This is a genomic window from Patulibacter medicamentivorans (assembly GCF_000240225.1).
Classification (GTDB): Bacteria; Actinomycetota; Thermoleophilia; order Solirubrobacterales; family Solirubrobacteraceae; genus Patulibacter; species Patulibacter medicamentivorans.
Genome location: NZ_AGUD01000003.1, coordinates 1 through 53,461 on the forward strand (window position 1 = coordinate 1; position 53,461 = coordinate 53,461).

The following is a 53,461-nucleotide window of genomic DNA, read 5'->3' on the forward strand; positions in this document are numbered from 1 at the left end:
TCGCCGGTCTGCGGCCGCTCGACGGCGCCGCGCGCCCGCGGCCGCTGGTGCGCGACTGGGGCCTGGTGGCGGCGACGCGCGCACGCACCGAGCCGCCGACGTGGGTCGTCACCGGTCGTGACCCGTCCGCCGCCGCGCGGGCCGCTCGGGAGCTGCGGGAGCGGTCGCTGGCGGGGCATTTCGCGGTCGCCTTCGACGTGGGCCGGCCGCTGTCGCTGCCGGCGGGGACGCGATGATGCGGACGGTCGCGGCGGCCGGCGCACCGACCGACACGGCGCCGGGTCGCTGCGCGCGCGCCGGCCGCGCGGCCGGCGGCCTGCTGATCGCGATGACCTACCGCCCGGGCACGAGCGTCCTGCACGTCGTACGGCCGGCGATCGGGGCCGGATACTGCGCGGCGCTGATCGTCCTGACCCTGACCGTGACGCACCCGCTGGTCCTGGCGGGGCTGCTGGCCGGCGTGCTGGCGGCCGGGGCAGCGACCGGGGCCCTGGCGGCGCAGCGCCGGGCGCTGCTGCTCGGCCTGCCGATGGCGCTGCTCGTCGTCCTGGTCAACGGCCTCGCGTCGCGCCACGGCGTGACCGTCGTCGCCCGCCTTGGCAGCCTGCCGGGGCTCGGCCGGATCGACGTCACGGCCGAGGCGCTGGCGGCCGGCGCGCTGCTCGGTCTGCGGCTGCTGGTCGTCGTGCTCTGCGGCGTCCTGCTGGCGCGGGCGATCGATCCGGACGGGTTGCTGCGCGCGGCCCGGCGCTCGTGGCCGCAGGCGGCGCTGACGGCCGCCCTGTCACTGCGGATCGTCCCGGTCCTGGCCCGCGACGGGCAGCGGATGGCCGACGCCCGCCGCTGCCGCCCACCGGGGACCGCGGGCGCGGCGACCGACCGCGCGGCCCGGCTGCTGGTGCTGCGGTCGGTCACGGGCTCGGTCCTCGACCGCGCCACCGACCTGGCGACGACGCTCGAGCTGCGCGGCCATCGCCTCGGCGGCCGCGCGGTCCGCGACCGGCATCCGTGGTCGCGTCACGATCGCGCCGTCGCAGCGGCCTCGCTGGCGCTGGTGGCGCTGGCCGCCGCGATCGTGGCGTCGCGGGCCGCTGGCGGCCACGGGCTGCTGACCCAGGTGGCGGCGGTCGGCACGACCCCGCGGCTGTCGATCCCGATCGACGCCGCCACGGTCGGGCTGTCGCTCGCGCTGCCGCTGCTGATCGGCGCCCCGCTGCTGGCCCGCCGGGGGCGATCGTGAGCCCCGCGCTGGAGCTGGAGGCGGTCTCCTACGCCCACCCGGGCGGCGGGCTCGCCCTCGACGGCGTCTCGCTGCGGATCGATCCGGGCCAGCTGGTCGTCCTCGCCGGGGATTCGGGATCGGGCAAGTCGACGCTGCTGCACGCCGCCTGCGGCCTGGCGCCCCACACCCTCGGCGGCACGCTGGCCGGCCACGTCCGGGTCTTCGGCCGCGACACGCGGCGGGAGGGGCCGGCGGCGCTGGCGGCGGTCTGCGGGACGGTGCTCCAGGACCCGGAGACGCAGGTCGTGCTGAACAGCGTCCGCGCGGAGCTGGCGCTGCCGCTGGAGCTGCGCGGCGGCGACGCCGTCGAGGTCGCCCGCGGCGTCGAGGAGGTCGCGCTCGCGCTCGGGATCGAGCGGCTGCTGGACCGCGCCACGCACGAGCTGTCCGGAGGCGAGCTGCAGCGGGTCGCCCTGGCGGCGGCGCTCGCGCCCGGCGTCGGCCTGCTGCTGCTGGACGAGCCGACCGCCCAGCTCGATCCCGTCGCCGGCGACGAGCTGGTCTGGCTGCTGCGGCGGCTGAACGAGGAGCACGGGACCGCGGTCGTCCTGGCCGAGCATCGGCTCGACCGCTGCCTGCACCACGCCGACCGGGTGATCGCGCTGCGGCACGGCCGACTGGCCTGCGACGCGACCCCGGACGAGTTCCTGGAGTGGGCCGCAGACGCCGAGCCGGGCCTGCTGCCGCCGGCCGCGCGGCTGTTCGCGGGCGCCGGTCTGCGCCCGCTGCCGGTCGGCGTGCGCGACGCGCGCCGGACCCTGGGGAACGCCGGGCAGAGCGCCGAGCACCGCCACGACGGCAACGGCGATCGCAGCGCGACCCCGGCCCGGGCTCCGCGGTGGCGGCGCCGCGGCTCCGCCGGGAACCCGCCGCCCGCGGTCGCCGTTCGCGGCCTCTGGCGCGAGCCGGCGGCCGGACCGGCTGCCCTGCGCGGGATCGACCTGGAGCTGCGGGCCGGCGAGCGGGTCGCCCTGATGGGACGCAACGGGGCCGGCAAGTCGACGCTGCTGCGGGTCCTGGCCGGCCTCGATGCCGCCTCCCGCGGGCGGGTCGCGACGACCGGTCGCGTCGGTCTCCTGACCCAGCGCCCGCGGGACTACCTGCTGCACGACCGGGTCGGCGACGAGACCTCGCCCGAGGCCCTGGAACTGGTCGGGATGGCGGACCTCGCCGACCGCCATCCGCTCGACCTGTCCGGCGGGCAGCGGCAGCGCCTGGCCCTCGGCGTCGTCCTCGGCGGCGGCGATCGGCCGGCCCTGATCGCGCTCGACGAGCCGACGCGGGGGATGGATGCCGCGGCCCGCCGGGCGCTCCTGACGCAGCTCGACCGGCTGGCGTCGGAGGGGACGGCGGTGCTCGTGGCCACGCACGACGTCGAGTTCGCCGCCGAGCTGGCCGAGCGCGTGCTGCTGCTGGCCGACGGGCGGCTGATCGCCGACGGCCCGGCCGGGTCGATGCTCTCCGGCGGCTGGTACTTCGGCACCCAGACCGCGCGGATCGTCGGACGGCCCGGGATCCTGACCCCCGAGCAGGGCGCCGCGCTGCTGCGCGACCGCGACCCGATCGAGGCCGGCGCGTGACCTGGGCGCTGCCGGCGCTCGGGCTGGTCCTGGTCGCCGTCGCGGCGGGGCTGGCCTGGTACGAGCGCGGCCGGCCGACGGCGCGGGTCGTGGCCCTGGTCGCGACGCTGGCCGCGCTGGCCGCGCTCGGCCGGATCGCCTTCGCGCCGCTGCCGAACGTCAAGCCGACCACCGACATCGTGCTGCTGTCCGGCTTCGTCCTGGGCGGCGCGCCCGGGTTCGCCGTCGGCGCCGTCGCGGCCCTGACGTCGAACTTCGTCTTCGGCCAGGGCCCCTGGACGCCCTGGCAGATGGCGGCCTGGGGCGCGGTTGGACTGCTCGGGGCGCTGGTCGCCCGCTTCGGGCACCTGGCGACCGGCCGCTGGTCGCTGGCCCTCGCCGGCGCGCTCGCCGGACTGCTGTTCGGCCTCGTGATGGACCTGTCGACCTGGCTCACCGCGACGGCCGTTCCGGAGCGTGGGACGCTGCTGGCGATCCTGGCCACGAGCGCGCCCTTCAACCTGCTGCACGCGGCCGGCAACGCCGTCTTCGCGTTCGTCTTCGGGCCGGCGTTCGTGACCGCGCTGCGGCGCTCGCGCGATCGGCTCGACGGCCGCTTCGTCCCCGCCGGCGTCGATCCGCGGACGCCGGGAGGGCTGCGATGAGCCCGCCATTGGCCGCCGACCGGATCGGCGACGCGCTGTCGGGGATCTCGTCGGCGCTGGCGGTGCCTGTCCAGGTCGCGGCGCTGCTCCTGCTGCTGCTCCTGGCGTTCGAGCTGGGTCGCGCGGCCGCCGAGGGCTGGCGGCGGCTGCGACCCGGTGCCCCGCGGCTGCTCGAGCTGGCCGGCCGGGCGCTGGCCGACCCGCGACAGGGGCGCGAACTGGCCCGGCTGGCCCCGACCGCGATCGCCGGAGCGGCCCTGGGCGCGATCTCCGACGCGGTCGGGACCGGCAATCGCGACGCCGTCGAGCAGGCGCTGGCCGACTACGAGCTGGCGGTCCAGCGGCGCCTCGACCGCACCCGGATGCTGGTGCGCGCCGGGCCGGCGGTCGGGCTGATGGGCACGCTGATCCCGCTGGCCCCGGGCCTCGCGGCGCTCGGGCGCGGCGACATCGCGGGCCTGGCCGCCGACCTGAGAACGGCGTTCGCCGCGACCGTCGTCGGGCTGCTCGTCGGCACGGTCGCGTTCGCACTGACGCTGGCTCGCACCCGGCGGGCGACCGAGGACCTGGCCGCCCTCGAGCGGGCGGTGGAGACCGCGGGTGCCGCGCCGCCGACGACCGTCGCCCCGGTCGTGGAGCGGGCCGCGTGAGCCGCACCGGGCTCGGCCGTCACGGCGGCCTCGGCGACGACGTCGGCGATCCGCTCGATGGCCTCGTCAACCTGTTCGACGTCGGCATCGTCCTGGCGGTCGCGTTCCTGGTCGCGGGCCTGGGCCTCGCGACCGACGCGCGGACCGATCGGCGGGCGGCGAGCCCGACCCGCAGCGGCGAGCGGACCCTGACGACGCCGAGCGACCAGCAGCGGGCCCGCGGCCGCGGCGAGGCGGTCGGCACGGTCTACCGGCTGCCGGACGGGCGGCTGGTGCTGGCCGATCCCGGGGCGCCCTAGGCAGGGCGCCCGGGTCGGTGCTCAGCCCCGCGTCGTCGGCCCCGGCAGCTCCCCGAGCACGCCGACGACCGCCGCCCGCAGCGCGCGCAGGGGATCGATGCGGCGCTCGCGACGTCCGTCGAGCAGGCTCGACGGCAGGTCGACGACGCAGACCGCGACGGTCTCGATCGCCTCGCGGTCGCCGCGGCCCCAGAGCGCCGCCGCCAGCCGGCGGAGGACGTCGAGCAGCTCGCGGTCGAGGTCGAGCAGCTCCGCGGTCAGCGGCTCCGAGAGCCCGTCCGCGATCAGCGCCTCGCGCCGGTGCTCGATCAGCACCCGCGCGCTGGCGGGCGCGTCGCGGCGCAGCAGGTCGAGCGCGGCCGCGGCGGCGACGGTCGCCTCGACGGCCGCTTCCCAGCCGGGGGCATCCCCGCTCAGGTGCTCGTCGATCGCCGCCCGCTGGACGACGAGGAAGCGGCGGGCGGCCCGCAGCCACATCCGGCCCAGGACCTCGGCCCGCGAGCCGAACGCGTGGTAGAGCGATCCGCTGGGGGCTCCGGCGCGCTCGGCGATCGCGCGGATCGTGAGGGCCGGCTCGCCGCCCTCGGCCAGCAGCTCCTCGGCGGCGTCGAGCAGCGCGTCGAGGTCGTGGAGGCGAGGGCGGGCCATCGCCACGACCATATCGCACGACCGTTCTAGAACAAGCGCTCTGATATCGTCGCGGCATGCCACAGCTGCGCCGCGACGGTGACGTGTTCGTGCTCGACCTCGGGGAGGGGGAGAACCGCTTCGCGCCCGACTGGGTCGCGGGCGTCGAGGACGCCCTGGCCGAGGCGACGGCCGCTCCGGCGCCGCGCGCGTTGGTCACGGCGGCGACCGGGAAGTTCTGGTCCAACGGCCTCGACCTGGAGTGGATGGCCGGCGCGCAGGACCAGGTGCCGGCGTTCCTGACGCGGGTCCACGAGCTGTTCGCGCGGGTCCTCGAGGCCGGGATCCCGACCGTCGCCGCGGTCCAGGGGCATGCGTTCGCGGCCGGGGCGATGCTCGCGACCGCGCACGACGTGGTCGTGATGCGCGAGGACCGCGGCTACTTCTGCGTGCCCGAGGTCGACCTGGGCCTGCCGTTCACGCCCGGGATGAGCGCGCTGCTGCTGGCGCGGCTGCCGCGCCGCACCGCCCACGACGCGATGACCACCGGCCGCCGCTACACCGGTCCGGAGGCGGTCGCCGCCGGGATCGCCGACGCCGTCGCCCCGGCCGACGAGCTGCTCGAGCGGGCGGTCGGGATCGCCGCCGCGCGCGCCGGCAAGCAGGCGGGCACGCTGCACGCGATCAAGCGCGGGATCCACGGCCCCGCGCTCGAGGCGCTGCGCGGGCCGCACGGCTTCGGCGCCGCGGCGGCCTAGGCCAGCTCGTCGAGCAGCCGCCGGACCCGGCGGTCGATCTCGTCGCGGGTCGCGCGCACGTCGTCGAGCGAGCGGCCGGCGGGATCCTCGAGCTCCCAGTCGAGGTAGCGGACGCCGGGCACGAACGGGCACTCGTCGCCGCAGCCCATCGTGACGACGACGTCGGCCCACTCCGCCAGCTCGCGGGTCAGCTTCTGCGGGACCCGATCGGAGAGGTCGATCCCCAGCTCGGCCATCGCGGTCAGGACCTCGGGGTGCAGGTGCTCGGCCGGGGTGGTCCCGGCCGAGCGGGCCTGGTGCCCGGGGCCGGCGTGGCGGGTGAAGAGCGCCTCGCTGATCTGGGAGCGGCCGGCGTTCTGCAGGCAGACGAAGAGGACGTTGCTCATCGGGGACCTCGGCGGGTTCGGGGCTCGGTCGGGCGTGGCGGATCAGGTGCCGTCGGCGACGGGCCGGGCCGGCGGGCGGCGGCCGGCGGCGTCCTCGGCGGGGTACCAGCGGCGCCGGATCCAGAGCGCGACGTAGACCAGCGCGACGAGCACCGGGACCTCGATCAGCGGTCCGACGACGCCGGCCAGGGCCTGGCCCGAGGTGGCGCCGAAGACCCCGATCGCGACGGCGATCGCCAGCTCGAAGTTGTTGCCCGCGGCGGTGAACGCCAGCGAGGCGGTGCGGGCGTAGCCGACGCCGATCCGGCGGCCGATCAGGAACCCGGCGGCGAACATCAGGCCGAAGTAGGCCAGCAGCGGCAGCGCGATCCGGGCGACGTCGAGCGGCCGGCTGGTGATCTGGTCGCCCTGGAGCGCGAACAGCATCGCGATCGTGAACAGCAGGCCGTAGAGCGCCAGCGGCCCGATCCGCGGGAGGAACCGCTGCTCGTACCACTGCTCGCCGCGGCGGCGGACGCCGATCACGCGGGTCAGGGCGCCGGCGGCCAGCGGGATCCCCAGGAACACCAGGACGGTCCGGGCGACCTCCCAGATCCCGATCGAGAAGCCCTCGGTGTCGAGTCCCAGCAGGTCCGGCAGGGCGGTCAGGTAGAACCAGCCGAGCAGGCTGTAGGCGACGATCTGGAAGACGGAGTTGATCGCGACCATCAGCGCGGTCGCCTCGCGGTCGGCGCACGAGAGGTCGCTCCAGATCAGCACCATCGCGATGCAGCGGGCCAGGCCGACGATGATCAGGCCGGTCCGGAACTCGGGCTGATCGGCCAGCAGCAGCCAGGCCAGGGCGAACATCAGCGCCGGCCCGATCAGCCAGTTGAGGACCAGCGACGCGACCAGCATCCGGCGCGTCTCCGGGGTGTTCATCGTCGCCATCCGGTCGTAGCGGACCTTGGCCAGGACCGGGTACATCATCAGCAGCAGGCCGAGCGCGATCGGCAGCGAGACCGTGCCGACCGACAGCGAGTCGAGCGCGTCGTCGAGTCCGTCGACGGCGGTCCCGAGGCCCAGCCCGATCGCCATCGCCAGCACGATCCAGAGCGGCAGGAAGCGGTCGAGGGTCGACAGGCGCTGCAGCACGGGGGCGGTGTCGGGGGTGCTCACGGGCGAGGATCCTAACAATCGACACCCATCACTTCAATCGATGGATATAGATTGAAGACGATCGATCTGGAGTCGGCCGCCGCCCCGCTAGCACTGGATCGGCAGCTCTCGATCTGATCGATGGCCATCGGTGCTAGCGTGCCCCCATGGCCGTCGACCTGGAGCTGACCCCGAAGACGAAGCGGGCGCCCGGCGAGCCCTGCTGCGAGCCGGTCGTCTACCCCGACGTCGACCGCGAGCGGGCGCTGCGGATGGCTGAGGTCGCCAAGGCGATCGGCGATCCGATCCGGCTGCAGGTGGTGGACGTGCTGCGCAAGCACGCGGGCAAGGTCTGCGTCTACGAGCTGGAGCCGCTGTTCGACGTCTCGCAGTCGACGCTCTCGCACCACCTCAAGAAGCTCCGCGACGCCGGCATCGTCGACAGCGAGCGCCGCGGGCTCTGGGCCTACTACTACGTGCTGCCGGACGCGCTCGACGAGCTCGCCGCCTGGCTGGGCTGAGCGGCCGTCAACCGCGCGGCTGGAGCATCTCGGCCACGAGGAACGACAGCTCCAGCGACTGCTGGGTGTTCAGCCGCGGGTCGCAGGCGGTCTCGTAGCGCGAGCCGAGCTGGTCGTGGGAGATCTCCTGGGCGCCGCCGAGGCACTCGGTGACGTCCTCGCCGGTGTGCTCGACGTGGATGCCGCCGGGGTGGGTGCCGAGCGCGTGGTGGACCTCGAAGAAGCCCTTGACCTCGTCGACGACGCGATCGAAGTGGCGGGTCTTGTGGCCGCTCGGCGACTCCTCGGTGTTGCCGTGCATCGGGTCGCACTGCCAGACCACGACGTGGCCGGAGTCGCGGACCGCCTCGACGATCGACGGCAGCGTCTCGCGGACGTTGCCGTTGCCCATCCGCGAGACCAGCGTGACCCGGCCGTCGACCTTGTCGGGGTCGAGCGCCCGGACCAGCGCGAGCGCGTCGTCCGGCGTGGTCTTCGGGCCGAGCTTGACGCCGGTCGGGTTGGCCGTCAGCGCCGCCAGCGCGACGTGGGCGCCGTCGATCTGGCGGGTCCGCTCGCCGATCCACTGCTGGTGGGCGGAGAGGTTGTACAGCCGGTCGCCCTCCAGTCGCAGCAGCGCGCGCTCGTAGTCGAGCACGAGCAGCTCGTGGCTGGCGTACAGCTCGGTGCTCTTGAGCGAGCTGTCGTCGACCCCGCAAGCGTCCATGAAGCGCAGGCTGCGGTCGATCTCGTTGGCCACCCGCTCGTAGCGCTCGCCGGCGCGCGACTCGGCGACGAAGTCCATGTTCCACTCGTGGACGTGGTGCAGGTCGGAGTAGCCGGCGCCGGTGATCGCCCGGGTCAGGTTCATCGCGGCCGAGGCGTTGGCGTAGGCGCGCAGCATCCGGACCGGGTCCGGTCGCCGGCCCTCGGGGGTCGGCTCGAGCGCGTTGACCATGTCGCCGCGGTACGACGGCAGGCCGAGCGCGTCGACGTCGGAGCTGCGCGGCTTCGCGTACTGGCCGGCGATCCGGGCGATCTTCACGACCGGCATCGAGGTCCCGTAGGTCAGGACGACCGCCATCTGCAGCAGCGTCCGGATCGTGCCGCGCAGGTGCGCCTCGGTGTTGTCGACGAAGGTCTCGGCGCAGTCGCCGCCCTGGAGCAGGAACGCCTCGCCGCGAGCGACCGCGCCCAGGCGCTCCTGCAGGCGATCGACCTCGGCCGTGACGGTGACGGGCGGGACGGCCTCGAGCAGCCCGCGCACGCGCGCCGTGTAGTCGGCGTCGGGCCACGACGGCTGCTGGAGCGCTGGGCGCGCGAGCGCCTCGTCGAGGGCCTCGCGCAGCGCGGGCGGCAGCGGCGGCAGGACGGGCAGCGAGTCCGCCGGGATGTCGATCGTCCAGTTCACGCCTGACAGCCTACGGACCGTCGCCGCGGGGCCGATCGTCGGTGGGGTCGACGCGGGCCGCGGCGCGCGAGCGCCGTGGCGCCGCTCATGCTCGGTTCCCGCGCGTGCGGTTTACTTCGGCGTCCCTTAGTTCGCGCGCCCTAACCGCGCTGATGCCTCCGACCCGAGAGATCGCATGTCGCTGAACCTCCGCCGTCTGACCCCGCTCGCCGCGATCGCCGCGCTAGCCCTGCCGCTGGCCGCCTGCGGCTCCGACGACTCGTCCTCGGGTGCCTCGACGAGCGGCAAGGCCTCGTCCGACGGCGGATCCGTGACGCTGTACAACGCGCAGCACGAGGATCTGATGAAGCTGATGACGGCGCAGTTCACCAAGGAGACGGGCATCACGGTGAAGATGCGCAACGGCGATGACCTGGAGATGGCCAACCAGATCGTGCAGGAGGGCGACGCCTCGCCGGCCGACGTCTTCGCGACGGAGAACTCGCCGGGGATGACGCTCGTCGACCGCGCGGGCCGCTTCGCCAAGCTCGACGACGCGACGCTGGCCCAGGTGCCCGCGCAGTACTCGCCGACGAACGGCAACTGGACCGGGTTCGCGGCCCGCTCGACCGTCTTCGTCTACAACACGACGAAGCTGAAGAGGGGCGACCTGCCGAAGTCCCTGCTCGACCTCGCGGATCCGAAGTGGAAGGGCCGCTTCGGCTACTCGCCGACCGGTGCCGACTTCCAGGCGATCGTCTCGGCCGTCCTGGCGCTGAAGGGCGAGGCCGCCACGAAGGCCTGGCTCGCCGGCCTGAAGGCGAACGCCGAGCCGTTCGACGGCAACAGCACCGTGATGAAGGCGGTCTCCGACGGCAAGGTCGAGGGCGGCGTGATCTACCACTACTACTGGTACCAGGACCAGGCCGAGGCGGGCGACAACAGCAAGGACACGAAGCTGCACTTCTTCGGCAACCAGGACCCGGGGGCCTTCACCAGCGTCTCGGGCGCCGGCGTCCTGAAGTCGAGCAAGAACCAGGCGAACGCGCAGAAGCTGGTGCGGTTCCTCAGCTCCCGCAGCGGCCAGCGGGTGCTGGCCGACTCGAGCGCGCTCGAGTACACGCTCGCCGACGGCGTCGCCGCGAACAAGGCGCTGCCGCCGCTGACGAGCCTCGACGCGCCGAAGGTCGACGTCACGAACCTCAACAGCCAGAAGGTGATCGAGCTGATGCAGGACGCAGGGATCCTCTGAGCACCTGGTCCCTCGACCTGGCTGGGCGGCGGGGACGGGCGGCGCGCCGCCGCCGCCCGTCCCCGTTGGTGCTGCTCGCGATCCCGACGGTCGCGCTGACGCTGATCCCGCTCGGCTTCATCGTCGTCTCGGCGATCAGCACCGGCGCCGACGAGCTGTGGCGGCTGCTGGTGCGCCCGCGGACCGGCGAGCTGCTGAGCAACACCGCCCGGCTGACGGTCGCGACGATCCTGACCGCCGGCGTGATCGGGACCGCCGCGGCCTGGGCGGTCGAGCGCACGAGCCTGCCGGGCCGGAGGATCCTGCACCCGCTGCTGGTCGCGCCGCTGGCGGTTCCCGCCTTCGTCAACAGCTACGGCTGGGTGTCGCTGGCGACCTGGGCCGAGGGCTTCCACGGGGCGCTGCTGATCGTCACGCTCTCGTACTTCCCGTTCGTCTACCTTCCGGTGGCGGCCTCGCTGCGCGGCCTCGATCCCGCGCTGGAGGACGTCGCTCGCTCGCTCGGCCACGGCCCGGTCCGGGTCTTCGCCCGCGTGGTGCTCCCGCAGCTGCGCCCCGCCCTGCTCGGTGGCTGCCTGCTCGTCGGGCTGCACCTGCTGGCCGAGTTCGGCGCGCTGCAGATGCTCCGCTTCCCGACCTTCACGACGGCGATCTACGACCAGTACAAGTCGACCTTCAGCGGACCGGCCGCGTCGGGCCTGGCGACCGTGCTCGCGGTCGGCTGCCTGCTGCTGCTGACGATCGAGCTGCGAGCGCGCGGGCACCGGCGCTACGCCCGGGTCGGGTCGGGCGCCCGCCGCGATCCCGAGCGCGTGCAGCTGGGCCGCGCCACGCTGCCGGTGCTCGGGGCCGTCGTCGCGCTGGTCGTGCTGGCGCTCGGCGTCCCGCTCGGCAGCATCGTCCGCTGGCTCGTCGTCGGCTCGTCGACGGCGTTCCCGGTCGGCGACCTGGTCTCCGCCGCCGGCACCACGGCCCTGCTCGCGGCGCTCGCGGCCGCCACCGCGACGGTCGTCGCGCTGCCGATCGCCTGGCTCAGCGTCCGCCGGCCGGGACGCTGGAGCACGATGATCGAGCGCAGCACCTACTTCGGCAGCGCGCTGCCGGGGATCGTCGTGGCGCTGGCGCTGGTGACCGTCACGATCCGCTGGGCGACGCCGCTCTACCAGACGACGGCGATGCTGGTGGCCGCCTACGTGATCCTGTTCCTGCCGCGGGCGATGGTCTCGCAGCGGGCGGCGCTGGCGCAGGCGCCGCCGGTGCTCGACGACGTGGCGGCCGCGCTCGGCGCTGGCCCCGTCGCGCGGATCCGGCGGGTCACGCTGCCGCTGATCGCGCCCGGGCTCGGCGCGGGCGCGGCGCTGGTCTTCCTGGCCGTCGTCACCGAGCTGACCGCGACCCTGCTGCTGTCGCCGATCGGGACCGCGACGCTGGCGACGAAGTTCTGGAGCGCGACCACCAGCGTCGCCTACGGCGCCGCGGCGCCCTACGCGGCGCTGATGGTCGTCGTCTCGATCCCGGCGACCCTGCTGCTGACGCGGCGGACCGGGGGAGCGACCGCCACGTGAGCACGCTCGAGGTCCACGGCGTCCGCCGCCGCTTCGGCGCGACGACCGCGCTCGACGGCGTCGACCTGGAGATCGCCGAGGGCACGCTGACCGCGATCCTCGGCCCGTCGGGCTGCGGCAAGACGACGCTGCTGCGGATCGTCGCCGGCTTCCTGCGCGCCGACGCCGGCAGCGTCCGGATCGCGTCGGCGCTGGTCGCGTCGCCGGAGCGCCATGTGCGCCCCGAGCAGCGCCGCGTCGGCTACGTGCCGCAGGAGGGAGCGCTGTTCCCGCACCAGACCGTGGCCGCGAACGTCGCCTTCGGGCTGCCGCGCCGCGAGCGGCGGGCGCGGACGGGCCGCGCGCGGGTCGCCGAGCTGCTCGAGCTGGTCGGCCTGCCGGCGACCTTCGCCGACCGCCGCCCCGACGAGCTGTCGGGCGGCCAGCAGCAGCGCGTCGCGCTGGCGCGCGCGCTCGCCCCGAAGCCGTCGCTGGTCCTGCTCGACGAGCCGTTCGCGTCGCTCGACGCGCGCCTGCGCGAGGACACCGGTCGCGCGGTCGCCGGCGTCCTGCACACGACCGGCGCGACCGGGCTGCTGGTGACGCACGACCAGGACGAGGCGCTCTCGCTGGCCGATCACGTCGCGGTGATGGACGCCGGCCGGATCATCCAGCACGGCACGCCGCAGGAGGTCTACGCGGCGCCGGCGTCGCGGACGGTGGCGGGGTTCCTCGGAGCGACCGTCCTGCTGCCGGCCGAGGTCCGCGGCGGCCGCGCCGTCTCGGCCATGGGCTCGCACCGGATCGCGGGCCGCCAGGCGGACGGCCCGGGGACGGTCCTGGTCCGCCCCGAGCACGTCGACCTCGTCGAGCCGGGATCGGGGATCGAGGGAACGGTGCTGGCGGTCCGCTTCCACGGCCACGCCGCGGACATCGAGGTCCGGGTCGGGGACCACGTCCTGCTGGCCCGCGCGCCCGGGACCCAGCTGCCGGGCGTCGGAGACGTCGTCCACGTCGTCCTGCGCGAGCCGGTTCGGGTCTTCCCGGCCGCCGCGTCGGCGGACGTCGGCGGACGCGCGATCGACGATCAGCCGCTGCAGGCGACCGGCGCCGACAGCGTCAGCTCGTAGCGATCGACGCCGCCTACCGGTGCCGCTAGAGCCGTCCGAGCGCCCCGGACTCCAGCAGGATGACCACGCCGATCGCGACGAAGACGACGGGCACCAGCCAGTGGCCGTGGCGCTGGAGCAGCGCGACGATCGGCCGGTGCGATCCGAGCCACGATCCGAGCGCGCACCAGGCGCCGACGAGGACGGCGAAGACGGCGATCGAGATCAGGCTCGCGCCGAGGTCGATCGAGCGGAGCATCGGCGTGTAGACCGAGATGTTGTCGGCGCCGTTGGCGAGCGTGACGGCGGCGACCGACGCGAACCCCGTGGCGACGGCGGGGGCGGGTGGCTCCGCGTCGCCCCACGAGCGGATCGCGGACCGGAGGCCGACCAGCCCGAGCGCCAGCGGCACCAGCCCGAGCAGCCCGACCCGGTCGTCCGGCACCACCACCAGGCCGAGCGCGGCGATCGCCGAGACCGCGACCAGCAGGCCGACGCCGGCGTACTGGCCGGCCCAGATCTGCGCCGCGGTCGGCCGGCCGTGCGCCCGGGCCGCGAGGAACAGCACCGTCAGCACGATCAGGTCGTCGACGTTGGTGCCGACGAAGACCCCGGCGGCCGTCGCGATCCGGGCCAGGGTCTCGAGCACGCCGGCAACCGTAGCCGGTGTGGTCGCGATCCCCCGGACGGAGGAGGACGCCGAGCGTCGACGTGCCTAGAGTGGCGCCATGCGACGAGCGACGATCGTGATCGGAACGCTGATGCTGGCGACGGCCGCGGTGCCGGCGGCGGCGCAGGCCGACATCTACAACCCGACGACGATGGAGTCGATCCCGACCAGCTACTACTACCCGCCGCCGGCACCCTCGTACGACCCGCCGCCCGCCTACTACCCGCCGCTCAGCCAGACGACGTCGGGGTCCTCGTCCGGCTCCTCGTCGGGGTCCAGCAGCCCGGCGAAGATCGACCGGATCGTCGGCTACCGGCGCTCGCCGAAGCTCTCGCGGACGGTCAACCGCCAGATGGCGGCGCTGTTCGTCAAGCGGCTGGGCAGCAAGAACTTCAACCGGCGGCGGTTCCTGAAGGAGGCCGACAAGGGCACCTTCCGCGCGGCGTTCCGGCGCCTGGTCAAGCCGCTGGGCTGGTCGGACACCGACTACGCCGACGCGCTGGCGGCGTTCACCGTCTCGTCCTACATGATCGCCAACGGGCTCGAGGAGCTGTCCGGCAGGGAGCGCATCGGCGCCCAGATGATCGAGCAGGACCTCCGCCGGAAGCTGCGCGGAGACCGCAGGATGCGGCGGATGAGCGCCCGCGGCCGTCAGATCGCGACCGAGCGCCTGAACACCGTGACCGTGATCCAGACCGTCCAGTGGGCGACCAGCTCCGCGACGTCGCGGGCCCAGCAGGCGGACGCGATCCGCCACGCCGGGCAGCGGACGTTCGGCGGCGACCTGGGACTCGTGACGCTCGGCTACGACGGCTTCGAGCCGCGGCAGCCGTAGAGCCCGGTGACGGGCGACCCGCCGGGCCGGCCCGGCGGGTCGCCCGTCGCACTCCGATGTTCGTACGTTCGTTAGGATGTGCGTATGGCGGACGACCACTGCGACCTGCTGTGCCTCGACCTGGAGCGGGCCGAGGTGCTGCGGCGCGCGCGCCTGGAGGCCGGCGCGGCCGCGGCGGCGGCGGAGCGCGCCGCAGCCCTCGGCGATCCGACCCGGGTGGCGATCGGGCGAGCGCTGCGCGACGGAGGGGAGCTCTGCGTCTGCGACCTGTCGTGGGTCGTCGAGCGACCGGAGAAGCTCGTCTCCCACCACGTGCGGAGGCTGCGCGTCGCCGGTCTGGTGACGAGCCGCCGCGACGGCAGGATGGTCATGTACTCGCTGACCCCGAGCGGGGCGGTCCTGGTCGATGCCGTCGAGGCCACGCTGGCCGGGGCGGTGGCATGAGCGAGGAGTGCTGCGGCCCGAGCGCGAGCTACGACGACTGCGGATGCGAGATCCGCGAGGTCGACGAAACGCCGCAGCGGCTGCGCGACGTCCGCGAGATCCAGCTCGCCGCGATCGCCGGCGCCGCCCTGGCCGTCGGTCTCGGGCTCTCGCTGGCGGACCTGTCGATCCCGGCGCGCGTGGCCGAGGCGACGGCGATCGCGGCGGGTGGCCTGACGTTCATCCCGCAGTCGCTGCGCGCCCTGTGGCGGGGGCGGCTGTCGGTCGCGACGCTGATGACGATCGCGGCGATCGGCGCGATCCTGCTCGGCGAGGTGGCCGAGGCCGCCACGCTGGCGTTCCTGTTCTCGGTCAGCGAGGCGCTGGAGAGCTATGCGCTGACGCGGACCCGTCGCGGGCTGCGGGCGCTGCTGGATCTCGTGCCCGACCGGGCGCGCGTGCTGCGCGGCGGCCGTGAGGTCGAGGTCGACCCGGCGGCGCTGCGGCCGGGCGAGGTGATGGTGGTCCGTCCGGGCGAGCGGCTGGCCACCGACGGGACGATCCGGGCCGGGCGCTCGGCGCTGGACTTCTCGGCGATCACCGGGGAATCGGTGCCGGTCGAGCGCGGCCCCGGCGAGGAGGTGCTCGCCGCCGCGATCAACGGCGGCGGCGCGCTCGAGGTCCAGGTCACCGCCCGCACCGGCGAGAGCTCGCTGGCGCGGATCGTGCGGATCGTGGAGGAGGCGCAGGAGCGCAAGGGCCGCGGGCAGCGGATCGCGTCGCGGATCGCCCGTCCGCTGGTCCCCGGCGTGCTGATCGCCGCGACCCTGATCGCGGTGATCGGCAGCCTCGCCAGCGGGGACCCGGGCGAGTGGATCGGCCGCTCGCTCGTCGTGCTCGTCGCGGCTGCCCCCTGTGCGTTCGCGATCTCGGTGCCGGTGACGGTGGTGGCCGCCATCGGCGCCGCCACCCGCTCCGGCGTGCTGATCAAGGGCGGCGCGGCGCTCGAGGCGCTCGCCAGCGTGCGCGCGGTCGCCTTCGACAAGACCGGCACCCTGACCCGCAACGACCCGCAGGTGGTCGAGGTGCTGCACGATGAGCGCTACGCGCGCGGCGAGGTCCTGGCCCTGGCCGGCGCGCTGGAGGCGCGCAGCGAGCACCCGTTGGCGCGCGCGATCCTCGCCTCGAGCCCCGGCGTGCCGGCGGCGTCGGACGTGCAGGCCCATCCCGGCGACGGCATCTCCGGTCGGGTCGACGGCGTCCCGGTGCGGCTCGGCCGTCCCGGCTTCGTCGATCCCGGGCGGTGGTCCGAGCGGGTGCTGCAGCTCGAGCGCGCCGGCGCGACCGTGGTGCTGCTGGCGCGCGACGGGCGGACGGTCGGCGCGATCGCCGTCCGCGACGAGCTGCGTCCGGAGGCCGCCGAAGCGGTGCGCCAGCTCCACGGCATCGGGATCGCCGCGGTCGCGATGGTCTCCGGCGACAACGAGCGGACCGCCAACGCGCTCGCCGGCGAGGCCGGGATCGATCGGGTCCACGCGCAGCTGCGCCCCGAGGGCAAGGTCGACGTCGTCGAGCGCCTGCAGCGGGAGCAGCCGGTCGCGATGGTCGGTGACGGCATCAACGACGCTCCCGCGCTGGCGAGCGCCCGGGTCGGGATCGCGATGGGGGCGATGGGCACCGACGTCGCGATCGAGAGCGCCGACGTCGCGTTGATGGGCGAGGACCTCCGGACGCTGCCCCGCGCGATCGTCCACGCCCGCCGCGCCGACCGGATCATGCGCCAGAACCTGCTGCTCTCCGGCGCCATCATCGTGGCGCTGATCCCGCTCGCCGCGACCGGCCTGCTCGGCCTGGCGGCGGTCGTCGCGATCCACGAGCTCGCCGAGGTGGTCGTGATCGGCAACGGGGTGCGAGCCGCCCGCCGCGGCGCGTTCGCGACCCCGGAGCCGGAGCGCCGTCCGCCGACGGCGGCGCTGCGGCCGTTCGCCGCCTGACCGCCGCCGGCCGCCGCGGTCAGGCGGGGTGCAGGCTGGCGTCGCCGGCGACGGTCGGCGTCGGGCGCCAGAGCCAGGCGGCGGCGACGACCGAGATCCCGGCGATCGCGGCCAGCACGATCGCGACCTGCGAGAGGCCGATCAGCGCGCCGAGGGCGCCGGCGACCGGATACGTCACGAGCCAGCAGGCGTGGGAGAGCGAGAACTGGGCGGCGAACAGGGCCGGCCCGTCGTCGGCCTGGGCGGACTGCTGCACCAGCCGTCCCGCGGGGGTCTGCGCCAGCGCCAGCCCGACGCCGAGCAGCGCCCAGACGACCAGCAGCATCGCGTAGCTCGAGACCGCGGCGGTCGCGACCAGGCCGGCGACGAGCAGCGCGCCGCCGGCCAGCATCAGCGAGCGGTCGCCGAAGGCGCGCAGCAGCCGGGGGAGGGCGACGGCCGCGAGCATCGCCCCGAGCCCGGCCGCTCCGAGCGCGATCGCGACGGTGGCGTCGCCGCCGCGGCCGAGCTCGTCGTGGACGAGCAGCACCGTGTTGACGATCACCATCGCCGAGGCGGCCGCGACCCCGACGTTGAGGGCCAGCAGGCCGCGCAGGCGCGGCACGGCCAGGTAGCGACGGGTCCCGAGGCTGACGCGCGCCCACCACGACCCGACGCCGGCTCGCGCGGTGGCGGTCGCGGCGGGCAGGCGGATCGAGCGGACCAGGAGGGCGGAGCAGAGGAACGCCACGCCGTTGGCGGCGAACAGCTCGTGGTAGCCGACCAGCAGCAGGGCGGCGGCCGCCAGCGCGGGGCTGGCGAGGCTCTCCAGCTCGTAGGCCAGGCGCGACAGCGACAGCGCGCTGGTGTAGGACCGGTCGTCCTCGAGCACGTCGGGGATCGTGGCCTGGAACGTCGGGGTGAATCCGGCCGAGCAGGCGTTCAGCAGGAAGATCAGGACGTAGACCTGCCAGACGGCGGTGACGAACGGCATCGCCAGGGCGGCGAGGGCGCGGGAGAGGTCCAGGCCGACCAGCAGCCGCCGGCGGTCGACGCCCGCCAGCAGGCCGGTCGTCAGCGGCGCGATCACGACGTAGGCCACCATCTTGAGCCCCAGCGCGATCCCGAGCACGGTGCCGGCGTCGGCCCCGGCCAGGTCGTAGGCCAGCAGCGCCAGCGCGACCGAGGTCAGGCCGGTGCCCAGCAGCGCGATCACCTGGGCGGTGAACAGGCGGCGGTAGACGGGGTGGCGCAGCGGCGCGAGCATCGGGCGATCGGCGGCGGGAGGCGGGGCCCACCCTCCCAATATATGCACAATCGCTCATATATGCATACGTCGGCTGGCGGACGCGATGGCCGCGCCGTGCCGGCGATCCTGCTCGCCACGGACGCCGGGGTGCCTATGATCGGGGCGTGCCGCACCCCTCCGAGCACGAACCGGCCGGCCGACCCCTCAGCGGCGTCGAGGCCGCGGCCCTGGCCGAGGGCCTGCAGGCGTTCGCGACCGCCAGCCGGCTGCGGCTGCTGTGGGCGCTCCTGGACGGCGAGCTGCCGGTCGAGGAGCTGGCCCAGCGGAGCGAACTCACGCCGAGCGCCGCCTCGCACCAGCTGCGGGTGCTGCGCCAGGCGCGGCTGGTCGCGGTCCGGCGCAGCGGGCGCCAGGCGTTCTACCGCCTGCACGACCACCACCTGCCCGACCTGCTGGCGTCGATGCGCCACCACCACGAGCACGTCCATCCTCCGGCCGGCGCGTTCGCCCCGGAGGCGGAGCGCACGAGCGCTCGCTAGTCGCCGCCGTCGGCGGCGAGCTGCTGGAGGCGCTCGAGCACGCGCAGCAGGCTCGCGACCTCGTCGGGCGGGAGCGCCCGCAGCGCCGGCGGCGGCTGGTCGAGGATCTCCCTGGCGCGCACGGCGGCGGCGCGGCCGGCCGCCGTCAGCTGCACCAGCTTCGCCCGCCGGTCGTCGGGGTGCGGGGTCCGCTGGACCAGTCCTCGCTCCTGGAGGTCGTCGACGATCAGCGTCGCGTACGGGGGGTCGGCCCCGAGTCGCGCCGCCAGCTCGCGGAGCGTCAGCGGCTGGTCGACGAGCCGGCGCAGTGCCCGGGTGCGCGCGAAGCTCAGGCCGAGCGCCTCGGTCACGGCGGTCCTGCGGTCGGCGTCGAGCACCAGGTCGGACATCGCCCGCCAGGCGCGACGCGCGGCGTCGGCGGTCGCGTCGTCGCTCATGCCCGCACCGATGCCTCGGCCAGGCGACGCGCGGTGCGCGTGGCGCTGGCCTGCGCCGCCGAGGTGCTCGCGGCCAGGCCGAGCGCCACGACGGCGACGCCGAGGGCGCCGATCAGCCACCACGCGGGGTGGCTCGCCGGCGACAGGTCGGCGTGCAGCGAGTCGCCGACCCCGGCGGTGGCCACGGCGCCGACCAGCGCGACGCCGACGGTCTGCCCGATCTGCCGGCTCGTCGATGCGACGGCGGCGGCGACGCCGGCCTGGCTGGGCGGCATGCCCGAGACCGCGGTGTTGGTGATCGGCGGGTTCACGGCGCCGAACCCTAGCCCGAAGGCGCAGTAGGCGAGCAGCAGCCAGGCGAGCGACGTGTCGGGGCCCAGCGACACGAGCATCACGCTGCCGACGCCCAGTCCCAGGCCGCCGACCACCAGCGGGCCGCGCGCCCCGCGCGACGCGACCACGCGGCCGGCGATCGGGCCCGCCAGCACGGTCATGAGCGCCATCGGCAGCGTGCAGAGCCCGGCGCCGACGGGCGACAGGCCGCGGACCTCCTGCAGGTAGAGGGTGTTGACGAACAGGAACCCGCCGAAGGCCATGAACGTCGCGACGGCGATCACGGTCGATGCGGCGAACGGCCGGCTGGTGAAGAACCGCAGCTCGATCAGCGGGTCGCTCGTCCGCAGCTCGTGGCGCACGAGCGCGAGAAGTGCGACAGCGGCCGTGACCGCGAGGGCGACGATCGGCGGCGAGCCCCAACCGAGGCCCGGGCCCTCGATGATCGCCGAGGTCGCCGTCGCCAGCATCACGATCACCAGCAGCTGGCCGAGCGGGTCGGGGCGGCGCGGGCGCGGGGCGCGGGACTCCGGCACGAAGCGCGCGGTCAGTGCGATCGCGACCAGGCCGATCGGGATGTTGACCAGGAACACGGCGCGCCAGCTCAACTCGACCAGCGCGCCGCCGAGGACCGGTCCCAGCGCCATGCTGACGCCGACGACGGCGGCCCAGACGCCGATCGCCCGGGCCCGCTCCGCCGGATCCTCGAACGTGTTGCGGATGATCGACATCGCCACCGGGTTGAGCATCGATCCGCCGACGCCCTGCAGCACGCGGAAGGCGATCAGCCACTCGATCCCCGGCGCGAGGCTGCAGCCGAGCGACGCGACGGTGAACAGCGCCAGGCCGAGCTGGAACACGCGAGCGCGGCCCAGCCGGTCGCCCGTCGAGCCGCCCAGCATCAGCAGGCTCGCCAGCGACACGGTGTAGGCGGCCGTCGTCCACTGCAGGCCGGACACCGAGGCGTCGAGGTCCTGCCGGATCGCCGGCAGGGCGACGTTGACGGCGGTGGCGTCCATCCCCACGATCAGCAGGCTCAGGCAGCAGATCGCCAGCACGACCCGGGGCTGTGTGCGGGCCCGCCGGTCGGTGGGGGCCGAGATCGATATAGCCATACAATGACTATAGCAATATAACTATCTGCTCCAGGCGTCCGGGTTGCGGGCACGGCCGCCGGCGGCGCCGGCCGCGCACGGTTGCGATCAGGCGCCGACGTAGGCCGCCAGGTGCTCGCCGGTGAGGGTCGAGCGGCCGGCGACCAGCTCGGCGGGGGTGCCCTCGAAGACGATCCGGCCGCCGTCGTGGCCGGCGCCCGGGCCCAGGTCGATGATCCAGTCGGCGTGCGCCATGACCGCTTGGTGGTGCTCGATCACGATCACCGACTTGCCGGAGTCGACGAGCCCGTCGAGCAGGGCGAGCAGCTGCTGGACGTCGGCCAGGTGCAGGCCGGTGGTCGGCTCGTCGAGGACGTAGATCCCGCCTTTCTCGGCCATGTGGATCGCGAGCTTCAGGCGCTGGCGCTCCCCGCCCGAGAGCGTGTTCAGCGGCTGGCCCAGGCTGACGTAGCCGAGGCCGACGTCGGCCAGCCGGCTGACGATCTTGTGGGCGGCGGGCAGCTTGGCGTCGCCGTCGGCGAAGAAGGCGGCGGCGTCGTCGACCGACATCGCCAGCACCTCGGCGATGTCCTTGCCGCCGAGCTCGTACTCGAGCACCTCGGCCTGGAACCGCTTGCCCTCGCAGTCCTCGCACGGCGTCGAGACCGTGTCCATGAAGCCGAGCTCGGTGATGATCACGCCGGCGCCCTTGCAGGTCGGGCAGGCACCCTCGGAGTTGGCGCTGAAGAGCGCCGGCTTGACGCCGTTGGCCTTGGCGAACGCCTTGCGGATCGGATCGAGCAGGCCGGTGTAGGTCGCGGGGTTGCTGCGCCGCGAGCCCTTGATCGCGCCTTGGTCGACCGCCACCACGCCCTCGCGCGACGACACGGCGCCGTGGATCAGCGAGCTCTTGCCGGAGCCCGCCACGCCGGTGACGACCGTCAGCACGCCGAGCGGGACGTCGACGTCGACGTCCCGCAGGTTGTGCGTGCTCGCGCCGCGGATCTCGAGCACCTCGGCCGCGGTCCGGACCTGCGGCTTCAGCGAGGCGCGGTCGTCCAGGTGGCGCCCGGTCAGCGTGCCGCTGGCGCGCAGCCCGTCGACCGTGCCCTCGAAGACCACCTCGCCGCCGGCCGCCCCGGCGCCGGGGCCGAGGTCGACCACGTGGTCGGCGATCGCGATCGCCTCCGGCTTGTGCTCGACGACGAGCACCGTGTTGCCCTTGTCGCGCAGCTCCACCAGCAGTTCGTTCATCCGCTGGATGTCGTGCGGGTGGAGTCCGATCGTCGGCTCGTCGAAGACGTAGGTGGCGTCGGTCAGCGACGAGCCGAGGTGGCGGATCATCTTGACCCGCTGGGCCTCGCCGCCGGAGAGCGTGCCGGAGGGCCGGTCGAGGCTCAGGTAGCCCAGGCCGATCGCGGCGAACGCGTCGAGCAGGTGCTGCAGGCCGCCGAGCAGCGGCGCGGCCGACGGCTCGTCCAGGCCGCGGACCCAGGCGGCCAGGTCGCTGATCTGCATCGCGCAGCAGTCGGCGATGCTGATTCCCGCGACCTTCGACGAGCGCGCCGACTCGCTGAGGCGGGTGCCGTCGCAGTCGGGGCAGGTGGTGAAGGCGACCGCCCGGTCGACGAACGCGCGGACGTGCGGCTGCAGCGCCTCGCGGTCCTTCGACAGCATCGACTTCTGGATCTTCGGGATGATCCCCTCGTAGGTGAGGTTGACGCCCTCGACCTTGATCTTGATCGGCTCGCTGTGGAGCAGGATCTCCCGCTCGCGCTCGCTGTACTTGCCGATCGGCTTGTCGACGTCGAGCCCGGACCCGCGGAACAGGCGGCCCTGCCAGCCGTCCATGCTGTAGCCGGGGATCGTGAGCGCGCCCTCGTTGAGCGACTTCGCGTCGTCGTAGAGCGCCGACAGGTCGATGTCGGAGATCCGGCCCATGCCCTCGCAGCGCGGGCACATCCCGCCGAGGTAGACGCGCTTGCGGACGACGATCCGCTCGCCCTTGCCCTTGTCGACCGACATCGCGCCGCTCGCCGTGCGGGTCGGCACGTTGAACGCGAACGCCTGCGACGAGCCGATGTGCGGGTCGCCGAGCCGGCTGAACAGCACCCGCAGCATCGCGTTCGCGTCGGTGACCGTGCCGACCGTCGACCGCGGGTTGGCCCCGAGCCGCTCCTGGTCGACGATGATCGCCGTCGTGAGCCCCTCGAGGACGTCGACGTCGGGCCGTGCCAGCGATGGCATGAAGCCCTGCACGAAGGCGCTGTAGGTCTCGTTGATCAGCCGCTGCGACTCGGCCGCGATCGTGCTGAACACCAGCGAGCTCTTGCCCGAGCCCGAGACGCCGGTGAAGACGGTCAGCCGCCGCTTGGGCAGCTCGACGCTGACGTCCTTGAGGTTGTTCTCGCGCGCGCCGTGGACCCGGATCAGGTCGTGGCTGTCGGCGGCGTGGGGCATGGGGTCGGTCGTCGGGGCGGTGCTCATCGGGTCTCCATCGGTCGGGCCGAGGCGGCCTTCGCGGTCGGGTCAGCGCGCCTGCTGGATCCGGATCAGGTTGCCCGCGGGATCGCGGAAGGCGCAGTCGCGGACCCCGTACGGCTGGTCGGTCGGTTCCTGGACGACCTCGGCGTCGCTGGCCTGCAGCCGCTCGAAGGCGCCGTCGACGTCGGTGGTCGCCAGGTTGATGCTGGCGAAGGTGCCCTTCGCCATCATCTCGGCGACCGTGCGCTGCTCGTCGTCGGTCAGCCCCGAGGCCTGCGGCGGATAGAGGACGATCGACGTCCCGGGCTGGTTGGCGGGGCCGAGGGTGAGCCAGTGCATCCCGCCGTACTCGACGTCGTTGCGGAGCTCGAAGCCGAGGGCGTCGCGGTAGAAGCCGAGCGAGGCCTGCGGGTCGTCGTGGGGGAGCATGGCCTGGAAGATCGTGATGTCCATGGCGCTCACCCTAGGTGCGGTCCGCGACCGGCGCTTCTCGATTCCTGATCGGTCTGGTGACCCGCTTGGCGACGCACGGCGCCAGGGCGGGATAGGGCTCGAATCCCGCGCCCGCCGCCTCGCGCCGGTAGACGCTGGGCGGCATCCCGACCAGCTCGCTGAAGCGGGTGCTGAAGGTTCCCAGCGACGAGCAGCCGACCTCGAAGCAGACCTCGGTGACGCTCAGCTCGCCGATCCGCAGCAGCGCCATCGCGCGCTCGATCCGGCGCGTCATCAGGTAGCTGTAGGGCGACTCGCCGTAGGCGAGCCGGAACTGGCGGCTCAGGTGCCCGGCCGACATGTGGGCGTCGCGGGCGAGCGCCTCGACGTCCAGCGGCTGCGCGTACTCCCGGTCGATCCGATCGCGGACGCGGCGCAGCCGCGCGAGGTCGCTCAGGCGCGGGGCCGGGGCGGGGCTGCTGGTCACGGGCCAGATCGTGCCACACCGGGCTGGGCGTGGACCGCGATCAGGCTGGTGGGCAGGTGGGCCAGGAGTCGGCCGAGGTCGACGCCGTCGTCCGACCGGGCGGCGATGAACGCGCCGTCGAAGTAGGCCAGCGCGATCCGGGCGAGCTCCTCGGCCTCGGCGCCATCGGCGGCGATGCCGAAGGCGATGGCGGCCTGGGCGGCGAGCTTGCTCTGGGCGGTGTCCCGTACGCGGCCCACGACGGTGCGGACGTCGTGGTCGTCGCCGGTCGGGGGCTGCAGCGCCAGCACGATCAGCAGGCGGAGGAAGTCGGGGTGCTCCTCGAGGGCGTCGGCGGTGATCCTGACGCAGGCCGCCAGGTGCTCCTCGGCGCCGCCGACGCGCTCTCGGGGCAGTTCCAGGTCGCCGAAGAAGCGGACGGCGCCGCGCTCCATGACGGCGAGCAGGACGCCGTTCTTCGACCCGAAGTAGTGGTAGATCGAGCTCAGGGGGATGCCCGACGCCTTGACGAGCGCCGACACCGTCGCGGCCTCGTACCCGTGCTCGGCCATCAGCTGCTCGGCGGCGTCGAGCACCGCCTCGCGCGAGCGGGCGCCGCGCCGGTTCGGGGTCACGTCCGTGGCCATCGCCACAGGGTAGGGCACGCGCAAGGTTTTGTAGTTGACACTCCAAATCATGTTCTGTAGCGTCCGCTCCAATGTTGGAGAACGGGAGCAGCGAGATCCGCGCCGACGTCGTGATCGTCGGCTACGGCCCCGTCGGGGCCACCGCCGCGAACGAGCTCGGGCAGGCCGGCCTCGACGTCGTGGTGGTCGAGCGCGATCCGTCGCCCTATCCGCGAGCGCGGGCGATCTCGACCGACGAGGACGTGCTGCGGTGCTGGCAGCACGTCGGTCTCGCGGACGCGCTGAAGGCCGAGATGCTCGGCGACCGACCGATCGACTTCGTCGACCGCCGCGGCCGCTCGTTCCTCTCGTTCAACCTGCGGTCGCGGGGGAACGGCCACCCGCCCCAGATGTTCATCTACCAGCCGGCGGTCGAGCGGACGATCCGCGCCGGCGTCGAGCGGTTCCCCAACGTGACCGTGCTGCTGGAGCGCGAAGCGGGCGCGGTGCGCCAGTCGTCCGCCGGCGTCGAGCTCGACGTCACCGACCTGCGCGACCGGTCGCGGTGCGTCGTGCGCGCCTCGTTCCTGCTCGCCTGCGACGGCGGCGCGAGCCCGATCCGCACGCAGCTGCAGATCGGGTTCGACGGGACGACGTACGAGGACCCGTGGGTGGTGATCGACACCAAGGTCGAGCGGGAGTGGCCCGAGGTCGACCGCCTGCGGTTCCACTGCGATCCCGAGCGCCCGGCGGTCGACTGCCCGACGCCGCTGGGGCACCACCGCTGGGAGTTCCCGGTCCTGCCGGGCGAGGACCGCGACGAGGTCTCCAGCGAGGCCTACGTCTGGACCCTGCTGGACCGCCACGGCATCACGCCGGAGCACGTCACGATCCTGCGCCGCGCCGTCTACGTGCACCACGTCCGATTCGCGGAGCGCTGGCGCGCGGGTCGGGTCTTCCTGCTCGGCGACGCCGCGCACTGCATGCCACCGTGGATCGGGCAGGGGATGGCGTCCGGCGTACGAGACGCGCACAACCTCTGCTGGAAGCTGGCCGCGGTCGTCCGCGGCGAGGCGCTGCCCGCGCTGCTGGACAGCTACGAGCCGGAGCGCAAGCCCCACGTGCGGGCGGTGACGGCCCGGGCCGTGTTCTTCGGCCGGGTCATCACCGAGCGCCGTCGACCGCTCGCCGTCGCCCGCAACCTCGCGTTCGCCGCCGCGATGCGGGCGCCGGGCATCGGCCCGTACCTCCGCGACGGCGACTGGTTCCCCGACAGCGACGACCGGCGCGGGTTCGTCGACCGCGCCAGCCGCGATGCGCATCCGATCGTCGGCAGGCGGCTGCCGCAGCCGCTCGTCACCCCGAGCGGCGGGGCGGCGCCCGTCCCGCTCGACGACGTGCTCGGCCGCGGGTGGTCGATCCTGTCGCGCAGCCCGCGCCAGCCGGGACCCTGGGACGGCCTGGCCCGGGTCCTGGTCCTCGGTCGCGATCTGGCCGTCGAGGGCCCGCTGCTCGACGACGCCCTCGGCGCGACCGACGCGGTGATCGTGCGCCCCGACCGGACCGTCTTCGCCGCCGCCGCGGCCGGCGAGTCGTTCGCCGCGCCGCCCGCCGAGCTGCGCGGAGCCGGCGGATCGCTGCCGGTCGTCGCGGAGGCCGGTCCCGGCGAGCGGCTGCTGGCGGCCGTGGCCGCGCGTCTCGACGATCGTCGGCTCGAGCTCGCGATCGGCCACCTCCCGGGCCTGGCGGCGATCTTCGGCCAGATGGCCAAGGGGTACGTCCCGCGCGTCGCCAACGGCTTCGTCGGCGAGATCCAGTACGACCTCCGCCGCGCCGGCGGCCGGATCTCGACCTGGACGCTGAAGGTGGCCGGCCAGCGCGCGTTCGCGCGTCGCGGGGCCGCCGCCGACCCGGCGCTGACCGTCCGGATCGCGCTCGCCGACTTCCTGCGGATGGTGGCCGGCGAGCTCGACCAGGTCGAGCTGCTGCGGGCGCGTCGGATCGAGATCGCCGGCGACGGCCTGCTCGCGGCCCGCCTCGGCCCGCTCTTCGGCCGGCCGGCGCCGCCCGACGTCTACGTGGCGCCGCCGACCGTCGATCCGCCGGTCGTGGGTGGCCGGGATCCCATCAACCTCGTGGAGGCCTGACCGATGAACCGCACCGCTCCCGTCTGCAAGCTGGGCCACGTCCAGCTGGCGACCCCCGACATCGACGCCTCGCTGCGGTTCTTCCGCGACCTCGTCGGCCTCGACGTCGTGGGGGAGGACGACGGCCGGGTCTACCTGCGCGCCTGGAACGAGGTCGATCACCACTCGCTCGTCCTGCGCGAGGGGCCGACCGGCGTCGACCACTTCGCGCTGCGCGCCTCGAGCGCCGCCCATCTCGATGCGCTCGCCGTCGATCTGCGGGCCCACGGGATCGCGGTCGACGAGGTCGCCGCCGGCGCGGAGCTCGGCCAGGGCGACGCGATCCGCTTCGTCTCGCCGCAGGGCCACCCGTGGGAGGTCTACTGGGAGATGGCCAAGGGCCGGCAGGACTCGCACCTGCTGAACCAGCGCGGCAAGGCGTACCTGCGCGGCAGCTCGCCGATGCACCTGGACCACATCAACATCGCGTGCGTCGACCCGGCCGCCGGCGAGGCGTTCCTCGCCGACCGCCTCGGCTTCCTGCGTCGCGAGTACGTCCAGCCGACCGACGGTCCCGTCTTCGCCTCGTGGATGTCGGTCACGTCGCAGATCCACGACATCGCGATCGCGATGGACCCGCCGCCCTCGCTGCGCGACGGCCGACTGCACCACATCTCCTACATCCACCAGGACCGCTCGGACGTGCTGCGGGCCGGCGAGATCATGCGCGACGCCGAGGTGCAGATCGACCTCGCGCCGGGCAAGCACGGGATCAGCCAGGCGTTCTTCCTCTACGTCAAGGACCCGGGATCGGGACATCGGGTCGAGCTGTTCGCGGGCGGCATGCACGTCTTCGACCCCGACTGGGAGCCGGTTCGCTGGGACGAGACGAACATCGAGACCGGCATGGTCTGGGTCGGCCCCGACTTCCTGCCGGGATCGGGCGGGCCGATGGACCCGACGACGCCGTGCCTGCCGGAGGCCGATCCCGCCGGCCGGCCGGCCGCGGGGGTCGCCGCCACCGAGGCCGGCCGATGAGCGCGTCGGAGCGGGTCGGGCTCGAGCCCGCGACCCTGCGCGCGATCGCCGAGCTGCTGGCGCGGGCCGAGGGCGACCGCGATCCGATCGCTCCGCCGTCGGCGACCCACCCGGACCTGACCGTCGAGGAGGCCTACGAGATCCAGGCGATCAACGCCCGCGCGCGGGCCGAGGATCCGGCGGCCGCGATCGTCGGCCACAAGATCGGCCTGACCTCGCGGGCGATGCAGGAGATGCTCGGGGTCGACGAGCCCGACTACGGCTGCCTGTACGCCGACCGGGTCCTCGACGGCGGCGCGTCGATCGCCGCGGCCGACCTGATCGCCCCGCGCATCGAGCCGGAGATCGCCTTCGTGCTGGCCGAGCCGCTGGCCACGGCCGACGGGGCGGCGGTGACGGCGCAGGACGTGCTCGCCGCCACCGCCTACGTGGTGCCGTCGATCGAGGTGATCGACAGCCGGATCAGCGACTGGCGGATCACGCTCGTCGACACGATCGCCGACAACGCCAGCTGCGCCCGCGTCGTGCTCGGCGCCACCCGGACGCCGCCGGGCGACGTCGACCTGGCCGCCGCGGCGGTCGACCTGCGCGTCAACGGCGAGTCGCTGCAGCGGGGCGTCGGCAGCGCCGTCCTCGGTCACCCCGCGGAGGCGGTCGCCTGGCTGGCCAACGCGCTCGCCGGCCACGGCGTGACGCTCGCGGCCGGGCAGGTGCTGATGCCGGGCTCGCTGACCGCGGCGGTGCCGTTCGAGCGGGGCGACCACGTGGTCGCCGACTTCGGTCCGCTCGGCGCGGTCGAGGTGCACGGCGCATGAGGGCGACCGCGGCGATCGTCGGGTCGGGCAACATCGGCACCGACCTGCTCCACAAGCTCCGCCGCTCCGCGCACGTCGAGCCGCGCTGGATGATCGGCGTGGACCCCGGGTCGCCCGGGTTGGCTCGCGCTCGCGACCTGGGCGTGATCGCCAGCGCCGAGGGCATCGACTGGCTGCTGGCGCAGGACGAGCTTCCCGACCTGGTCTTCGAGGCGACCGCGGCGAAGGTCCATGCCGCCGCCGCGCCGCGCTACGCCGCCGCCGGCATCCGCGCGATCGACCTGACCCCGGCGGCCGTGGGCCCGTTCGTGGTCCCGGCGGTCAACCTCGACGAGCACCTGGACAAGCCGAACGTGAACATGGTCACCTGCGGCGGCCAGGCGACGGTGCCGATGGTCCACGCCGTGGCGCGGGTGGCGCCGGTGCGCTACGCCGAGATCGTGGCGTCGATCGCGTCGCGCTCCGCCGGACCGGGCACCCGCGCCAGCATCGACGAGTTCACCCGGACGACGTCGCGGGCGATCAGCGAGGTCGGCGGCGCCGGGGAGGGGCGGGCGATCATCGTCCTCAACCCGGCCGAGCCGCCGCTCCTGATGCGGGACACGGTGATCTGCGAGATCGACCCCGACGCCGACCGCGACGCGATCGCTGCCTCGATCGCCGAGATGGCCGGCGAGGTCGCGCGCTACGTACCGGGCTACCGCCTGACGGCGCCGCCGCAGTTCGCGGACGGCCGGGTGACGATCCTGCTCGAGGTCGAGGGCGCCGGCGACTTCCTCGAGCGCTACAGCGGCAACCTCGACATCATGACCGCCGCCGCGACCCGGGTCGGGGAGCGGATCGCGCGGAAGGTCCTGGAGGTGCGGGCATGACGTTCTCCGCCGACCTCGACGTGCGCGTCACCGACAGCTCGCTGCGCGACGGGTCGCACGCGGTCGCCCACCGGTTCACCGTCGAGCAGGTCAGGGCGATGGTGGCCGGCATGGACGCCGCCGGCGTGCCGGTGATCGAGGTGGCCCACGGCGACGGCCTCGGCGGCTCGACGCTGACCTACGGGCGGAGCCTGGTCGACGAGCGGGAGCTGATCGCCGCCGCCGTCGAGACGGCGCGGGCGGCGACGATCGCCAGCCTGATCCTGCCCGGCGTCGGGACCGTCGGGGACATCCGGGCGGCCCGCGACCTCGGCGTCGGACTGCTGCGCGTCGCCACCCATGCGAGCGAGGCGGACATCGCCGCCGAGCACCTCCGGGTCGCCCGCGAGCTCGGCATGGAGACCGCCGGCTTCCTGATGATGAGCCACACGCTGACGCCGGACGCCCTGGCCGCCCAGGCGAGGGTGATGGCGGACGACGGCTGCGAGTGCGTCTACGTCGTGGACTCCGCGGGCGCGATGGTCCTCGACGAGGTCGCCGAGCGCGTCACTGCCGTGGTCCAGGAGCTCGGCGACGACGCCCAGGTCGGCTTCCACGCTCACCGCAACCTCGGGGTGGGCGAGGCCAACAGCCTGGTCGCCGTCCGCGCCGGGGCGGTCCAGATCGACGGATCGCTGCGGGCGTTCGGCGCCGGCTCGGGCAACGCCCAGACCGAGGTCGTGGTGGCGCTGCTCGACCGCGCCGGGCTGCGGACCGGGATCGACGTCGCCGCGCTGCTCGACGTGGCCGAGGACGTGGCCGCGCCGCTGCAGCCGGCGGTGCCGGTCGTCGACCGCGACGCCGTCACGCTCGGGTTGTCGGGGGTCTACTCGAGCTTCCTCGCGCACGCGCGCCGGATCGGCGCCGAGTACGGCGTTCCGGCGCACGAGCTGCTGCGCGACGCGGGGGAGCGCGGCCTGGTCGGCGGCCAGGAGGACCTGCTCGTCGACATCGCCGTCGCCACCACCATCCACCGGAGCACCCCATGACCTCGACCATGCCCCTGTCCGAGCGAACCGTCAGCGCCGGCGGCGAGCAGATCTTCGTCGCCGAGGCCGGCCGCGGCGCGCCCGTCGTGCTCCTGCACGGCGGCGGTCCCGGGGCGTCCGGCCTGTCGAACTACTCGCGCAACGTCGACGCGCTGGCCGAGCGGTTCCGGGTCATCGTGCCCGACCTGCCCGGGTACGGCCGCTCGACCAAGGGCGTCGACCGATCCGATCCCTTCGGCCATCTCGCCGACGCGATCCGCGACCTGCTCGACGCCCTCGGCATCGAGCAGGCGAGCCTCGTCGGCAACTCCTACGGGGGCGCCTGCGCGCTGCGCCTCGCCCTCGACACGCCGGAGCGCGTCTCCAAGCTCGTGCTGATGGGGCCCGGCGGCGTCGGGACCACCCGCGCGCTGCCCACGGAGGGCCTCAGCCACCTGTTCGGCTACTACGGCGGCGACGGCCCCTCGCGCGAGAAGCTCGAGACGTTCATCCGCCAGTACCTGGTCCACGACGGTGCCGCCGTGTCCGATGCGGTGATCGACGAGCGCTACCGGGCCAGCATCGACCCCGAGGTCGTAGCCAGTCCGCCGTTGCGCCGTCCGTCCGGCCTCTTCGCGCTGCGCACCCTCTGGCGCATGGACTTCACGCGCGACCGGCGACTGGCCCGGCTCGCGACCCCGACGCTCGTGATCTGGGGCGCCGAGGACAAGGTGAACCGTCCCAGCGGCGGCTCGGCGCTGGCAAGGACGATGCCGAACTGCCGGCTGCTCGAGGTGCCGAACGCCGGGCACTGGGTGCAGTGGGAGGAGGCCGAGCTCTTCAACGCCGCCGTGATCGAGTTCCTGGGCGGGGGACGAGGCGCGCCGGTCGCTCGCTGAGCCCGACGGCCGTGGCGCGCCTCAGCCCGCCGCGACCTGCGACCGAGCGTCGATCCGGCGCACGGCCGGGCCTCCGACGTCCTCCGGGGCCGGCGGCATGGTGTCCGCCTGGCGCAGCGGGCCGAAGTCGAGCCCGGTCAGCCGCGCCAGGTCGGCGACGGTCACCTGGTAGAGGTTGAACGGCTCCAGGCCGAGCGACTCGAGCTTCGCCTCGAGGTCGTCCTGCGTGAGCTGGAACGCCTTCGCCTTCAGGGTCCCGTCCTCGACGTAGGCGATCAGCTTCCAGAACGAGCGCGGGACCAGCACGTCCCGGTAGGGGAGGTCGTCGGGCTTGAAGATCGGCCCGCCGATCACGTTGACGCGCAGGTCGTCGACGTCGACGTCCTCGAAGATCGCGTTCTCGAGCTCGCCCCACAGCCCCTGCTTGGAGGACTGGTTGAAGTCGTCCAGCTGCGGGGTGATGTTGGTGAAGAAGAACGAGTCGCTGTTCGCCTGTGCGGCGCGGTCGCCCCACAGCAGGTCGGCGCGACGGGCGATGTGGCCGCGGTCGAGCCGGTTGCCCGCGTACAGCTCGTCGCCGACCTGGTGCTTGGCGTCGTACTGCGGGTCCAGCACGAACTTCTGATCCTTGCGGGACAGCTGCTGCATCCGGGCGCCGTCGATGTTCCACGCCACCCAGCGGCAGAAGCGACGCTTCTTGCTCATCGCCAGCGAGAAGTGCGTGTAGTCGCGAACCACGGACCCGGAGGTCGTCGGGGCGTAGTCGCGCTTGACCGTCGCGGTCGGCTTCGGGAGCGGGACCGCGTGGCCCGGCAGGAAAGCGGGGTCGTAGCCCGCGGCGGCATCGACCACCGGCCGCCGCTCGGCGTCGGCGACCCCCTCGGGTGCCGCGATCGGGGCGATCTCGAGCTTCTCGAAGACCGCCGAGGCGTAGCACGCGACCGCGTACTCGGCCGGTTCGACGGTCTCCCCGGCGAAGTGCAGGCCGAGCAGCATCTCGCTCGCCGCGCCCGCGTCGTCGACGGCCATCCAGGCCGAGCCGGAATCGCCGCCCATCGAGATCTCGCCGTTCGGCGGCTCGTGGTCGGGATCGACGCCGATCTCGAAGCCCCCGATCCGCTGCTCGCCCCGCGCCCCGTAGACGAGCTTCGTGATCGTGTGGATCCGGGTCACCGTGCCGTAGGTGACGTCGGTCGTCCGGCCGGACTTGACGACCACGTCGCCCAGCTCCGGCTCCCCGATCCGGCGGACCGCGACGCCCAGGCCCAGGATCCGCTCGTCGGCGCGGCGGTGCTCGACGCTGGCGATCGCGCAGTCGCCGGCCAGCCCCAGGAAGCTCCGGATCAGCGTGCCGCAGCCGTTGGCGGCGATCCGGTTGTCGTCGTAGGGCCCCGGCTGGACGATCGGATCGCCGATACGCCCCGCGTCGCCGTGCAGGACGTGCCAGTTGGAGAGGATCCGCACCGCCCCGGTGGCGGGCTCGGACACCAGGCAGCCCAGCGTGCCGGCGCTGACCCGGGCGTTGGCCACGCTGACGCCGGGCACCAGCGGGTCGACGCGCGCCTTGCGCTCGGCCTTGGCCTCGAGCGCCACCGCGGCCGGGTGCTGCTCGAACGTCCGCTCGACCACGTCGGTCGCGAAGGTGACGCCGTTGGCGGTGATCGACGCCGGGATCGGCCGGGTCGCGACCGCCTCGAGGCCCTCCGGCGCGAGCTTGACGCCGACGGTGAACTGCAACGCCAGGGTGTCGGTCCGCTCGCCGCCCTCGACCTTGTAGCCGACCCCGACCGACGTGATGTTCGGATCGGGCAGGTACTGGTCGGCCACCTGCCGGACCGCTGCCTGCAGCCGCTGCCTGTCCTTCAGATCCCGCTTGCGCATCGTCCCGCTCCTGCCGTGGGTGAGGGGTCGCTCCGATCACACCGCGACGTGACCCGGCGCCGCGTGAAGATTCCGCCGCCGTGGCCAACGTAGGCCGCGGCGCCGCCGATGGCGTCGTGGCCCCCACCACGACATTTCGCGACCGGTTCCGCGAGCCGCTCGCCGGCCGCGTCGTGGCGGGCGGGCGGGCGGGCGGGGGAGCGGGACCGATGCGCAACGAATGGTTGCGTCTTGGCGGTGGGCCCGCTAGGTTGACGTGCAACCAAACGTTGCGCGTAGGAGCATCGCCGTGGAGCACGGAACCATCGAACGGGAACTGCACATCGACGCCTCGCCCGAGGTCGTGTTCGACGTGATCAGCAGCCCGGAGCACATCAGGGACTGGTGGAACGCCGAGACCGAGCTCGAGCCGACGGCCGGCTCGACCGGCGAGCTGACCTGGCGGGACGAGGCGGGGGAGAGGACCAACGTGGTCCCGATCACCGTGATCGACGCCGAGCCGCCGCACCGCTTCTCGTTCCGCTGGACGCAGGACCCGGGACAGCCGCCGACGGCCTCGAACTCGCTGCTCGTGACCTTCGAGCTGGCGCCGGTCGGTGCCGGCACCGTGCTGCGGCTGACCGAGACCGGGTTCCGCGAGCGGGGGTGGGAGATCGCGAAGCTCGAGGAGGTCTACCAGGAGCACGTCCGGGGCTGGGACTTCTACCTGCCGCGGATCGCCGAGCGCGCCGCCCGGGAGGTGCCGGCGCCATGACCGTGGTGATCGACGACGACCTCTGGTCGGCCGTCGGCGACCCGACCCGCCGCCGCATGCTCGACCAGCTGCTCGTCGACGGCGGCGGCACCGCGACGAGCCTCAGCGACCACCTGCCGGTGACTCGTCAGGCCGTCTCCAAGCACCTCGACGTGCTCGGCCGCGCGGGGCTCGTCCACGCGACGGCGGTCGGGCGCGAGCGGCGCTACCGCGTCGACGACGCCCAGCTCGCCCGCGCGGTCGCCCAGCTGTCCGCCGTCGGCGCGACCTGGGACGCCCGGCTGCGCCGCATCAAGACGATCGCCGAGGCGATCCAGCAATCGCAACTCCCCAAGACCGAAGGACGCGACCATGCCTGACATCCTCCATCGCATCGGGACCACGACGACGCCGGACAAGGTCTACGACGCGCTCACCACCGTCGACGGCCTGGCCGCCTGGTGGACCGCCGACACTCACGGCGACGCCGCGCCCGGCGGCACGATCCGGTTCCGCTTCGGCGACGCCGGCGGGTTCGACATGAAGGTCGTCGACCAGCGCCCGAACGAGCGGGTCGCGTGGGAGGTGACCGACGGGCCGGAGGAGTGGATCGGCACCCACGTCAGCTTCGACCTCGCCCAGGAGGACGGCTACACGATCGTGCTGTTCAAGCACGAGGGCTGGCGCGAGCCGGTCGACTTCATGTCCCACTGCAGCACCAAGTGGGCGACCTTCCTGATGAGCATGAAGCAGCTCGTCGAGACCGGCGCCGGCGCGCCGCACCCCGAGGACGTCCAGATCAGCAACTGGCACTGAGCGACTCGTCGCCCTCGGCCTCGGCCGTCCGGGCGGCGGCGCGGTCAGACCTCGACCTCGAACCCGAGGTCGACGTCGCACGCCGCGCGGCCGCCGCGGATGCCCCAGTTCTCGGTGGCGATCTCGCGGAGGGTGATCGCCACGTCGCCGCGCGGGATGCCGAGGGCGGCCAGCCGGCCGACGATCCCCGCGTAGAGCTGCCGCTTGGCCTCGAGCGAGCGTCCGGCGAAGCAGTCGATGGTCACGAGCGTGTAGGCGTCGGGGTTCGCCTGGTTCGGCGAGCACGCGAACCGGTGCGGCTCGTGGACGACGAGGCGCACGTGCTTGTCCTCGGCCGGGATCCGGAAGGCGGCCACGAGCGCGTCGTGGACCGCGTCGATCATGGCCACCTCGTCGGCCGGCGAGTACTGGCGGCGCACCTCGATCAGGACGGTCGGCATGCGGCAATCGTGCCGGCGAACGGCTCGGGCGTGGTAATGCGCTCTTGGCATGCCCGGCATGTCGGCCCGCGGAGGGGAGCGCGTCCCGGCCTCGACCTCGTCGACCTCCTCTAGGACGACGCGGTCGACGTGGCCTGCCGGGGAGCGGCGGTCAGCGCGCCCCGTCGCGCGATCGCGATCGCGTGCGCGGCCAGCGGCGAGTGGGTCCGGCCGGCCTGCCACAGCAGGTAGATCTCCCGCGCCGGCAGACCGGGCTCGAGCGGGTGGATGCTGAGATCCTGGTCGTCGGTGACGGCAAGGCGCGGCATGACCGCGGCGCCGAGGCCGGCGCGGACCATCGCCAGCAGCGCCTCGTTGCCGACCGTGCGGAAGACGAAGCGCGGGCGGATGCCCTCGGCGTCGAGCGCCGCCTCGACCCTGGCCTGATCGCAGATCGCCGGATGCGCCACCAGCGGCAGTCCGTCGAGCTGCCGCAGGCGCACCGTCCCGGCCTCGAAGTCCCCGGGCCGGGCGACCAGGACGTGCGGATCCTCGGCCAGCTTGAGCCGCTCGACGTCGTCGTCGCCGGGGCCGTCGAAGAACATCAGGTCCAGCTCGCTCAGATCCGGCACGTCGGTCTCCTCCTCGAGCAGCCGGATGTCGCAGCCGGGGTGCGCGTCGCGCAGCTCGCGGATCAGCGGCGGGAGGAGCAGGTTGGTCGCGGTCTGGAAGGTGCCGATGTCGATCCGTCCGTCGCCGGCGCGGAAGCGCTCGACGGCGTCCGTCATCGCCCGTGCCCGGCCGAGCAGCTCGCGACCGTGGTCGAGCACGACGACGCCCAGCGGCGTCAGCTGGACCGGTCGCGGACCGCCGGGGCGATCGAAGAGCGGACCACCGGCGGTCCGCTCGAGGGCGGCGATCTGCTGGCTCACGCTCGACTGCGCGTAGCCGAGCGCCGTCGCAGCCCGGCCGAACGTGCCGTGATCTGCGACGGCGATCAGCGTGGCAAGGTGGCGCAGCTCGTACACGGGTCAAGTCTATCGCTTAACATGATCGATAGGATCGGAAGCAATCGCTTTTCATGAACGGCACGGCGCTCTAGCGTCGCTCACATGACGACGGAGCAGCTGTTTCAGGCAGGCGGCGTGGAGTTGTGCGCGGAGACGTTCGGCGACCCGGCGGACCCGGCGGTGCTGCTGATCCACGGCGCCTCGGCGTCGATGCTGTGGTGGGACGCCCGCCTCTGCGCCAGGCTGGCCGACCGCGGCCGGTACGTGATCCGCTACGACCAGCGCGACACCGGCCGCTCGACGACCTATCCGCCCGGCCGGCCGGAGTACGCGATGAGCGACCTGGCCGCGGACGCGGTCGCGCTGCTCGACGCGCTCGGCGTCGAGCGCGCGCACGTGGTCGCGCAGTCGATGTCGGGCGGCATTGGCCTGATCCTCGGCGTCGATCACGCTCCCCGGGTCGCGTCCCTGACCTTCGTGGCGACGTCGACCGGCGATGCCTCGCTGCCGCCGTCCTCCGACGAGCTGCCGCGGTTCGAGCCGCCGGACTTCGCTGATCCGGCCGCGCTCGAGGAGTACGTCGTCCGGGCGATGGAGGCCGAGGCGGGGGAGTCCTTCGACGAGGTCGCGGCGCGGTCGCTGGTCCGGCGGGACATCGCGCGAGCGACGGACTACGAGTCGTCGCTCACCAACCACTACGCGATGGAGTTCGACGGGCCCCGGGGCGGCGGCTTCGGCGACCTGGCCGTGCCGGTGCTGGCGGTGCACGGAGATCGGGATCCGATCTTCCCGCTGGAGCACGGCGAGGCGATCCGGGACGCGGTGCCCGACGGGAGGCTGGTGGTGCTCCGCGGCGCCGGGCACGAGCTGCCGGAGCGCTCGTGGGACGCGTTCGTCGACGCGCTGGTCGAGCACACCGGGGCGAGCTGATGCGGGCCGCCGTGTGGGTGCCGTTGTTCGACGAGTTGGCGGACCCGTCGGTGGTCGCGCGGCTGGCGGCGACGGCGGAGGAGGCCGGCTGGGACGGGCTGTTCGTCTGGGATCACCTGTGGTGGCGGGAACCGGTCGAGGCGGTGGGGGACCCGTGCGTCACCCTGGCGGCGGTGGCCTGCGCGACCGAGCGCCTGCGGATCGGGCCGATGGTGACGCCGGTGGCGCGACGGCGACCGGCGAAGCTGCTGCGCGAGACGGCGGCCCTGGACGTGCTGAGTCGCGGGCGGCTGACATTGGGGGTCGGATTGGGGAGCGATCGCTTCGCGGGGGAGTTCTCGCGCTCCGGCGAGGCCGTCGACGATCGCGTCCGGGCCGAGCAGCTGGACGAGTCGCTGCAGATCCTGACCGCCGGCTGGAGCGGCGAGCCGGTCGTTCATCGGGGTCGTCACCACCGCGTGGACGACGTCCGGTTCCTGCCGCGGCCGGCGCAGGGCAGCGTGCCGATCTGGGTGGCCGGGTTCCCCGGCAAGCGCCGGCCGCTGCGGCGGGCGACCCGCTACGACGGATTCTTCCCGGTCAACCTGGCCTCGCCGGACGAGCTGGCCGCCGCCACCGGCCAGCTCCGGGCCGCCTTCGATCAGGGCGGCCGGCTGCCGACGGGCTTCGACGTCGTCGTCGCCCTGGAGCCGCACGTGGATCCGCGGCCGTACGAGGACGCCGGCGCGACGTGGTGCCTGACCGACCTCGATCCCGCGACCCTGCGGCTGGCCGACGTGCGCGCGCTGGTCGAGGCCGGGCCGCAGCGGTGAGGCTCGCCGGCCGCGTCCGCGCCACGCCACCGCCGAGGGCAAGGCGGTCTTCAAGGCGGCGCTGCAGGCTGACGCGCCCCGGGCCCGGTCGGTGCTCTCCCTCGACTGAGATCGCTTCACCGGCGCTTCATGTTGCGCCGGGCAGACTGCTCCTCGCTCCGTCGCCCACGAAGGACCTCCACGATGCTCAGCTTCCCCTCGTCGATCGGCCACACGATGATCCGTCGCGGCGTCGTGCCGATCGCGCTCGTGCTGCTGGCGGTCGTGGCCTCGCGCGCGGACGCGGCGGCCGTCTTCTTCCCGGGCCCAGTCGCGCCGCCGACCCAGGTCGCGCGCGAGATGACGCTGCAGCAGGCGGCGCAGGCGGGGGTGGTGCAGCTGTCCGCCAAGGGCGGCTACAACGGCGACGCGGTCAAGGTCGAGGTCAAGGCGAACAAGCGGGTCAAGAAGGTGCCCGTGGTGCTGACGGTGCGCGTCGAGTGGCACGTGCCCGAGCCCCCGCCCGGCACCGATCCGTCGGTCCGCGAGCTGACCTACAAGCTGATCCGCGAGAAGATGGCCGCGACCGAGGCCGACTTCAACGGCAAGGGCTACAAGACGCGCACGGGCGACCCGTTCCGGCTCAGGATCGACTACCGCTTCCGGCTGGCGACCGAGCCACCCGCGGTCGGCTACCACCAGGCCGAGCTGCTGAACCCGCGCAACATCAGGCCGCCGCTGGCGAACCCGGACGGCTTCCGCGCGAGCGCCGGCCGCGGGGTCCCGAACGGCTACGGCGACGTCAAGGAGGTCACCTTCGGCAGCAACGACTTCCAGCCGTCCGGGATCACCCACGAGTTCCTGCACCTGTCCGGGATCGCCGACCAGTACGAGGACACCTACACCGTCGGCGGCAAGACCTACGGGCTGCCCGTGCAGGACCCGACGGAGGCGCAGCTGACGGCGTTTCGCAAGTCCTTCACGCCGCCGTTGAAGAGCGGTGGCAAGCTCGGGGTCCGCAACCTCAAGACGGCCGGCAAGTGCGACATCATGGGCAAGGACACCGACGAGCCGTGCCACCGCGTGCGCCAGGCCGACATCGACTGGCTCGCAGGCCAGGCAGGGGTCCAGGTGACCGCGCTTCCGGGCGACGTGCTGCTCAACAAGGACGAGGGCGGCCAGGACATGGGGGTCGGGTTCACGTCGATCGTGTTCGCCACGCCGGGCTCGACGACGACCGCCGACGGGCTCACCGTCTACTGCCTCGACCACGACAAGACCTTCCCGCTCGGCATCGGCGAGACGTTCGACGTCGCGCCGGCGTCGGGCGCGGTTCCCGGGTACGAGAGCGTGGCGAAGCTGCTGGCGCTATCGGGCGAGCTCACGACCGGGCTCGACGAGGTGCCCAACGGCATGCAGACCGCGATCTGGAACGTCACCGACGGTGCGCCGCTCGCGACCGGCGGCTACGAGGACGAGGCGCGAGCGCTGCTCGCGCGGGCCGGAGTCGCGGAGGACGGCAACCCGGGCGGGGTGCCCGATCTCGCCGACGCGAACGGGTCGTCGCCGACGACGGTCGCCGTCGGCGTCGACGGAGCGGTGCTCCCGCAGGCGGAGTCCGAGCCGATCACCGCCGCGCCGTCGCCGATCCGGGTCACCAGGACCGTGCTCTACCCGAGCCGGGTCCGCGCGCGCCGGCGAGCGCGAGCCCAGCTGCTCGTGGTCGCCGCCGGCGGGGTCCGCTCGATGAAGCTCGGGCTGGAGCGCAAGCGCGGGCGCCGCTGGAAGGCGGTCCGGTCTCTCGGGACCAAGCGCTTCGACGGCGCGGCGGGCAGTCAGGCCGCCAACCTCTCGCTCGGCCGGCTCAGCCGCGGCCACTACCGGATCGCGGCCCGGCTGACGACGGCGACCGGCGCGACGGCGACGACGAGGGCTGCCCTCGACGTCCGCTGACGCGTTGCCGACCTCGACCTGGTCGGGGAGCGTCGATTGCCACGGAACCGCGACCGCCGTTCTCGCAGGCCGGGGACGGCTCGTGGCTCACTCGATCGCGAGTGGCCACCGCCCCAGGTCGCGGTCGTCCGGGGTGCCGGTGCGGGCGAAGGCCGCCCAGGCGCGGCGTGTCGCCTTCCCGAGCTCCTCGACCTCGCTCCACGGCACGTCACCGAGCATCGGCGCGGCCCGCCAGCTGCGCTCGTCGCCGAGCAGCAGCGGCAACTCGACGCAGTGCGTAGCGCCGAACGGCGAGCCGGCAGGCCGCCAGTCGACCCGGTAGGAGAGCACCCGCGATCCGGCCGCCGCCAGCTGTGCGCGAAACCGCGCGGACGGCTCGCCGAACAGGGCCTCCGTCAGCTCTGCCGCGGCAGCGAGCGGGATCCCGAACGCCGTGGCCTCGTCGGTCGTGCATCCGCACAGCACGTCCCGGCCATCGGCACCCGCGACCAACGCCCGGTCGATGTCGGCGGCCACCGGATGCACGCCCGCGATCGGCGCGAAGGGGACGTCCAGCGGTGATCTGCTGCGGCGCGCGGCTGCCGCGCGTGCCGTCGCCTCGAGAAGCCCGGCGGGCGTTGCGCCGCGAGGATCGGCGCCCAGGTGCCGGGCCACCGCCTGGCCGAACGCGGCCGCCTGATCGGGGGTGTGGCGGGCGCCCACCGGCGCGCTCTGCACGATCGCGCGGTGGAAGAGCCCCCGCGTCTGCGCCATCCCCAGCAAGAGCGCGACCGAGAGGCCGCCGGCCGACTGGCCGAAGACCGTCACGTTCTCCGGGTCCCCGCCGTACGCGGCGATGTGCCTGCGCACCCAGCGCAGCGCCTCGAGCTGGTCGAGCAGCCCCAGGTTGCCCTCGCTCACGCCGTCGAGCCGCAGGAACCCGAAGACGCCGAGGCGGTAGTTGACGCTGACCACCACGACGTCCTGCTCGGTGGTGAGCCGGCCGCCGTCGTACCAGGCCTGCAATCCGCCGCCGGTGAGGAAAGCGCCGCCGTGCAGCCACACCATGACCGGGCGCCGGTGGTCGTCGCACGCTGGCGTGGTGATCGACAGGTTGAGGCAGTCGTCGTCCTGCGGAAGTCGCGGATCGGGCGATCCCATGACCGATTCCAAGCGCGAGGGCGCCTGGGGGCAGATGGCCCCGGTCGAGGAGCGGTCGTCTGCGACGGGCCGCGGCGCCCCGAATCGGTCGGCGGTGGCGTACCGGATCGGTCCGCTGCGTCTCATGCGCCCATGCTCCTCCCGCGTTGTCGGGAGCGCGTCGCGATGGCGTCGAGCACGCGTTCGGCGCGTCGGTTCTGGCGTGCCGGGCCGTCAGCTCGGAGGGCCAAGCGCCACGCGGTCCTGGGCGCGCCGGCCAGCAGCCGCAGCGCCGCGCGCGGGTTGGTCGGCGGCTGGACGTTGCGGTGGGTGTAGAGCAGGTGACGCTCGACGCGGCCCCGAGCGCCGAAGCGCCACCGTCGCCATCCGGTGTCGATCGTCGACGCGACGCAGCGCCCGACGGCTCGGGCTAGGCGCTCGATCCCGTGCCGGTGTCTCGTGCGGTGGGCGTGGTGCTCGTCGGGCCGGTCACCGCGTACGTGATGCCGTGCTCGCTGAGCGCGTCGAGGAACGTCGTCGGGTCGACGACCTCGGCGGCGGCGAGCGGGCCGGCGGCGGCGAAGTCGTCCTGCGTCGTTCGCGCGGCGATGCCGGCGGCGATCGGGGCGGAGCAGTCGAAGATCCCCGTACCCGACACGTGCGCCGAGCGGCGCGTGCCCGCGGTGCCCAGCTCGACGAGGATGTCGAAGCTCGTCGGATCGTCGCCGCTGCGCGCGGTCGATCCCCGCAGCATGCGGGTCGCCAACCTTCGGACGGGACGACGCATCGGTGAGCGCTCCGTGACGGACGCCAATCGCGCGAGCAGGGGGACCGCCGGTCCGAGCGGGGGCGGGACCATGGTCGCGGTCGTCATCGAGGTCGTGAGCCGCTGGACGTCGACGTGACGCGGGATCGTCAGGATCTCCGGTGCGGGATAGGTCGCGACCCGCTCGTCGCCCTGGGGGAAGCGCACGCTCCTGGTGGTCGGGGCGCGGCGCGTCACGAAGCCTGCGTCGTACTGGAGCATGGGCCGTCCGAGTCCTTCGAGCCAGTTGTCCAGGGAGACGCCGGAGGGTTGCCACCCGGTGATGCGGTAGCTGATGTCGACCGTCTCCAGCGTCCCGTGACCGCGGGCGGCCAGCGACACGATCAGGTCAGCGAGCGTGGCGTAGAACGCGCTGGCGGGAAGCAGCGCCGTTCCGCGGGCGGCCGCCTCGTCGCCGAGCTCGTCGAAGAGGCGGGCGATCGCCGCCTGATCGCTGCTGATGTCGACGTAGTGGCAGCCGCTCGCGACGGCGGCGCGCGCAACGGGGTTCTCCGGTCGGGCGAAGGCGACGGCCGCGTTGACGACCGTGCGCACCCGCGTGCAGACGGCCTCGAGCCGCTCGCGATCGTCGAGGTCGACGATCGCGATCTCGACGTCTCCATCGAGGTCGCGGGCGAGGTTTTCGAGCGCGCCGCGCGTGCGGCCCGCGATGACGACGTCATGTCCGTCGTGCACGAGCTTGCGGGCGATCCGCTCACCGGTATAGCCGGTCGCGCCGTAGACGGCGATCGCCGGACGTCGGGCGGGGCAGGGGGAGTGGGTCATGCGTGGCTCCGGCGCGCGTGCTTGAGCGCGACGACCGCGGTGCGCGGCGCGAACAGGAGGATCCGAAGCCGCGCCAGCGTCGACGTCGCCGGCCGTACGTCGAGATAGCCGTACGTCTGCTGTCGGGCGACCCGGCCGTCCTGGAAGCCCCAGATCTCGGTCCCGAACTGACGCTCGTCGCCGTCGAAGCCGCCGCGCCAGCTCAACACGATCGTGCTGGCGTCCGCGCACTCGACCCGCTTTCGGACTCGTAGCCCTCGCTCGCGCCAGATTCGCGCGTTCGCGATGACCATTCGTCGGATCTCCGCTGCGCCTTCGTGGAGCTCGCGGGCACCGTCGATGATCGACTCCACGACCGCGTCCTCGCGGTACAGCGCGAGCCAGGCATCGACCAGGACCTCGTTGGTGATGCGCTCGACCAGCGCCGCGAAGGCGTCCGGATCGGCAGGCGCGGTCGCACGAGTATCATTCATGAATCGCACCCTAGCACTATAGAATTCTGAACTAAGCCCATGAAGCGTCGCGTCTACAACCAGTACTGCGGGCTCGCTGCAGCTCTCGACCTGCTCGGCGAGCGCTGGACGTTGCTGATCATCCGCAACCTGCTCCACGGCCCGAAGCGGTTCACCGACCTCGAGAAGGGGCTTCCCGGCATCGGCGGGAACCTGCTGACCCAACGACTCCGACACCTGGGATCCGCGGGGCTGGTCGAGCGCGTCACGCTCGCGCCGCCCGCGGCGTCGGTGGTGTACCAGCTCACCGCGGACGGTCGGGGCCTGCACCAACCGCTGATCGAGCTGACGCGCTGGGGGCTCGGCCGGCAGCCGCCGATCGACAACGCGACGACGATCGACGCGACCTGGATCATGTTGGGGCTCGAAGCGCGCTTCGAGCCGGAAGGCAGCGCCGACCTCGGCGGCGTCTACGAGCTGCGGATCGACGACGCGGCGCACCGACTGGAGGTCCGCGACGAGACTCTGACCATCCGCGCCGGCCACGCCGACGACCCGTTGGCGACAGTTGCGACGAGCGCGTCGACGATCGCGGCGCTCAACGAAGGCCGCGACACGCTGCACGATGCCGTCGCCGCGCAGCGCCTCGTCGTCAGCGGCGATGTCGAGCGCGCCGTACGGCTGGCTCGCGCGTTCGGCCTCTGACGAAGAGACTCGATCACGCAAGCCGGGGCTGCTTGCGACAACTCCTCGGGTGGCGTTGTCCGCCCGCAGGCACGAGCGCCGGGAGCAGGGCCGATCTCGTAGCGAGTTTCCATAAGATCGATTATCGAGCGCAGAACCGAAAGTGCCGATCCCAACAGGGGATCCGCGCCCAAGCGATAATTCCTACCGCGCAGTAGGAAGCCGTCGGCGCCGAGCCGCCGACGCTGCCCGATCGGCCGGCTCGCAGTCCGGGCAGACGTGGCGGCCAGCGACCGCCGGAGCGCCCCAGCCAGCCGGCAATGACGGACGAATGTTCGACCGCGACGGGAAGATCTGCTCGCAGTAGTCGCACCGCACGCGCGGGTGCTCGCCCGGCCTCGTGTCGAGCCACGTCATAATGCTGAGCCTAGCTCACGATTCGGTCAGCGCCAGAGCGAACGCCCGGAGCGCCCGAACTTCCATGTAGCTCACCTGCCGGTCTACGTCCGGGGCGAGCCATTCGCCGGCGAACCGCATCATCACCAGGTCCAGCGCATCCGGATCGCCCCGACGCGCAGCCTGCAAGGCCTCCGCGGCGTAAGCCGCCGGGCTCTGTCCGCTCTCGGCGTCTGCTGCCATGGCAGCACGATCCCGGCCAACGCGCGGAATCGACAGCGCTACGGACGATCGACCGACCCGAACAGGTTCAACTGCGGCCCGGCGTCGTCCAGGTCGACCGCACAGCGCCAGCATCGCCCTCGGCCAGCAGCAGCGTGCCGGGCCGCCCGAGCGGCCGTATAGCCATTACGCGTCCACGTCACGACGACGGCTAGCCGCTCGCCGCACTCCGGGCACGCGAAGACAACCAGGTGACGGCCCCAGCGCGGCGACCATTCGAACCGCCAGCGGCGCGTCCACGCCGGTAGCCCGCGATCGGACCGCACGTCCCGGAGGTTCCACGGCGGCGCAGTGACCGCTACGCCGTCGTCGGGTCTGGTTCGGTGCATATCGAACGATTCGCACACGGCGATGACCACAGACGCGAGCCTGGACCTACGTCGTACGCACGACGTGGTCGACGCCCATGCGCTCCAGCGCCGTCCGGAGGTCCCGATACCGCGCGACCGGCGCCGTCGTGGCCGACCAGCCGGCGCCCTCCGTGATCGCCTGACCGTCGGGCGCAATCCCGACGTCGACGCCCTCGGCGTACTCGGCCACGACGTACCACCGGCTCCCGATCTTGATCCGCTTCACGAGCCGGGGCCGGTCCCACTCGCGCGCCCGCTTGGCCTCATCGAGCGCCGTCCGCCACTCGCTGGCCCACACCTCCTCGGGCAAGTCCGGCGCGTCGGCCATGACCTCCGGATCGACCAGCGCTCGCGCTGCCCTCCGCACGCGCTTGTCCTGCTCCAGCTGACGGACCTCGCGCCGCAGTTCAACCAGGCGGCCACCGAAGTAGCCCTTCGACGGCCGCAGCCGCTTGAAGCCCTTCGCCAAGTCAGCCGGCGGAGCCTGCGACGGCTTGTTGTGATGGTGCGTGAGGTACTTAGCTGCCGCCCACGGCGACCCGATCTCGGCCACCTCGACCCGGTGCGCCCCCGTCCGCTCCGACCAGACACCCCGAACGACGTCCTCCAACGTCATCACCGTCCCCCAGCGCCCCGTCGGACGCGCCACCAGGTCCTCGGCATAGACGCCCTTGAGCAGCAAATGCAGGTGCACCCTCCGCAAGCCGCCGCTCTTCCGCGCCCGACCGCTCGTCCACTCGACGAAGGCCAGGTACTCGCAGTCCGGACAGCGATGACGGATCGCCTTCACGACCTGCTCGACACCGCGACGAAGCTGCTGCGCCGTGGTCGCCGGGTCGACCGTCGTCAGCGTCATGACCGTCCGCGGGTAGCCACCCCGCTCGGCGTCAAGATAGACGCACTGCGCCGTTTCGATCGCATAGAGGAACGCGCACCAGGCGCAGCGGTTGCTGCTGCCGCACCTAGCGCCGACGAACCGACCGTCCGGCGACAGCCAGCCCATCGACTTCGACCGCCGCACGCAGTCCCGCGCCGGCCCATCATGGTCGACCCCGAACGGATCGTCCGGGTCACACCAGTCAGCCACGGTCCGTAACGCGCTCGAGGACGTTACGGATAGCACTAGCCAGCGGGCTCCACGGCCGGTCATCCGTAACGCCGGCGATCGCGTTACGGATAGCTGCAGCGTCCTCGGGCTCGACGACACCTCGACCACCACAGCACGGGCACCGGCGCGCCTCCTCGGCTGCCCGCCGCCGGGCCCAGAGCCGCGCGCGGTAGGCGGCTTGCCGGCACCGCCCCGAGCAGTACCGAGCGTCCCAGCGGCCCTCAAGGATCGGCCGCGCGCACTGCTCGCACATCCGGGCCGTCTTTGGCGCGTTGCCGTTCGTCACCCTCGGACCTTTCCCTCTACTAAGACAAGGGAGCGGCCTGCGGCCGCTCCTGCTCGGGGTCGCTGGCCGGTTCCGTCTCCGGCGGTGCGGCGTCGTCCGGGGCGGGGAGCGCGGGCGACTCCGCGGGCACGCTGCGCGTGCCAGCGGCTCCGCCCGTGCTCTCCGTCCCGGCGATCGGCGCTCCGGCCTCGGGGGTGCCGGCGTCGTCTCGTGGGAGCCAGATCGGGTTCTCGGGGATGAGGTCGGCGGCCGATGCCAGGGCCAGCGTGTTGTAGAGCCGAGCGCGCTTATCGAGCCGGTAGACCTCGCGCTTGACGACGCTGTTGGCGATCGACTCCCATGTCCAGATCGCGACGAACAGGTTCATCGGGAAGATCGGCATGCCGGCGACCTTCACGCGCTTCAGGTTGCGCAAGAAGATCCGGTACTCGGCGAGGGCGCGGATCTGCGCGTCGATCGATTCGGCCCGCTGGGTGATTAGGTAGATATCCCAGCCGAGGTGCCGGTGGGCGCTGAAGAACCGCAGGTACGTGTTGCGGTCGCTGTCCTTCCACGAGCGAGCGTTGAGCCACACGTGAGCTTCGTCCAGCACCATCACGCCGCGCCCTTCCTTGCTGCCCTTGAGTCGGATCGACATCAGTTCGGTGATGTCGGCCGAGCTGTGGAACCGCCTTGGGTAGCTGCGGGCGTAGGCGGTGGTGCGGCCGGGGATCACGCGGCGGAACGGATTGGCCTTGGCCAAACGCTCCTCCCACCCGTCGCTGAGCGCGATGTTGGTCGCGACAGGGATCCCGGCGTCAAGCGCCGCGGCGATCCGTCGGACGCAGCTGAACGACTTTCCGGATCCGGGCGGGCCCTCGACAATCGCCATCACCGGGCGATCACCGTCACCATGAGGACGAACGCTGCCGAGAGCAGCAGCAAGAACGTGATTGGGTCGACCGGCGGCATCAGAACGCCCGTCCGATCTCACGCGCAACCGCGCCGGCCAAGCGACCGACCGTCCCGCCGCCGAACGCGGTGGCCACGACGGAACCGAAGCCCAGAATCAACCACATGCGCAAGCTCATCGCCGGCGCCTCCTTCCCGAGAAGGTCGCCGCGATGGTCCGCGCGACCCGATTGAAGATGACCGCCTGGACCACGAGCAGAGCCGCAGGCAGCGGGTTGGCGATGCAGAACCCCACCACCGCCGTGAGACCGCTCGTGACAGCGTTCAGCACCGCTAGACCGCCTTGACCCAGCGGGCCACGATTCGGATGCCCAGCCAGGTGATGTACATGGCGACGAAGCCCGAGAACACGCCGACCAGCTGGACGACCGGGAAGACCCAGTTGAGCCATTTCACGCCGGCCGGTGGGTCCGGGACGGCCGGCATCAGCGGCAACTGGGAGAGGACCCAGAGGATCGTGGAGCCGATAGCCGCGGCGACGATCGAAAGGGCCAGCAGGATGCCGGCGCTCCCACTGTTGACGGCCTGGCCGAGTCGGCCCGCGATCCTGCCCAAGAGCTTGAGCATCAGTCGTCTCCCATCCGGTGGCCTGTGACGAGACCGAAGAACTGCCAGGCCATGAAGAACGTGCCGAGCACCAAGAGGCCGGTGCGTGCGATCTCAGCGACCGGATCCACCACCGAGGCGTCCACCACGATCTTGTTGTTGCCGAACGGCACCGGCACTTCAAAGTGCGGTGCTTCACGCTCGCTGCCCCACTTTTCGAAGAAGCTAAGCGTCCAGCACGGGACGCCGAACGGGAACACCGAGCACGGCGTCGGCACCTTGAACGGTCCGAGACTGAACGTGCCCGGGTCAACCGGCGGGTCCGGGTCTTCCCCACCCTCCCCTACTTCGGGCGCCGTGTCCGGGTTCGTGTAGACCCGGACCTCCGCCTCAGGATCAAGGCGAGTGCCCGCCTGGGGTGAGGTGCGGACCGCTTCGTTCGGGCCGCGCTCGGCGTCCATGGTCGCGTCGGTCAGATCGACGCGAGTGATCGTCCCAACGACGCCAGCCGACCGAAGGCGAGCAACGTACTGGTCGTACGTCTCGTGGGCCTCGACCGTCAGAACCTTCGGGCGCTCATCGGTCGGGTCCTCGTAGGTGCCCGGGTCCAGCTTGTATTGAAGCCAATCAGCGATGTCGCCACCGTGCGGATCTGCCTTGATCGCGTCGGCCATTTGCTTCGCCCAGTCGACCTCGGCCGGGATCGTCAGCGCGCGATTAGGGACGGCCGGGTCGTCAGCGTTGGCCCCGGTCTTGTGCTCGATCGTCACGCCGTCCTGGTCTGTGCGTGCCCAGACGCTGTCGCCGTTCGGGGCGCCGTGCAGGACGAAACCGGTCGGCACCGGATTCGGCGCGTTCGTAACGTAGTACTGCGAGTTCCCAGTCGGGTAGGTCGGTCCGTACTGCGGACCCTGCGACGCGATGTACAAGTACGTGAACCACACGCCCTCCAAGTCGGCCGGAAACGCCGCGTGACTCGTGCTCGCCGACCAGGCACCGACCGAATCGTTCGCCCACGCCGACGGACCGCTCGAGGAACCTGCCGGCTGCCGCCGCACTTGGTACCTGTCGAGGTCGTTGTTCCAACGAATCTGGAGCGCATCGGCCTGGTTCACCGACCACTGCACCGCGCCGCCGGGGCCGCCTGCGACCGGCGACGCCTTGTAGAGCCAGCACTCCAAGCCTCCGGGTTGCGCTGCAGCGCTTCGGCACACTTCGTTCACGGCCAAAGCGAGGCCCCCAAGGCCGGTGACCCGCGCCGCCGTTGGCAGGAAGCCCTTGGTCAACCAGCCCGACACTCGACCGAAGAGCGACGAGCTCTTCGTCGCAAGCTGATTGACGGCGGCACCGTCCTGTACCAAGGACTGCACAGCCGGCCTCAACTGCCCGGTCCCGTCAGTCAGGAACTCGACCTGACCGGGCGTGATGACCTTCGCGGATGCCGGTCCGGCCGTCGCTCCCACCCACACAAGGGCGAGAGCGACGGCCGTAATGATGGTTGCGAGGCGCGCTCGTCCTATCAGGACGGCTTCTTGGCGACACCGAGCTTCCGCATGAAGCCGATGCCGATCAGGATCCCCGTCACGACGCCGACGACGGTCAGCGCGACCGGCAGCGCGGCCGTGATCTGACCGTTGATCCCCTCCGTCACGTCGCCGTAGTCCACCGTCGGCGGCGTCGACTGCGCCGAGGCCATCGCCGGCACCAGGCCGGTCGCCGCCAGCGTGCCGGCGGTCACCGCCGCGCGGGTCTTCCAGGAGACGCGAGGCGTCTCGGTGCTGCGGGTGATCTGGGTTCCCATACGGAACCTCCTCCTTGCTCGTGGGGACGGGTTCGGTCATACGCGCGTCAGGTCCCCAGCAGACGACGCATGAATCGCAGCCCGAAATAGGCCGCGAAGATCAGAAGGGCCACCTTCACGTGCGTCCCGATCGCCGCGTTGAGCGCGTCGAGATCGGGACCACGATCGATCGATTCAGCCCAGGTCATCGGTCAGGCCTCGTCGCCCACACGAACCCCGCCGCGAGCAGCAACGCGAACGGGATGCCGGCCAACCACCACAGACCGCCGCGCACGCCGTCGTACATCGCCGCCAAGCCGTCCCGGTCCTCCCCCGAGAGCTTCACCGTGCTCGTCGTAGCGTCGCCGTCACCAACCGCCTGGCGGACCGCTTCGACCTTGGCGACGATCGCCGCGGCATCATCGTGAGCACGATCGGCCTGCGCCGCCGCCGCGGCGCCACGCGCCACCTGATCGTCATGCGCCCGCTCAAGCTGAGCCCGAACGACAGCGCAAAGCCCGACCAGATCGCGACGCAGATCCCGGGTCTCCCCCACACCCTCGTCCGCTCCGCCATAGACCGCCGGAGCGTCAGGGCAGGAAGGCAGCGGCGCCGGATCCTCGGCGCGAGCAACCCCTGCGGGCACAACGAGCAGCGCAGTGACAACAGCGGCGACGACCGGCCGGCATCGAATGGTGCGTGAGCGAGTGGCAGCCGCCGTGGGAGCCGTCTCCGGCAGATTGGGGCGCTCGTCTGGGGTTGGGCCGGAGACGGCCACGAACGCCCCGCAGGGGGCGCTACGGCCTGGCCTCAGCACGGCGAACCGCTCCGCTCACTACCCATCCGGAAGCCGCGGGCATACGCCTCCGTCAGCACCCGGTCCATCTGGACGTCCCGCTCCGTCGGGTCCTGCCGCACCGTCGACCAGATCCAGCCGCGAAGCTCGCCAGCCGCCTGGACCGTCACAACCGCGTCGCGCGATCGCTTGCCCTCCTGCCAGCGATCGAAGATCGCCACGAACTCCTCCACCGACCCACGCGTTGGCGGCTCTGTCACCGGCACCGACATCGCGCTAGCTCAGCGTCCGGCACGGGCCGACGATCGACGCCGCCAGCACCGCGTGATGCACACGCGTCACGATCGGCTGCGCCGGCTCACCCGTCAACCACCGATCGCAACGACGCAACACGATCACCACGTCGTCCTGCGCGACCCACGCCGCGTCCAAGCCGTCCTCGCGATCCCAATCGGACTCCAGCCCGATCCGGTTCACCAGCGCCGACCACGGCCGATCAGCAACGCCCGCGCGACGCTCCGCATGCGACTCCTGAAGCGCCAGGTGCTGCAGCCACGCCCGATCCCGCGGCACCAGCCGCAGCCGCCAGCACTCACGCACCGTCGGGATCGCCGCCGCGACCGCCTCCGCGATCACCGGATTCATGCGCCAGCGGGAGTCGGCACCTTCGCGCCGGCCTTCGCCGCGCCGTTGGCCTGTGGCGCAGCCGGGCTGCCCGGCTGAGCGAACCGACCGACGATCAGCTGTGAGCCGTACTCGTCACCCTGCTCGGCGGCGCGCACGACCCCGACGATTCGGACCTGATCTCCGCGCTCGATGCCCTCGAACGCCACCTGATCGCGCTCCAGCTGGTTGACGCGCACCCGCAAGTGCATCGGCTCACCCGAGAGCGGGTTGTCCAGCTCGAAGTAGAGGACCTCGGAGCTGTTGAACGTCTTGCCGTCGCGCTGGAACTCGCGCGACTGCTTGCGACCGCGGAACTCCGCGACCACATCGACGGGGACGGTGAACATGCAGCGGACCTCCGCGTTGTACGGAGGCCCACCGACCGGCCTACACGACCGACACCGGGGTACTCCGTGGCTTCCTAAGACGCCGCGAACCTAGCGCGCGTCGAGGACGGAGTGCAACCGGCACGATTGGCCGAAAAGAGGACGCGGCCCGGGCCGGGGAAGGTGTCTTAGGCCTGCCACGGAGTGGTCCCAGCCCAGGCCGCGCAGGACGCAGGCTACCACCGGCCAAGGTGCGTAGGCAGCAGATCGATTATCGAGCGCAGAATATGCGCGAAGACCCCCGTTGCCACGGGCGATTCGCCACGCGGCGCTCCAGCGCACGCGCGTTACGCGCAGCCGGTGGTCGGTTCGCAGTCCGGACGGATGCCGCCCGCGACTCGAAGATCACCGATCCGACGGGTCCCAGACGCCGCTGGCCGTCCCGTCGCGCACGTGACGCTCGTAGGTGGCGACCTTCGCGTGGATGACTTCGAGGTCGTCTCGCAGCGCGGCGATCTTCTCGCGCACATGGCGCTCGTGCTCGCGGAGGATCGCCAGCCGCTGCTGCTCGTTTCCGGGCCCCTCCCGGACCAGGTCGACGAAGCGCCGGATCGCGGCCAGCGGCATGCCCGACGCGCGGAAGCGGTTGCAGAGCAGCAGCCATTCGACGTCGGCCTGGTCGTACACCCGGCGCCCGGCGCTCGACCGGGGAATCGGCCGCAGCAGCAGGCCCTCGCGCTCGAAGAACCGCAGCGCGTGGACGCTCAGGCCGGTGGCCAGCGCGACCTCGCCGATCGTCAGCTCGCCGTCGACGGGCTCCATGACTGCACCTTACGGCCTTGACCTAGAGTTATGTCTAGCTCCTAGCATCGCTGCCATGACGGCTTTCGCGCAGCACCCGATCGGCTCCGGGTTCGACGCCCACAGCACCGCCGACGACGTCCTCGCCGGCATCGACCTGGCCGGACGGACGGCCCTGGTGACGGGAGGCGGGTCGGGTCTCGGGCTCGAGACGGTCCGCTCGCTCGTGGGCGCGGGCGCGCACGTCGTGGTCGGCTGCCGTCGCGTCGAGGCGGCCGAGCGGGCGCTCGTCGGCGTCCCGTCCACCGAGGTCGCCGAGGTCGACCTCGGCGACCTGCGCAGCGTCGAGCGGTTCGCTGACCGGTACCTGAACGGCGGCCGCCCGCTGGACCTCGTGATCGCCGGCGCCGGCATCATGGCGTGCCCGCAGACCCGCGTCGGAGATGGCTGGGAGGCGCAGTTCGCCACCAACCACCTGGGGCACTACGCGCTGGTCAGCCGGCTGCTGCCGGCGCTCGTCCCGGGGCGCTCGCGGGTCGTGACGGTCTCGTCGGCCGGCCACTTCCTGTCGGGGATCCGCTGGGACGATCCGCAGTTCGCGCAGGGGTACGACCGCTGGCTCGCCTACGGCCAGTCGAAGACGGCCAACGCGCTGTTCGCCGTCCAGCTCGCCGCGCTGGGCGCAGCTCGCGGGATCGCGGCGTTCTCGGTCCATCCCGGAAGCATCCTCACTCCGCTGCAACGCCACGTCCCCCGCGACGAGCAGGTTCGCCTGGGCTGGATCGACGAGCAGGGACGGCCCGCCGCGGGCTTCAAGACGCCGCCGCAGGGTGCCGCGACCGCCGTCTGGGCGGCCACCGCGCCGCGACTGGACGCGCTCTCCGGCGTCTACTGCCAGGACTGCGACGTCGCCGCGATCGCGACCGACGACGACATGCTGCGCGGCGGCGTCAAGCCGTGGGCGATCGACCCCGGCGAGGCCGCGCGGCTCTGGGACCTCTCCGCGGAGCTCGCCGGACTGGACGCCTTCGCCTGATCGCCTCCGCGGGCCGCAGGGCCCGCGGCTCAGTCGGTCGCCGCGGCGTGGTCGCGTTCGATCATCGGGTAGAGCACGCGCTGGTCGTCGCTGAGCGCGCTCTTCACCTGTCGGCTGATGTCGTCGACGATCGCCTCGGGCTCCCCCGCCTCGAGGGCGTCGAGCGAGGCGTGGGCGACCACCGACGGATCGGTCTTCTCCGCCTCCAGGCCGGCCGTCAGGTCGGTGTCGACGTAGCCGACGTGCACGCCGACGACGTGCGTGCCCTGGGCCCGCAGCTCC

The 53,461-nt window shown here is 73.1% G+C and carries 60 protein-coding genes (1 of these 60 cut by a window edge); 29 read left to right on the forward strand and 31 right to left on the reverse strand.

The window, feature by feature from the left end:
• The 6 genes from PAI11_RS26645 to PAI11_RS00060 form a co-directional block, all read left to right on the forward strand.
• Nucleotides 1–236, forward strand: a 236-nt coding sequence (locus PAI11_RS26645) for a hypothetical protein (protein WP_040597352.1), incomplete at its 5' end; no start/stop codon positions are given.
• Nucleotides 233–1,240 (forward strand): CbiQ family ECF transporter T component, encoded by a 1,008-nt coding sequence (locus PAI11_RS00040; RefSeq protein WP_081488166.1) that lies wholly within the window; start codon nucleotides 233–235, stop codon nucleotides 1,238–1,240. The genes PAI11_RS26645 and PAI11_RS00040, both read left to right, overlap by 4 nt.
• The gene (locus tag PAI11_RS00045) at nucleotides 1,237–2,862 is read left to right on the forward strand and encodes an ABC transporter ATP-binding protein (RefSeq protein ID WP_007569531.1); all 1,626 of its coding nucleotides are present in this window, start codon (nucleotides 1,237–1,239) and stop codon (nucleotides 2,860–2,862) included. The genes PAI11_RS00040 and PAI11_RS00045 overlap by 4 nt, the downstream gene beginning before the upstream one ends.
• On the forward strand, nucleotides 2,859–3,506 hold the full coding sequence (locus tag PAI11_RS00050) for an ECF transporter S component family protein (RefSeq protein ID WP_007569533.1): 648 nt from the start codon (nucleotides 2,859–2,861) through the stop codon (nucleotides 3,504–3,506). The genes PAI11_RS00045 and PAI11_RS00050 overlap by 4 nt, the downstream gene beginning before the upstream one ends.
• A complete protein-coding gene (locus PAI11_RS00055) occupies nucleotides 3,503–4,156 on the forward strand; it encodes a MotA/TolQ/ExbB proton channel family protein (protein WP_040597354.1) in 654 nt (217 codons plus the stop codon). The genes PAI11_RS00050 and PAI11_RS00055 overlap by 4 nt, the downstream gene beginning before the upstream one ends.
• Nucleotides 4,153–4,455: a DUF2149 domain-containing protein gene (locus tag PAI11_RS00060; RefSeq protein ID WP_007569537.1), complete on the forward strand. Its 303-nt coding sequence runs from the start codon at nucleotides 4,153–4,155 to the stop codon at nucleotides 4,453–4,455. Before PAI11_RS00055 ends, PAI11_RS00060 begins: the two co-directional genes overlap by 4 nt.
• A 21-nt stretch (nucleotides 4,456–4,476) precedes the next feature.
• On the opposite strand, the gene PAI11_RS00065 is transcribed toward PAI11_RS00060, so the two are convergent.
• Nucleotides 4,477–5,103: a TetR/AcrR family transcriptional regulator gene (locus tag PAI11_RS00065; protein WP_040597381.1), complete on the reverse strand. Its 627-nt coding sequence runs from the start codon at nucleotides 5,101–5,103 to the stop codon at nucleotides 4,477–4,479.
• Nucleotides 5,104–5,159: 56 nt separating this feature from the next.
• Here PAI11_RS00065 and PAI11_RS00070 point away from each other — a divergent pair, with 56 nt between their 5' ends.
• Nucleotides 5,160–5,840, forward strand: a complete 681-nt coding sequence (locus PAI11_RS00070) for an enoyl-CoA hydratase/isomerase family protein (protein WP_007569541.1) — start codon at nucleotides 5,160–5,162, stop codon at nucleotides 5,838–5,840.
• Here the strand turns inward: PAI11_RS00070 and PAI11_RS00075 are convergent.
• Both PAI11_RS00075 and arsB read right to left on the reverse strand, forming a co-directional pair.
• Nucleotides 5,837–6,226: an arsenate-mycothiol transferase ArsC gene (locus PAI11_RS00075; RefSeq protein WP_007569543.1), complete on the reverse strand. Its 390-nt coding sequence runs from the start codon at nucleotides 6,224–6,226 to the stop codon at nucleotides 5,837–5,839. The genes PAI11_RS00070 and PAI11_RS00075 overlap by 4 nt on opposite strands.
• 42 nt (nucleotides 6,227–6,268) lie before the next feature.
• A complete protein-coding gene (gene arsB, locus PAI11_RS00080) occupies nucleotides 6,269–7,384 on the reverse strand; it encodes an ACR3 family arsenite efflux transporter (RefSeq protein WP_007569545.1) in 1,116 nt (371 codons plus the stop codon).
• A gap of 146 nt (nucleotides 7,385–7,530) precedes the next feature.
• Between arsB and PAI11_RS00085 the strand changes: the two genes are divergently transcribed.
• A complete protein-coding gene (locus PAI11_RS00085) occupies nucleotides 7,531–7,884 on the forward strand; it encodes an ArsR/SmtB family transcription factor (RefSeq protein WP_007569547.1) in 354 nt (117 codons plus the stop codon).
• A 7-nt stretch (nucleotides 7,885–7,891) separates the two neighbouring features.
• On the opposite strand, the gene PAI11_RS00090 is transcribed toward PAI11_RS00085, so the two are convergent.
• Nucleotides 7,892–9,274: a class II 3-deoxy-7-phosphoheptulonate synthase gene (locus PAI11_RS00090; RefSeq protein ID WP_007569549.1), complete on the reverse strand. Its 1,383-nt coding sequence runs from the start codon at nucleotides 9,272–9,274 to the stop codon at nucleotides 7,892–7,894.
• Nucleotides 9,275–9,449: 175 nt separating this feature from the next.
• On the opposite strand from PAI11_RS00090, the gene PAI11_RS00095 reads away from it, so the two are divergent.
• The 3 genes from PAI11_RS00095 to PAI11_RS00105 are packed head-to-tail and all read left to right on the forward strand — an operon-like array spanning nucleotide 9,450 to nucleotide 13,179.
• On the forward strand, nucleotides 9,450–10,505 hold the full coding sequence (locus PAI11_RS00095; RefSeq protein ID WP_007569551.1) for an iron ABC transporter substrate-binding protein: 1,056 nt from the start codon (nucleotides 9,450–9,452) through the stop codon (nucleotides 10,503–10,505).
• Nucleotides 10,502–12,070 carry an ABC transporter permease gene (locus tag PAI11_RS00100; protein WP_138974021.1) on the forward strand — a complete coding sequence of 523 codons (1,569 nt, stop codon included), beginning with the start codon at nucleotides 10,502–10,504 and terminating at the stop codon, nucleotides 12,068–12,070. The genes PAI11_RS00095 and PAI11_RS00100 overlap by 4 nt, the downstream gene beginning before the upstream one ends.
• On the forward strand, nucleotides 12,067–13,179 hold the full coding sequence (locus PAI11_RS00105) for an ABC transporter ATP-binding protein (RefSeq protein ID WP_007569558.1): 1,113 nt from the start codon (nucleotides 12,067–12,069) through the stop codon (nucleotides 13,177–13,179). Before PAI11_RS00100 ends, PAI11_RS00105 begins: the two co-directional genes overlap by 4 nt.
• 25 nt (nucleotides 13,180–13,204) lie before the next feature.
• Here PAI11_RS00105 and PAI11_RS00110 read toward each other — a convergent pair whose 3' ends face one another.
• Nucleotides 13,205–13,807, reverse strand: a complete 603-nt coding sequence (locus tag PAI11_RS00110; RefSeq protein WP_007569559.1) for a cadmium resistance transporter — start codon at nucleotides 13,805–13,807, stop codon at nucleotides 13,205–13,207.
• 79 nt (nucleotides 13,808–13,886) lie between these two features.
• Between PAI11_RS00110 and PAI11_RS00115 the strand changes: the two genes are divergently transcribed.
• From PAI11_RS00115 to PAI11_RS00125, 3 genes are all read left to right on the forward strand, one after another.
• Nucleotides 13,887–14,663 (forward strand): DUF6683 family protein, encoded by a 777-nt coding sequence (locus PAI11_RS00115; RefSeq protein ID WP_007569561.1) that lies wholly within the window; start codon nucleotides 13,887–13,889, stop codon nucleotides 14,661–14,663.
• 84 nt (nucleotides 14,664–14,747) lie between these two features.
• Complete coding sequence (locus PAI11_RS00120; RefSeq protein WP_007569563.1) at nucleotides 14,748–15,107, forward strand: ArsR/SmtB family transcription factor; 360 nt, start codon at nucleotides 14,748–14,750, stop codon at nucleotides 15,105–15,107.
• On the forward strand, nucleotides 15,104–17,080 hold the full coding sequence (locus tag PAI11_RS00125; RefSeq protein ID WP_007569564.1) for a heavy metal translocating P-type ATPase: 1,977 nt from the start codon (nucleotides 15,104–15,106) through the stop codon (nucleotides 17,078–17,080). The genes PAI11_RS00120 and PAI11_RS00125 overlap by 4 nt, the downstream gene beginning before the upstream one ends.
• Nucleotides 17,081–17,099: 19 nt before the next feature.
• Here the strand turns inward: PAI11_RS00125 and PAI11_RS00130 are convergent, their stop codons facing one another.
• Nucleotides 17,100–18,326, reverse strand: coding sequence for an MFS transporter (locus PAI11_RS00130; protein ID WP_007569566.1), 1,227 nt, complete (start codon nucleotides 18,324–18,326; stop codon nucleotides 17,100–17,102).
• Between the two features lie 146 nt (nucleotides 18,327–18,472).
• Between PAI11_RS00130 and PAI11_RS00135 the strand changes: the two genes are divergently transcribed.
• Nucleotides 18,473–18,847, forward strand: coding sequence for an ArsR/SmtB family transcription factor (locus PAI11_RS00135; RefSeq protein WP_007569567.1), 375 nt, complete (start codon nucleotides 18,473–18,475; stop codon nucleotides 18,845–18,847).
• On the opposite strand, the gene PAI11_RS00140 is transcribed toward PAI11_RS00135, so the two are convergent.
• The 6 genes from PAI11_RS00140 to PAI11_RS00165 form a co-directional block, all read right to left on the reverse strand.
• Nucleotides 18,844–19,284, reverse strand: coding sequence for a MarR family winged helix-turn-helix transcriptional regulator (locus PAI11_RS00140; RefSeq protein WP_007569568.1), 441 nt, complete (start codon nucleotides 19,282–19,284; stop codon nucleotides 18,844–18,846). The genes PAI11_RS00135 and PAI11_RS00140 overlap by 4 nt on opposite strands.
• Nucleotides 19,281–20,732 (reverse strand): MFS transporter, encoded by a 1,452-nt coding sequence (locus tag PAI11_RS00145; protein WP_050897038.1) that lies wholly within the window; start codon nucleotides 20,730–20,732, stop codon nucleotides 19,281–19,283. Before PAI11_RS00145 ends, PAI11_RS00140 begins: the two co-directional genes overlap by 4 nt.
• Before the next feature lie 87 nt (nucleotides 20,733–20,819).
• On the reverse strand, nucleotides 20,820–23,198 hold the full coding sequence (locus PAI11_RS00150) for an ATP-binding cassette domain-containing protein (protein ID WP_040597357.1): 2,379 nt from the start codon (nucleotides 23,196–23,198) through the stop codon (nucleotides 20,820–20,822).
• Between the two features lie 42 nt (nucleotides 23,199–23,240).
• Nucleotides 23,241–23,648: a VOC family protein gene (locus PAI11_RS00155; protein ID WP_007569571.1), complete on the reverse strand. Its 408-nt coding sequence runs from the start codon at nucleotides 23,646–23,648 to the stop codon at nucleotides 23,241–23,243.
• 10 nt (nucleotides 23,649–23,658) lie between these two features.
• A complete protein-coding gene (locus PAI11_RS00160) occupies nucleotides 23,659–24,114 on the reverse strand; it encodes a helix-turn-helix transcriptional regulator (protein WP_007569572.1) in 456 nt (151 codons plus the stop codon).
• A complete protein-coding gene (locus PAI11_RS00165) occupies nucleotides 24,111–24,740 on the reverse strand; it encodes a TetR/AcrR family transcriptional regulator (protein WP_007569574.1) in 630 nt (209 codons plus the stop codon). Before PAI11_RS00165 ends, PAI11_RS00160 begins: the two co-directional genes overlap by 4 nt.
• Before the next feature lie 71 nt (nucleotides 24,741–24,811).
• On the opposite strand from PAI11_RS00165, the gene PAI11_RS00170 reads away from it, so the two are divergent.
• Genes PAI11_RS00170 through PAI11_RS00195 form a run of 6 tightly spaced genes read left to right on the forward strand, consistent with a single transcriptional unit; the run spans nucleotide 24,812 to nucleotide 31,476 of the window.
• Nucleotides 24,812–26,866 carry a bifunctional 3-(3-hydroxy-phenyl)propionate/3-hydroxycinnamic acid hydroxylase gene (locus tag PAI11_RS00170; RefSeq protein WP_007569575.1) on the forward strand — a complete coding sequence of 685 codons (2,055 nt, stop codon included), beginning with the start codon at nucleotides 24,812–24,814 and terminating at the stop codon, nucleotides 26,864–26,866.
• A gap of 3 nt (nucleotides 26,867–26,869) precedes the next feature.
• Complete coding sequence (locus PAI11_RS00175; protein WP_007569576.1) at nucleotides 26,870–27,883, forward strand: VOC family protein; 1,014 nt, start codon at nucleotides 26,870–26,872, stop codon at nucleotides 27,881–27,883.
• A complete protein-coding gene (locus PAI11_RS00180) occupies nucleotides 27,880–28,698 on the forward strand; it encodes a 2-keto-4-pentenoate hydratase (protein WP_007569577.1) in 819 nt (272 codons plus the stop codon). The genes PAI11_RS00175 and PAI11_RS00180 overlap by 4 nt, the downstream gene beginning before the upstream one ends.
• Nucleotides 28,695–29,570 (forward strand): acetaldehyde dehydrogenase (acetylating), encoded by an 876-nt coding sequence (locus PAI11_RS00185; RefSeq protein ID WP_007569579.1) that lies wholly within the window; start codon nucleotides 28,695–28,697, stop codon nucleotides 29,568–29,570. The genes PAI11_RS00180 and PAI11_RS00185 overlap by 4 nt, the downstream gene beginning before the upstream one ends.
• Nucleotides 29,567–30,598 (forward strand): 4-hydroxy-2-oxovalerate aldolase, encoded by a 1,032-nt coding sequence (gene dmpG / locus PAI11_RS00190; RefSeq protein WP_007569581.1) that lies wholly within the window; start codon nucleotides 29,567–29,569, stop codon nucleotides 30,596–30,598. The genes PAI11_RS00185 and dmpG overlap by 4 nt, the downstream gene beginning before the upstream one ends.
• Entirely contained in the window at nucleotides 30,595–31,476 is an 882-nt protein-coding gene (locus tag PAI11_RS00195; protein WP_007569583.1) for an alpha/beta fold hydrolase, read from the forward strand. The genes dmpG and PAI11_RS00195 overlap by 4 nt, the downstream gene beginning before the upstream one ends.
• Before the next feature lie 21 nt (nucleotides 31,477–31,497).
• Here PAI11_RS00195 and PAI11_RS00200 read toward each other — a convergent pair whose 3' ends face one another.
• Nucleotides 31,498–33,357 carry a DNA/RNA non-specific endonuclease gene (locus PAI11_RS00200; protein ID WP_007569586.1) on the reverse strand — a complete coding sequence of 620 codons (1,860 nt, stop codon included), beginning with the start codon at nucleotides 33,355–33,357 and terminating at the stop codon, nucleotides 31,498–31,500.
• 289 nt (nucleotides 33,358–33,646) lie between these two features.
• On the opposite strand from PAI11_RS00200, the gene PAI11_RS00205 reads away from it, so the two are divergent.
• Genes PAI11_RS00205 through PAI11_RS00215 form a run of 3 tightly spaced genes read left to right on the forward strand, consistent with a single transcriptional unit; the run spans nucleotide 33,647 to nucleotide 34,906 of the window.
• The gene (locus PAI11_RS00205; protein WP_007569588.1) at nucleotides 33,647–34,111 is read left to right on the forward strand and encodes an SRPBCC domain-containing protein; all 465 of its coding nucleotides are present in this window, start codon (nucleotides 33,647–33,649) and stop codon (nucleotides 34,109–34,111) included.
• Nucleotides 34,108–34,470 (forward strand): ArsR/SmtB family transcription factor, encoded by a 363-nt coding sequence (locus tag PAI11_RS00210; RefSeq protein ID WP_007569590.1) that lies wholly within the window; start codon nucleotides 34,108–34,110, stop codon nucleotides 34,468–34,470. The genes PAI11_RS00205 and PAI11_RS00210 overlap by 4 nt, the downstream gene beginning before the upstream one ends.
• Nucleotides 34,463–34,906, forward strand: a complete 444-nt coding sequence (locus PAI11_RS00215) for an SRPBCC family protein (protein ID WP_007569592.1) — start codon at nucleotides 34,463–34,465, stop codon at nucleotides 34,904–34,906. The genes PAI11_RS00210 and PAI11_RS00215 overlap by 8 nt, the downstream gene beginning before the upstream one ends.
• Nucleotides 34,907–34,950: 44 nt before the next feature.
• Here PAI11_RS00215 and PAI11_RS00220 read toward each other — a convergent pair whose 3' ends face one another.
• Both PAI11_RS00220 and PAI11_RS00225 read right to left on the reverse strand, forming a co-directional pair.
• Nucleotides 34,951–35,346, reverse strand: coding sequence for a tautomerase family protein (locus PAI11_RS00220; protein ID WP_007569594.1), 396 nt, complete (start codon nucleotides 35,344–35,346; stop codon nucleotides 34,951–34,953).
• Nucleotides 35,347–35,456: 110 nt separating this feature from the next.
• Complete coding sequence (locus PAI11_RS00225; RefSeq protein ID WP_007569596.1) at nucleotides 35,457–36,353, reverse strand: LysR family transcriptional regulator; 897 nt, start codon at nucleotides 36,351–36,353, stop codon at nucleotides 35,457–35,459.
• An 84-nt stretch (nucleotides 36,354–36,437) separates the two neighbouring features.
• Between PAI11_RS00225 and PAI11_RS00230 the strand changes: the two genes are divergently transcribed.
• The 3 genes from PAI11_RS00230 (at nucleotide 36,438) to PAI11_RS00240 (ending at nucleotide 40,009) form a co-directional block, all read left to right on the forward strand.
• A complete protein-coding gene (locus tag PAI11_RS00230) occupies nucleotides 36,438–37,265 on the forward strand; it encodes an alpha/beta fold hydrolase (protein WP_007569597.1) in 828 nt (275 codons plus the stop codon).
• Nucleotides 37,265–38,077: an LLM class flavin-dependent oxidoreductase gene (locus tag PAI11_RS00235; protein ID WP_040597358.1), complete on the forward strand. Its 813-nt coding sequence runs from the start codon at nucleotides 37,265–37,267 to the stop codon at nucleotides 38,075–38,077. Before PAI11_RS00230 ends, PAI11_RS00235 begins: the two co-directional genes overlap by 1 nt.
• A gap of 183 nt (nucleotides 38,078–38,260) precedes the next feature.
• Entirely contained in the window at nucleotides 38,261–40,009 is a 1,749-nt protein-coding gene (locus PAI11_RS00240) for a thioester domain-containing protein (RefSeq protein ID WP_007569601.1), read from the forward strand.
• Between the two features lie 87 nt (nucleotides 40,010–40,096).
• Here PAI11_RS00240 and PAI11_RS00245 read toward each other — a convergent pair whose 3' ends face one another.
• The 3 genes from PAI11_RS00245 to PAI11_RS00255 form a co-directional block, all read right to left on the reverse strand.
• The gene (locus tag PAI11_RS00245; RefSeq protein WP_050897039.1) at nucleotides 40,097–41,275 is read right to left on the reverse strand and encodes a carboxylesterase family protein; all 1,179 of its coding nucleotides are present in this window, start codon (nucleotides 41,273–41,275) and stop codon (nucleotides 40,097–40,099) included.
• Nucleotides 41,276–41,558: 283 nt separating this feature from the next.
• A complete protein-coding gene (locus PAI11_RS00250; protein WP_007569605.1) occupies nucleotides 41,559–42,719 on the reverse strand; it encodes a saccharopine dehydrogenase NADP-binding domain-containing protein in 1,161 nt (386 codons plus the stop codon).
• The gene (locus PAI11_RS00255; RefSeq protein ID WP_170320662.1) at nucleotides 42,716–43,330 is read right to left on the reverse strand and encodes a nuclear transport factor 2 family protein; all 615 of its coding nucleotides are present in this window, start codon (nucleotides 43,328–43,330) and stop codon (nucleotides 42,716–42,718) included. The genes PAI11_RS00250 and PAI11_RS00255 overlap by 4 nt, the downstream gene beginning before the upstream one ends.
• Here PAI11_RS00255 and PAI11_RS00260 point away from each other — a divergent pair.
• Nucleotides 43,304–43,876 carry a winged helix-turn-helix transcriptional regulator gene (locus PAI11_RS00260; RefSeq protein ID WP_170320663.1) on the forward strand — a complete coding sequence of 191 codons (573 nt, stop codon included), beginning with the start codon at nucleotides 43,304–43,306 and terminating at the stop codon, nucleotides 43,874–43,876. The genes PAI11_RS00255 and PAI11_RS00260 overlap by 27 nt on opposite strands.
• Nucleotides 43,877–44,287: 411 nt before the next feature.
• Here PAI11_RS00260 and PAI11_RS00265 read toward each other — a convergent pair whose 3' ends face one another.
• From PAI11_RS00265 to PAI11_RS00315, 12 genes are all read right to left on the reverse strand, one after another.
• Nucleotides 44,288–44,494: a hypothetical protein gene (locus tag PAI11_RS00265; RefSeq protein WP_040597359.1), complete on the reverse strand. Its 207-nt coding sequence runs from the start codon at nucleotides 44,492–44,494 to the stop codon at nucleotides 44,288–44,290.
• Nucleotides 44,495–44,908: 414 nt separating this feature from the next.
• On the reverse strand, nucleotides 44,909–45,886 hold the full coding sequence (locus tag PAI11_RS00270) for a hypothetical protein (RefSeq protein WP_138974015.1): 978 nt from the start codon (nucleotides 45,884–45,886) through the stop codon (nucleotides 44,909–44,911).
• Nucleotides 45,887–46,296: 410 nt separating this feature from the next.
• Nucleotides 46,297–47,148, reverse strand: a complete 852-nt coding sequence (locus tag PAI11_RS00275) for a zonular occludens toxin domain-containing protein (RefSeq protein ID WP_138974016.1) — start codon at nucleotides 47,146–47,148, stop codon at nucleotides 46,297–46,299.
• A 353-nt stretch (nucleotides 47,149–47,501) separates the two neighbouring features.
• Nucleotides 47,502–47,795 (reverse strand): hypothetical protein, encoded by a 294-nt coding sequence (locus PAI11_RS00280; RefSeq protein WP_040597363.1) that lies wholly within the window; start codon nucleotides 47,793–47,795, stop codon nucleotides 47,502–47,504.
• Nucleotides 47,795–49,237, reverse strand: a complete 1,443-nt coding sequence (locus tag PAI11_RS00285; protein ID WP_170320664.1) for a PASTA domain-containing protein — start codon at nucleotides 49,235–49,237, stop codon at nucleotides 47,795–47,797. The genes PAI11_RS00280 and PAI11_RS00285 overlap by 1 nt, the downstream gene beginning before the upstream one ends.
• A 56-nt stretch (nucleotides 49,238–49,293) precedes the next feature.
• Nucleotides 49,294–49,575 carry a hypothetical protein gene (locus PAI11_RS26650; protein WP_040597365.1) on the reverse strand — a complete coding sequence of 94 codons (282 nt, stop codon included), beginning with the start codon at nucleotides 49,573–49,575 and terminating at the stop codon, nucleotides 49,294–49,296.
• Between the two features lie 47 nt (nucleotides 49,576–49,622).
• Nucleotides 49,623–49,763, reverse strand: a complete 141-nt coding sequence (locus PAI11_RS26655; protein ID WP_170320665.1) for a hypothetical protein — start codon at nucleotides 49,761–49,763, stop codon at nucleotides 49,623–49,625.
• Nucleotides 49,760–50,110: a hypothetical protein gene (locus PAI11_RS00295; protein WP_040597366.1), complete on the reverse strand. Its 351-nt coding sequence runs from the start codon at nucleotides 50,108–50,110 to the stop codon at nucleotides 49,760–49,762. Before PAI11_RS00295 ends, PAI11_RS26655 begins: the two co-directional genes overlap by 4 nt.
• A gap of 254 nt (nucleotides 50,111–50,364) precedes the next feature.
• Nucleotides 50,365–50,571 (reverse strand): hypothetical protein, encoded by a 207-nt coding sequence (locus PAI11_RS00300; protein ID WP_138974018.1) that lies wholly within the window; start codon nucleotides 50,569–50,571, stop codon nucleotides 50,365–50,367.
• Nucleotides 50,572–50,626: 55 nt separating this feature from the next.
• A complete protein-coding gene (locus PAI11_RS00305; RefSeq protein ID WP_007569626.1) occupies nucleotides 50,627–50,995 on the reverse strand; it encodes a hypothetical protein in 369 nt (122 codons plus the stop codon).
• The gene (locus PAI11_RS00310; protein ID WP_007569629.1) at nucleotides 50,992–51,363 is read right to left on the reverse strand and encodes a hypothetical protein; all 372 of its coding nucleotides are present in this window, start codon (nucleotides 51,361–51,363) and stop codon (nucleotides 50,992–50,994) included. The genes PAI11_RS00305 and PAI11_RS00310 overlap by 4 nt, the downstream gene beginning before the upstream one ends.
• Nucleotides 51,364–51,747: 384 nt before the next feature.
• A complete protein-coding gene (locus PAI11_RS00315; RefSeq protein WP_007569630.1) occupies nucleotides 51,748–52,164 on the reverse strand; it encodes a MerR family transcriptional regulator in 417 nt (138 codons plus the stop codon).
• A 55-nt stretch (nucleotides 52,165–52,219) separates the two neighbouring features.
• Here PAI11_RS00315 and PAI11_RS00320 point away from each other — a divergent pair, with 55 nt between their 5' ends.
• Nucleotides 52,220–53,179, forward strand: coding sequence for an oxidoreductase (locus PAI11_RS00320; protein ID WP_007569631.1), 960 nt, complete (start codon nucleotides 52,220–52,222; stop codon nucleotides 53,177–53,179).
• A gap of 29 nt (nucleotides 53,180–53,208) precedes the next feature.
• Here the strand turns inward: PAI11_RS00320 and PAI11_RS00325 are convergent, their stop codons facing one another.
• Nucleotides 53,209–53,461, reverse strand: partial view of an SDR family oxidoreductase gene (locus PAI11_RS00325; protein ID WP_007569632.1) — the 3' portion only. It continues 479 nt past the right edge of the window; 253 of the gene's 732 nt are visible here — the last part of the coding sequence; the start codon falls outside the window, past its right edge — the gene reads right to left on this strand; the stop codon is at nucleotides 53,209–53,211.

Bases quoted from the DNA above. Each gene is read 5' to 3' on its own strand.
- PAI11_RS00270 (WP_138974015.1), bottom strand. From the start codon at position 45,886: ATGGGCTGGCTGTCGCCGGACGGTCGGTTCGTCGGCGCTAGGTGCGGC.
- PAI11_RS00220 (WP_007569594.1), bottom strand. From the start codon at position 35,346: ATGCCGACCGTCCTGATCGAGGTGCGCCGCCAGTACTCGCCGGCCGAC.
- PAI11_RS00315 (WP_007569630.1), bottom strand. From the start codon at position 52,164: ATGGAGCCCGTCGACGGCGAGCTGACGATCGGCGAGGTCGCGCTGGCC.
- PAI11_RS00155 (WP_007569571.1), bottom strand. From the start codon at position 23,648: ATGGACATCACGATCTTCCAGGCCATGCTCCCCCACGACGACCCGCAG.
- PAI11_RS00120 (WP_007569563.1), top strand. From the start codon at position 14,748: ATGGCGGACGACCACTGCGACCTGCTGTGCCTCGACCTGGAGCGGGCC.
- PAI11_RS00275 (WP_138974016.1), bottom strand. From the start codon at position 47,148: ATGGCGATTGTCGAGGGCCCGCCCGGATCCGGAAAGTCGTTCAGCTGC.
- PAI11_RS00195 (WP_007569583.1), top strand. From the start codon at position 30,595: ATGACCTCGACCATGCCCCTGTCCGAGCGAACCGTCAGCGCCGGCGGC.
- PAI11_RS00235 (WP_040597358.1), top strand. From the start codon at position 37,265: ATGCGGGCCGCCGTGTGGGTGCCGTTGTTCGACGAGTTGGCGGACCCG.
- PAI11_RS00070 (WP_007569541.1), top strand. From the start codon at position 5,160: ATGCCACAGCTGCGCCGCGACGGTGACGTGTTCGTGCTCGACCTCGGG.
- PAI11_RS00055 (WP_040597354.1), top strand. From the start codon at position 3,503: ATGAGCCCGCCATTGGCCGCCGACCGGATCGGCGACGCGCTGTCGGGG.
- dmpG (WP_007569581.1), top strand. From the start codon at position 29,567: ATGACGTTCTCCGCCGACCTCGACGTGCGCGTCACCGACAGCTCGCTG.
- PAI11_RS00175 (WP_007569576.1), top strand. From the start codon at position 26,870: ATGAACCGCACCGCTCCCGTCTGCAAGCTGGGCCACGTCCAGCTGGCG.
- PAI11_RS00305 (WP_007569626.1), bottom strand. From the start codon at position 50,995: ATGAATCCGGTGATCGCGGAGGCGGTCGCGGCGGCGATCCCGACGGTG.
- PAI11_RS00075 (WP_007569543.1), bottom strand. From the start codon at position 6,226: ATGAGCAACGTCCTCTTCGTCTGCCTGCAGAACGCCGGCCGCTCCCAG.
- PAI11_RS00065 (WP_040597381.1), bottom strand. From the start codon at position 5,103: ATGGCCCGCCCTCGCCTCCACGACCTCGACGCGCTGCTCGACGCCGCC.
- PAI11_RS00310 (WP_007569629.1), bottom strand. From the start codon at position 51,363: ATGTTCACCGTCCCCGTCGATGTGGTCGCGGAGTTCCGCGGTCGCAAG.
- PAI11_RS00130 (WP_007569566.1), bottom strand. From the start codon at position 18,326: ATGCTCGCGCCGCTGCGCCACCCCGTCTACCGCCGCCTGTTCACCGCC.
- PAI11_RS00245 (WP_050897039.1), bottom strand. From the start codon at position 41,275: ATGAGACGCAGCGGACCGATCCGGTACGCCACCGCCGACCGATTCGGG.
- PAI11_RS00185 (WP_007569579.1), top strand. From the start codon at position 28,695: ATGAGGGCGACCGCGGCGATCGTCGGGTCGGGCAACATCGGCACCGAC.
- PAI11_RS00210 (WP_007569590.1), top strand. From the start codon at position 34,108: ATGACCGTGGTGATCGACGACGACCTCTGGTCGGCCGTCGGCGACCCG.
- PAI11_RS00170 (WP_007569575.1), top strand. From the start codon at position 24,812: ATGTTGGAGAACGGGAGCAGCGAGATCCGCGCCGACGTCGTGATCGTC.
- PAI11_RS00280 (WP_040597363.1), bottom strand. From the start codon at position 47,795: ATGCTCAAGCTCTTGGGCAGGATCGCGGGCCGACTCGGCCAGGCCGTC.
- PAI11_RS00040 (WP_081488166.1), top strand. From the start codon at position 233: ATGATGCGGACGGTCGCGGCGGCCGGCGCACCGACCGACACGGCGCCG.
- PAI11_RS00150 (WP_040597357.1), bottom strand. From the start codon at position 23,198: ATGAGCACCGCCCCGACGACCGACCCCATGCCCCACGCCGCCGACAGC.
- PAI11_RS26650 (WP_040597365.1), bottom strand. From the start codon at position 49,575: ATGGGAACCCAGATCACCCGCAGCACCGAGACGCCTCGCGTCTCCTGG.
- PAI11_RS00145 (WP_050897038.1), bottom strand. From the start codon at position 20,732: ATGGCTATATCGATCTCGGCCCCCACCGACCGGCGGGCCCGCACACAG.
- PAI11_RS00180 (WP_007569577.1), top strand. From the start codon at position 27,880: ATGAGCGCGTCGGAGCGGGTCGGGCTCGAGCCCGCGACCCTGCGCGCG.
- PAI11_RS26655 (WP_170320665.1), bottom strand. From the start codon at position 49,763: ATGACCTGGGCTGAATCGATCGATCGTGGTCCCGATCTCGACGCGCTC.
- PAI11_RS00115 (WP_007569561.1), top strand. From the start codon at position 13,887: ATGCGACGAGCGACGATCGTGATCGGAACGCTGATGCTGGCGACGGCC.
- PAI11_RS00125 (WP_007569564.1), top strand. From the start codon at position 15,104: ATGAGCGAGGAGTGCTGCGGCCCGAGCGCGAGCTACGACGACTGCGGA.
- PAI11_RS00140 (WP_007569568.1), bottom strand. From the start codon at position 19,284: ATGAGCGACGACGCGACCGCCGACGCCGCGCGTCGCGCCTGGCGGGCG.
- PAI11_RS00165 (WP_007569574.1), bottom strand. From the start codon at position 24,740: ATGGCCACGGACGTGACCCCGAACCGGCGCGGCGCCCGCTCGCGCGAG.
- PAI11_RS00085 (WP_007569547.1), top strand. From the start codon at position 7,531: ATGGCCGTCGACCTGGAGCTGACCCCGAAGACGAAGCGGGCGCCCGGC.
- PAI11_RS00250 (WP_007569605.1), bottom strand. From the start codon at position 42,719: ATGACCCACTCCCCCTGCCCCGCCCGACGTCCGGCGATCGCCGTCTAC.
- PAI11_RS00095 (WP_007569551.1), top strand. From the start codon at position 9,450: ATGTCGCTGAACCTCCGCCGTCTGACCCCGCTCGCCGCGATCGCCGCG.
- PAI11_RS00320 (WP_007569631.1), top strand. From the start codon at position 52,220: ATGACGGCTTTCGCGCAGCACCCGATCGGCTCCGGGTTCGACGCCCAC.
- PAI11_RS00240 (WP_007569601.1), top strand. From the start codon at position 38,261: ATGCTCAGCTTCCCCTCGTCGATCGGCCACACGATGATCCGTCGCGGC.
- PAI11_RS00265 (WP_040597359.1), bottom strand. From the start codon at position 44,494: ATGGCAGCAGACGCCGAGAGCGGACAGAGCCCGGCGGCTTACGCCGCG.
- PAI11_RS00200 (WP_007569586.1), bottom strand. From the start codon at position 33,357: ATGCGCAAGCGGGATCTGAAGGACAGGCAGCGGCTGCAGGCAGCGGTC.
- PAI11_RS00215 (WP_007569592.1), top strand. From the start codon at position 34,463: ATGCCTGACATCCTCCATCGCATCGGGACCACGACGACGCCGGACAAG.
- PAI11_RS00230 (WP_007569597.1), top strand. From the start codon at position 36,438: ATGACGACGGAGCAGCTGTTTCAGGCAGGCGGCGTGGAGTTGTGCGCG.